The sequence below is a fragment of the Ralstonia sp. ASV6 genome (genome assembly GCF_016429285.1).
Lineage (GTDB): Bacteria > Pseudomonadota > Gammaproteobacteria > Burkholderiales > Burkholderiaceae > Ralstonia > Ralstonia flaminis.
The window spans coordinates 1-48,821 of sequence record NZ_JAELUI010000024.1 but is presented as its reverse complement, the minus strand read 5'-3'; the positions used below and the strand labels follow the sequence as shown (position 1 = coordinate 48,821).

The window sequence follows — 48,821 nt, the reverse complement described above, 5'->3', positions numbered from 1 at the left end:
CAGCGTGCGGAACACGCCGTTGTGCATGAAGGTCTGGCGTACCGCCACGTTGCGCAGGCCGGACGTGCGGAAGTACCCGCACCACTGATCGGGCTCGGGCCACTTGAGCTTGCGGGCGGTCTGGCAGAGGCCGACGTCGAAGTGTTTGGCGTCTTGATTGGCGGGCAGCAGTGGATTGCGCGGCACGGCAATGGCGTCGTAGCCGAAATCGGTGAACAGCGAACGCTCGGGCCGCGATGACGATTCCACCATCAGGTGGCACGACGCGCAGTTGCCCTTGTCCGGGTTGCGAAACAGGGCAAGCCCGCGCATCTCGGCGGCGGAGAGCGGTGTGCGTTTGCGCAGGAAATCATCGAAGCGCGAGCTGAACGGCGCCATTTCGTCGCTCTGGAAGTAGGCCTCCAGCGCCTTGCCCAGTATGCCAATGAGGCGTTCCGGGTCGCGCACCGCCTGGGCGCCGAACTGCTTCGTCAGCGCTTGGCCTAGGTCGGTGCCGGCCACCTTGCGCTGCAGGGCGCGCGGCGACGGGTTGCCCATCTCATCGGGGTTGAACAGCGGGCCGCGAATTTGCTCGGCGATGGTGTTGGCGCGGCCGTCGGCAAAGAAGCCGCCAAACGGCGAGGGGAAGCTCGCGTCGTCGTCCTGGAAGAAATAACGCTGCGGGAGGTAGCGCAGATACAGCAGCGACGGCGCGTTGCGCGCCGCCACGTGCCCCGGGCGGCTGCCCGCCGGCACGCCGATGCGCAGTGCCTCACCGGCCAGCGTGGGCGCGAAGGCGCGCCCCGGATCATGGCAGGCTGCACACGAGGTGCCTTGCGGCTGCGACAGCCGTGGGTCAAAGAACACCCGCTTGCCGAGCGCGACGAGGTTCGGGTCCGGCTTGAACGATGTCGACTCGGCAGGCGGCGGCACGGCGTCCAACTTGGGCGTCATGCCGATCGATTCGGCCGCCGCCGCACCCGAGAAGAGTGCGGCAGCCACCAACAGCGCAGTGCTCAGGTTTTTCAAGGTGCAACGAAGCCCGTCTTGTCGCACACCAGGCTGGAGCCGTTTTGGGTGCAGGTGGTCAGCAGCTTACCGTTGACGGTGTAGGCCTTGAACAGCCAGCCCTTGGCGGGTGCCGGCTGGCGGTCCATCACCATGAACCCGAACGAGTTGTTGTGCGAGATGCTGCCCACCGTCACGCCAGAGGCCGGGCTGATGGCCGGGAACGGATCCGGCAGGGCCACGTCCAGCGAATCGCCAGCATTGCCCGCCACGATGGTCGCCGGGTGGTTGCTGGTGAAGTTGATGGCCTGGAAGTCATGCACGTGACCATGCAGCGCGACCTGCACGCCCGGCGGGTAGTAGGCCGTTGCGTTCAGGCTGTTCATGACCGACAGCAGCGCGGCATTGCCGCCCAGTGGCGTGCTGCCCGCGATGGGCACGAAGCCCAGGATCGGGTGGTGGTTGGTGAAGATCGACATCACGCCCGGCTTGGCGGCCAGCGTGCCCACCGTACTGAACTGCTTCTGGTAGGTTTGGAACCACGGGTCGTTGGTTGCCAGCGCCGTCGTACCCACCTTGGCCGAATCGAACACGATGACTTGCGTGTCAGTGCCGATGGCGACGGCGTACGGGTCCGATGCGTTCGCACCGTTGTCGTTGGCCGGGTTGTCGCACGAGCGGGCGGCAGAGTAGGGGCGCGGGTCCAGGAAGCGGAACCAGCCCTGGCCGGCGCGTGCGCATTCTTCATGGTTGCCGCGCACGAGCACCCACGGGGCGGCGGCCATCAGCGGAGCGGCGGGCTGGAACAGGTCGGATTGCCACGTATCCCAGCCATAGCCCCAGGGGCTGCCCTGGCAGCCGGCTACGTCGGGCGGGCAGGCGTTTTCACGGTAGTGGTAGTCGCCCACGTGCAGGACGAGGTCGGGGTTCATCGTTGCGGCCGTGGCGGCAGCGGTAGCGAACGGCCACGACAGCGGATCGTTACACGACTGGAACGTGTTGCTCGACTTCTTCATCCGGCAGCCGGTGTCCGCCAGGATCACCACGCGCTGCGGGTTGGCCTTGGGCAGCGGCAGCACGCGTGAGCCAATCGACGCGGCCTTTGCCGTGGAAGGCACCGTGGCTTCGCAGGCATTCACCGGGAAGGCCGAAGCTTTCGAATCGCTGGCGGCGCTGGCCGTGGTGCGCTGCGCAGGTGTGCCGGCGGCCACGCGCAGGCTCATGCGCGTGGAGGTGCCGTCCACCGTCAGCAGCGGGCAGACCGAGTTGTCCGCCGGGGAGGCGCTGTTCGTATACGTGGTGACCGCACGCACGACAGCCTGGTTGCTATCACCAATCTCAACCCATGCGGCCTGGATATTGCTGTCGCTGGTGGCGGCATCAGCCGGGGCGACCGGCGATGAGGTGAGCGGTGCCGAATCGGACGACGAGCCGCCGCAGCCGGCTATTACGGCAGCGGCGGTCAGTGCGGCAAGTGTGACCATCGTGAACACGGTGCGCTTGCGCCGCACCGGAGCGAACATCGATCGAATTTCCATTGCGCCTTCCCTGATTCTTGTTGTGAGGAAGGCGCAAGGTACCCAAGACAGATGGCGCTATTTTGACAGCCCCGCATGCGGGCTCAGGGAAATTGCAAAAAGTGCAGGCGAAAAAAAAAGCAGACGCATAAGCATCTGCTTTTTCGGTATCGGCCGAGCCGCGAAGGCCCGGCAGAAACACCAACTTATTGCTTGGCAGCGTCAGCAGCCGGAGCAGCAGCGTCAGCCTTCTTGGCGGCCTTCTTGTGCTTCTTGGCGTGCTTCTTGGCCTTAGCCGGAGCCTTTTCAGCAGCAGCCGGAGCAGCAGCAGCGTCAGCAGCCGGAGCTGCCGGGGTTTGTGCGTACACACCAGCAGCGAACAGGCCGGCGATCAGGGCAGCGATCAGCTTCTTCATGGTGAATCCTTTTATTGATCAGTGAGTTAACCAACGACCCGCTAAATGAGTCATCTGCAATAACGCAGGCCGTTACGGGCGCGTTGACACGTCGCATCGATTTTTTTTTGAGGTATTGAGGCGCAGAGGGCAGCGTGCGGATCGGGATGTGGCGTATGTTGCGCCGCGCAAAAAAGATGCCTGACATTCGAGCCCGGCCGATCGGGTTTCGGACGTATCCGATTGGACGAAACCGGCCCGGCCCCGAGAATCGCTCGGACTCTCCCAAGATCCGCCGTGCCGCTCCCTCCGCTGCTCTCCCATCCCCTAAAACCTGCCCGATTCACCCGTCGCGACTTTCTCTTTGGCGGCGGGGTGCTGGCAATGCTGGCCGTCACACTGGGCTTGCGTCGGGCGCCCGATCAGGCTGTCTCCAGCCTGGACGATTTCATGCTCGTGTCACAGACGCTCGCTGGCCAACCGCTCGACCGCCGTGTGGGGCTGAATTGTTTCGGCAGTCTGTACCGGGCAGATGCCCGTTTCGTCGACCACGTCCAGACTCTGGCGTGGCTGGTGCGCCGTCATCCTGGGTTGAACGGTGCAGGCCTGATTGGCTTGCTGGAAACCGATCGCCAGATGGAGTTGCGCGCCGCCGTCGGCCGGCTAGTCGACGCCTGGACCGTCCAGGCTGGCGCCACTCCCGCGCTGGTCGATGCCCGCAGCCTGATTGAACGCGCCTCCGGTACCACTCAGCCCAGCAGTTGACTTGCCGTTTCGCCATGTGCGCGACTGTGGCGGATGGTGAAATTTTCCGGCATAATGCGAAATTAACTCTTGTGTCTTATATAAGAGTTAAGGTTTGTGCGGTGCACCGTGAGAGTGTCATCGCAGCCCGCTAGAATCACCAGTTCATTGCAGCGTGCCACCCTGGCCAACCCTGGGTGGCACGCTGTGCTGTCAACCCCCACCGTCCACCCGCTTACCTGCGGTCTGCACTGGAGTCGTCCATGTATCAACACATCAAGGTCCCGGCCGGCGAGAAGATCACCGTCAACCAAGACTTCTCCCTGAACGTCCCCAACAACCCCATCATTCCCTACATCGAGGGTGACGGCACCGGCTTCGACATCACCCCGGTGATGATCAAGGTGGTGGACGCAGCCGTTGAAAAGGCCTACGCCGGCAAGCGCAAGATCTCGTGGATGGAAATCTACGCTGGCGAGAAGTCGACCAAGGTGTATGGCCCGGACGTGTGGCTGCCGGAAGAAACCCTGCAAGTCCTGAAGGACTACGTGGTGTCCATCAAGGGCCCGCTGACGACGCCGGTGGGCGGCGGCATCCGTTCGCTGAACGTGGCGCTGCGCCAGGAGCTGGACCTGTACGTCTGCCTGCGCCCGGTGCGCTACTTCAAGGGCGTGCCTTCGCCGGTTAAGGAGCCGGAGAAGACCGACATGGTCATCTTCCGTGAGAACTCGGAAGACATCTACGCCGGCATCGAATTTGAAGCCGAGAGCGAAAAGGCCAAGAAGCTGATCAAGATTCTGCAGGACGAGTTTGGCGTCAAGAAGATCCGCTTCCCGGAAACCTCGGGTATCGGCGTCAAGCCGGTTTCGCGCGAAGGCACAGAGCGCCTGGTGCGCAAGGCCATCCAGTACGCGATCGACAACGACAAGCCGTCCGTCACGATCGTGCACAAGGGCAACATCATGAAGTTCACGGAAGGTGGTTTCCGTGACTGGGCCTACGCGCTGGCACAGAAGGAATTCGGCGCCGAGCTGATCGACGGCGGCCCGTGGTGCAAGTTCAAGAACCCGAAGACGGGCAAGGAAATCGTCGTCAAGGACGCGATTGCCGACGCCTTCCTGCAGCAGATCCTGCTGCGTCCGGCCGAATACTCGGTGGTGGCGACGCTGAACCTGAACGGCGACTACATCTCCGACGCCCTGGCTGCGCAAGTTGGCGGTATCGGTATCGCCCCGGGCGCCAACCTGTCGGATTCGGTTGCAATGTTCGAAGCCACCCACGGCACGGCACCGAAGTACGCTGGCAAGGACTACGTGAACCCGGGTTCGGAAATCCTGTCGGCCGAAATGATGCTGCGCCACATGGGCTGGACGGAAGCCGCTGACCTGATCATCTCGTCGATCGAGAAGTCGATCCTGTCGAAGAAGGTCACGTATGACTTCGCCCGCCTGCTGGAAGGCGCGACGCAAGTGTCGTGCTCGGGCTTTGGTCAGGTGATGATCGACAACATGTGAGATCGTTTCGCCTGATTGCACGGCGAACCAAAAACCCCGGTAGATCAACGATCTCCGGGGTTTTTTCATTTCAGATCGTATCAAGCGGTATCATGGAAACCCTCACTTAGTGAGGTCGATCGGGAGGGTGCTGAGGACCATGAAAACCTCACTACCCTCACTTCTGAGGGTGAATCCATGCGCCACTTTAACTATGTCTTGACGCCCACGCGGCTGAACAATGCAAAGCCCAAAGACAAGCCCTACAAGCTGGCGGATGGCGGTGGGCTTTTCGTCTTGATTTCCCCCGGAGGGGCGAAGAACTGGAAGTACCAGTACCCCTTGGGCGGCAAGCGATGTGAAGTCACCATTGGGCGCTATCCGGAAATTGGCGTTGCCGATGCTCGTGATCGGCACGCCGAATACCGGGCTATGGTCGAGCGGGGGGAAGATCCGGCAGGCCATCGGCGTGAAAAGAAGGCAGAGCGCGCTGTACGCGCTGCGCGGGATGCCGACGAAGGCCAGTTCAAGGTCTTTTCGCTCAAGTGGATTGATGAGCGTCTGGCCGGTAAGACGGATGGTTACCGCAAACAAATCCGGTCCCGTCTTGACCGGTTTGTGTGGCCCGCCATCGGGCGCAAGGCGTTGGATGATGTGAAACCCGCTCACGTGCTGGCGATTATCGAGGGATTGCGGCCGACGCCGAACACGGCGGAAGGCGTGCGCCTCATCATTCAGCAGTGCTACGACTACGCCATCCAAAAGCTACTGGTCGAGTCAAATCCGGCTCGGCCACTGCGTGGTGTCATCACGGTACCTAAGGCGGAACACCACCGTCACCTGTCCGAATCCCAACTGGGCGCGTTCTGGCGCGCGCTCGGAAAGCAAGGGGCGCATCCATCCACCACAGCCGCCGCCTACGTGCTGATGTACAGCATGTGCAGGAAGAACGAGGTACTGCGCGCCAGGTGGTCGGAGTTCGATCTCGACAAGGCTCAGTGGGACATCCCTGCCGAGCGGATGAAGTCACGCCGGCCGCATCGGGTCTACCTGTCAAGGCAGGCGCTGGAAGTGCTGCAGGTCCAGCGGGCCGTGAGCGGCGGCTATGAGTATGTCTTCCCGTCGCCATCCATCCCGACCGTGCCGCTAGCCGATGCCACCTTGAACCACCTGTTCAAGAGGCTGGACTTCGGCGTGCCAGAGTTTTCTCCGCATGGCACACGAGGTACGGCGGCAACGTTGCTACGTGAGCATGGCTTCAGTCGAGATGTGGTGGAGCTCTTGCTAGCCCACACGGAGCGCAACCAAACCGCAGCGAGCTATCACCACCACGAATTGGAAACGGAGCGCAGGCGTGCGTTGCAGTATCTCGCGGATGAAATTGATAGGTTGGCAGCCATTGCTGGCGCAGGGAATGTCGTCAATCTCAAGCAAGCACGTTTGAACGCTGGCAGCGTTTCATAAGATCAATGGCCGCAAGCTGGCTCCCCCGGCCGGCTGGCGCGGTACTAGCTTTGTAGGGATCGAGGGTGTAATGCGGAAGCTTTATCAACTCAAGAAGTGGTACACGATTGAAGAGACAGCGAATCGCTTGACGTTGACGTTGGGTGAGCCTGTCAGCAGCACTGACGTTTTGCGCCTGATGGCCGAGGGACAACTCGGTGCGTTTTGGTATGTGCAAGACCGTGATGCTGTCGAGCTCGGCGTAGGAGATTGGTATTTGACCGGCGAAATGTGTGTCGGTCGTCTGTCCGAAAAAACCAGCTTGCTGAGGGGCATCTATCGGCTTGAGATGGAGATTTCCCAGGGTGTTAAAGACTGGCTGATGTCGTTAGCGAGAGGCGACGGACGAGACGCCAACGTCCATTTCGGTGGTAGTACCTGTTTGGTCGATGAGCAGAATCGCATGTGGGAGCTGCTTGAGCGCCTAGATGAGCAGTATCTGCAAGAATCCGCTCAAGACCTGGCATATGACGACGTGAGCAACTACAAGTCGAGCGACCATCGTCCGAGGCGTGATGAGATTATTGTCGTCAAGCAGGAACTTGAACAGTTCGAAGCTCAGCTTTCGCAAGGACCGGAGCGTTCTGCTGCCGTGGTCGGTGTTCAGGATGACCAGCAGTCAAGCGATGCAAGGCCGTGGGGAAACCATGAAACGAAGTTGCTCCGTGCGCTCGCAGAGGCCAGCGACCAGTGGTGGCGCACCTATGACCGGGACGACAAGACAACTGCGCCAACCAATGAGGACGTTGCCGCCTGGCTGAGGCAGAAGCATGGTGTCGCCCAGCGGGTTGCGGAGGTTATGGCGCAGATCCTTCGCGCGGACGATATTCCTCAAGGGCCGAGACGGAAGTAGGCGCGCCTCTCAAAGACCTTTGCGGGCTGCTGATTTTGCCAATAGCGTGGAAGTGTCCGCGCCCACTGAGCGCGACCCTCGCGCCTATTACGCTCCATTGGCATGCTATTCAATCCGTGTCGTACCACTTCAATGCGCGAGGTAACACGACATGGCAAAGCAACACGAAATTTCGCATGGTCGACGTACGCACACGTCCCGGAGCAACCCCACGGGTAGCCTCCCTGAGACGGGCTACGTCCGACAGTCCCAGCTCATCCCCGCCGTCCTGCCGTTCTCTGGCACCACGCTTTGGCGAAAAGTGAAGGAAGGCTCTTTCCCCACACCGACCAAGCTGTCGCCGCGTGTGACTGCCTGGCGCGCCGAGGACGTGCGCGAATATCTAAACGACCCGACGAGCTACCGGGCTTTGCATCTCGACTGACGCGCTACGGCGACGCTCGGCGAGAACTTCCGCTCGGCTTGGAAGCGATGCACGAGTGCATAAGCTAGGTGCATAAATCTGCATACTTTTTCTGCAGTCCTAGATTGCCCGTCATGCCTTACGGCCGGCCGCACCGGGAGGCTTATGCACCTGCATAAAAACAACTCGATGAAGCGCGCAGGTGAGGCGGGGTCCCAACGGCGCGCGCTCGGTGCACGTGTGTGTTGCTCTCGGGCGCTGCCTCCTCGCTCCAACCTGCCGACAGGAACGTCATAGCGGCGCCACAGTGGCTTGCAAAGCCCGATGGCACGCCGAGAGGTCATGCATGCACAACGCGTTGCAGCGGCTCTATGGCGCCGTCCAACGCGACATGTCTGTCGCATGTGTTGCCTCTGCCCATCGATGAGACGACGCAACGTTGTCGGTTACTCGCTCACAACATTTCCGCATTGGCTCAGGCGGCGCCTCTAACGAAACTGGCAAGGCTCCGAGCAGTACCGAGCAACGCCGAGCAATTGCGCTCGATCCCAACCCATCGACGAGGAACGCAAATGATCCGTTCGCACATCGAGGCGCCCAACACGCGAGCCGCCACAGCAGCCATACATGGCACGGCGGGCGTGTTGTCCGAGCGCTTCATGCGGCTGCCGGAAGTGAGCGCCACGTGCGGCTTGCCCACATCGTCCATCTATGACGGCGTGCGCCGTGGCGACTTCCCCAAGCCTGTCCCACTCACCGGCAAGAGCGTCGCGTGGCTCGCATCAGAGATCCACGAATGGATGGCCAGCCGTATTGCAGCCCGTCAACCCTGAGAGCCTTTTCATGCAGACCACTACACCGCAACTATTGCCCGAGCTCCGGGCGCCCCTGGAGCGCTACCAGGAAGTACGCGCCAGCTTCGAAACCGCGCGAGATGAAGCCGACCGACTCGATGCCGAGCTTCAACGTCAACGCAAAGCAGCAGAGAGTGCAGAGAACGAGGCCCAGCAAGCCCGAGAAGAGGTCGCCCAACTGTTGCGCGAGCCAGGCACATCCGCCAAAGCAATCCAGCAGCTCAAGGCTAAAGAACGCGCGGCGTACACGCTGGCAGAAGACTACCGCTCTGTGTCGGCAGAACTTGAGGCCGCATACAAGGAAGCAGCCGCAAAGGCTGGCATCGCCAAAGAGGAAGAGCGCAGCTGTCACACGGCGCTCTTGAGCTCCTATGCGGAGGTGCTCATGGCGCAGGCCACCAACGTATTGGAGCCGCTATATCGGGCCATCCGCATGCAAGAGCGGGCCTATGCATCACAAACAGGCCGAGGCCTCGCCGATTGGGAATACAGGAACGACGACGCGCGCAGTGCAGCGCTCGCTGTGATGTACGGCCACATCAAACGGGGTCTCGACACCTTCACGATTGACATGGACGGCGATGTCGTCCTGCGGGCAGTACAGCGCCCCGCCGGCCTGGACCGTTTCCAGGAGCTCAGCCCGGCAGCACAACACCGCAACCTGGTGTTGCAACAGCTCGCCGCACAACAACAGTAAGTGACACCAATCATGACGACACACCATTGCCCCGGCTGCCACGGCCTTACCGCCCCTAACGGCACGATCATCCGCTCGGACGGCCAACGCGAAGCGCTCTACCACTGCAACGGCCACAGTTGCGGCACGGTCTTCTCCCATGCTCTGCCTGTAGGCGCCGCGCCCGACGACCGCATCCAAACCTACAGCCAGGCAGGCAACGCGCAAGACGTGATCCGCACCGACTGCTAACGCCATTGCCGGCACCACGCCGGCAATGCGCGCTCTCCATTGAAGCCATGAAAATCAATTGCCCTCACTGCAGCAGCGTCGCCCTTATCCGCACGAGCCGACCCGTCTCCCGCTTTACCAGAGAGCTCTACTGCCAGTGCTCGAACCTGGAATGCGCCCATACGTTCGTTGCGCTCACGGAAGTGGTGCGCACGCTGGCACCGAGCAACACGCCCGACCCCGAAGTCGCGCAGCAACTGGCAGCGCGGTCCGCACCAGGTACAGAGCCCACGTCGCTCGCTAGCGGCAAGGGTTGACACTTCTTCCACGATGACCAAGAATCTAGCTGTCACCGAAACAGCGGTGGCCGGGTGTGGAAACCCGATGAGTTCTAGGCGGATGGCCGCCTCTTGCGGCATTTTTTTCGTCCGTTGCGCACGCGCACGCCTACAGTTTTCATGGCGGGCCGGGCGGGGCAGCCTTCGGGCTGGCCGGTTTCCTAGAACGCCGGTTTTCCACCCCCGCTGTCTGGCCCGCCACCCCTCATGTGGAAATGAGCGGCGGGCCTCCCATCACAGTTCTAGGAGGCCGCAATGCCTAATGCTTTCGCTCGTCCTGAGCACACAGCTTTCCCGCAAATCCTTGCCATCGTTCGCGCCGCACTGCGTGACGCCGTTGTTGCGCCTGATGACCGCGCATCGCTCGATGTCGCTGGTGCCGCACTCGTCGCTGTCGCTGCTATCGCCCAAGCGGAGGTGGCTCATGGATAAGCACAACCGCGCAGCGCACACGCTCGCCCTGATGCAGCAGCGCAAACTGACTTCGCAGCTCGTGCACCAGGTGCGTCGCTCGAACGCTCGCGCCAAAGCCGAAATCGGTGCAGCGCTGGAGCAACTGCAGAGCGTGGGCGAGCTCATCACCGAGACCACGGAGCAAAGCTGTGCCGAGCTGCTGCGCGTGAGCGCCGGCCTCGATGGCGTCTTGCGGCTGCTGTACCTGCAAAGTGACCGCTCGCGCGAACACGAAAGCCTGCATTGCCTCCTGGCACCGCTCAAACAACAGTTGGACCGCGCCGTGGGCAAAGTCCACGACATGCTGTGAGGGGCGCGATGCAGACGCAACAGAACCCCGCCATGCGCTCCTGGTTCGACCAGCTCAAGCGCGACATTGACCTGCACGACCTGGCCGAGCGTTTGGAGCTCAAGCGCAGCGGCGCCAAGGGCAACTATCACAGCCCGCATCACGCAGACAGCAGCCCCTCACTATCGATCTTTGATCAGGGACGCGGATGGAAAGATTGGTCGCAAGACGTAGGCGGTTCCTGCATCGACCTGGTACGTCACTGCGTACCGGAGGTGGCGACACCGCTGGATGCTGCGAAGCTGCTCGGCCAGTGGTACGGCATCCCGATGCCGGCAGTCGCGGCGACGGGCCTGCCGGCACGCAAGAGCACCGAGGACTACATCGCCGAGCGCTGCCGGTCGAATCCGGAGCCCGTGGTGGCCTACCTGGCGAGCCGCGGCATTGATGAGGCGGTCAGCCGGCGCGCGATGCAGAACGGTGCGCTCGGCTGGAACACCTGGACCAGCAATAAAGTGCCGGCCGGTGAGCCAGGCCACGGAGGGCCAGCTGCCGCGTTCATCGTGCGTGGAGCGGGTGGGGCGGCTGTTGTCGCCGTAGACCTGCGCTATGCCGATGCGGCGCTCAATGGCAACGTCAAAACACAGTGCCAGGGCGAGAAGCTGGGTCACGGTTGGACAAGCGACGCGCGTCGGCTGCAACGTGCACACACCGTCTACATCGTGGAGAGCCCCATCAACGCGCTGTCGGTGGAATGCTGTCACCTGCCAGAAGGCTTTGCGGCATTCGCCATTCGCGGCACCGCCAACGTCGACAAGATCGACTGGACCTTCCTGCGCGGCAAGCGCGTGCTGATCGCGCTCGACCACACGGACGAGGTGAACGACCGCACCGGCCAGCGCGCCGGCCTGGCTGCCGCATGGAAGCTGTCCGAAGTGCTGACGGCCGCCGACATCGGCTCGATGCTGGTCGACATGCAGGATTGGGAAGAGGGCGAAGACATCAACGACGTGCTCAAGACCCAGGGCGCCGACGAGCTCACGGTGCGCATGAAACGCCTGGAGCCGTGGCTTATTCCTGGCATGCCAGGCGGCGGTGATCGCCAGGAGGGCACGCGCCGCATCTTTTTGCCCTCGCATGATTTCAGCATCTACTGGCGCTTCCGCGTGAAAGAGGACTTCACGCACTACGTGCAGAAGTACAAGGACCACGACGGTGACGATGGCGAGACCAGCCGCAGCGAAGAACTCGGCGACCTGTGCTCGTTCCGCGTGGCCGGCTTCTCACGCCTGCGCATCCAGAGCCACCTGGCCACCATCAACGGCACGCCCGACAACCAGCCAGAAACCGTGTTCGGGATCAGCGCCCAGGTGCCGCGTCACGGTCCAACGCTGCAGCGGGAAGTAGTCGGCAACGACAAGCTCTACAACCTGGAATGGTGGCGCGGCAAGTTCGGCCACATCTGGATGCCGGCGCAGTTCGCGCGCATGGTCAACGTCCTGGAGCGCGCCGCCGAGCTGGGCGCGCGTGACGTGGTGAACTTCGTGGGCGTGGCCTGGCGCGATGGTGAGCTCGCGGCGATGGAGGGCAGCGACTGCTACTTCCTGGAGCCGCACAAGCAGTGCCTCTACTACAACATGAGCTTCCCGCGCGGCAGCCGGCAGAACGCCCGCGCTGTCATCGCAGCCTATCAAGCCACCTTCCGCAACAACGCGGCCGCGATCGCGCTTGCGTGGGGCTTGGGCGCTCACCTGAAAACGGTGCTCGGCTTCTACCCGCACCTGCAGATGCAGGCCGAGAAGGGATCGGGCAAATCGAAGCTCCTGGAGAGCCTGCAGACGACGTTGGCGTTTCAGGTGCTGTCGGGCCAGATGCTCAAGACCGACCACCGCCGGCGCGCGTCGGTCTCTTGGACCTCACACCCGGTCGGCTGGGATGAGTTCTCCAAGCTGCCTAAGATGGTGTTGTCCGACATCGACGGCTTGCTGCAGTCCACCTATCGCTTCGAGTTCACCCGCGTCGGTGCGGCGCTCACGCCGTACCTCATGTGCGCGCCCGTGCTGCTGGCCGGCGAAGAGGTGGACGTGGAAAGCCTGCAGTCAAAAATCTGCCGCACATCGCTGTCAGTGGCCAAGCAAGGCGACATCATCCCGCACAGCCTGCCGCAATTCCCCGTGTGGGAATGGCTGCAATTCGTCGGGCAGCTCGATCCGGCGCGCATCCGTGACTTGCATACGGCGTTCCTGGACGTGTGCCAGAAGCACAGCCGCGCCGAGGCGAGCGATGCCACCGCCAGGCGCATGATGGAGAACTACGCCGCCATCATGACGGCCTGGGCGCTGCTGGCCGAGTTCGCGGAGCTCGATGTTGACCAGGGCGCGTTTGTCGATGACCTGCTGACCGAGATGAACGCACACATCGCGGAGACCAACGGCACGCGCCAGCCTTGGGTGTGGATCATGGAAATCCTGCTGTCGGAGCTCGATGCCGGCCGCTACCAGTATCCGCACTGCTGGGACACGATCCAGACCGACAGTGGCCGTGAAATGGCGCTGTTCCTGCGGCCTAGCCACGTGATGGACCACCTCTCGACGGGGCCGCACCTGCGGCCCAAGTTCGACGCGCTACCAATCAAGACGGCGCGGGTGTTCAAGCAGCAGCTTCTGCAATCCGGCGTGGTGGCGGTACAGGGTGGTAAGGCGATGGAGGATGTGGAGAAGCGAATCTTCAATCGCCGTCATGGACACATGACGGCGCTGAGCCTGGCTAAGCTGGAGAAGCTGGGGCTCTACGCCTCGCCGGCGCCATCGGACCACGGCATACCGCCGTAGTGCCTGGCCGCCACGTTCCCACTGAGCCCGCCTTGTGCGGGCTTTTTTGCGTCTGGGGGCGCCGCAACTTGCGGGTCCCTTTGCACGTCGCGTAGCGCACCGGCGCACCTGTATGCGGCACGAAGGCGTATGCAACCTGCTTACACCCCTTGGGGCAAAGGGCACCCCGAGATGGGGCTGCCTTTGCGCGCGAGACGCGTTCAGTGCTTGCAGGGGTACCTGCAATCAGCAGGTACCCCCAGCATGGGGGTGCCTTTTTCCCGACAGAGGCGTCCCTGGCCGGGGGCACCTGATTTGTGCGGACCATGCTGCGGCCAGCGCTAGGGATATCCGGCTTGGCTATCCCTTTGCCGGGTGCTCGCAGGTTGCGAGCCCCTTTGCTCGAAGCGTCCGCACTCAAGGGATTACCAAGGAGGTAGTGCCATTGGCGAAGGGGCTTGCAGGTTGCCAGTCCCCTGCGCCACGACCGCCATACGCAGCCCTACGAAGGCGGGGGCGCTGCGCCCCATCCCTCCCGGCGAGCTCCAGGCCGACCGCCGGTTGCGTGCCCCGCTGATTCGCTTCATTGGCACACGCGCAAACTGAAAAATCCCGTGGTTCCGTGGCGTTTGCGCTTAACCCTTTGATTTACAACGAAAGGCACGCCACGGTTTCGCCTCAAAATGCCACGGTTTCGCTCCAATCTGCCACGGAGCCGTTTTTGCCCGCCGTCCCTACTTCTTTCATTTTTTCCTTTAAAAATCAAAGAGAAAGAGAAAGAAAGCAGTGAAAAAGTAGGGAAGAGGCGTGCCACGGTTTCGAGGGGTTGCCTATTTTTTGAGCCACGGAATTGGAGGCGTGCCACACCCCATTTCGTGGCATTCCGTGGTGGGTAAATTCGTTGTAGCGTAAGGCTTTGCTGGCGATGGGAGGGGAATGCCACGGTTTCACGGGTATTTTCTGCCCGTGCGGTCCAGCAGCTCGCCCGTATTGGGCGAAGGCTTCCCGAATTCGCGGGAGATTGCCTGTTAGCCGTCATCGCTCAACAGGCGTGCTAGAGGGCAGAGGCCATCAACGGCCGCCGACAGGTGATGGCTATCAGGTACATCGACATGGCAATCGAGCCGCATGGCGGACAAACAGCTACCGACTTCGGAGAGATCAATGCCCATCGCATTCACTAGAACGGTCCATCCGATCGACTTCTCGACCCTCTCCGGGCACGAGTTCGAACGGTTGGTCTTTGCCACGCTTCTGCGCATGAGGGCTTGGTATTCGCTGAGCTGGCACGGCCAGGCGGGAGGCGATGGGGGGCGCGACATCATAGGAATTTGCGACGACGACTACGGACAGCGCTCGACTGTGGTGGTTGCGTGTGCGAACTGGAAAGCTTTCACGCTGGGAAAGGCAAAGGGCGATATCGACAACCTGATCCAGACGCTCGGCGTTGCTCCGAACGAGCTCATCGTCGTGGCGGGAGGTTCAGTCAGCGCCGACACGAAGGACAAGATCGATGAGTACGCACGCGTGAAGGGCATTCACTCGTCTCGGACCTGGTCAGCGGCTGAGTTCGAGGAGCATTTGCGCTTTCATGCGGCATCAGTCTTGAATCGGTTCTTCAATGGAGTGGAGTTGCCAGACGAAGAGCATGCCCTGAGAGACTTCGTTCATAAGCTCGATCCGGCGACGGCCTTGGAAGCCGCTGAAATGTTGGCAAGACTCTTTCACCGGCCGGCGTTCACAACTCCCATTCATCAAGAGAGTTCATTGCCTGCATTCCGGCGCGCCATAGCAGACACTATCGGTGCGATCAACACAGGAATCTGGCGCGACCGGGAAGGTGCTGTCATCTCACGTGTCCCATCGCTCGCAGCCTTCTCGAATTGGCAAGTCGTGGACAACTTCGGAAAGTGTGTTGCCAGCCTCAACGCGTTGCGCATTGCCTTCGATGAAGGCATCAGAACGAAGGGCATTAGGCCGTGCGGATGCGGCGAGCCTGACTGCCCAGTATTCATGGTTGATGACAGGTGTCGAGTCTTACTCGAATCAAAGCGGGCCGAAGCCTTGCGCCACGCCGAGCGAGCATTGACAGCGCTCCGAGCGAGTGATGGTTGAAAGACACCAGCGACCGTAGTTTCTGAAAATGAGAAGACATCATGATGGTCAAGTGTATGGACAACGTCGGCATCGCGGTAGACGCCATCGATGCCGTCATTGAGTTCTTCACTGAACTTTGCCTGTTTCCACTGTTCGCCATTGCTGGCACATAGTCACTCGACTTCATGTTCGCTCTGGCAGAAAGACCTAGACCTACGTCTTGCTCCGCACATCGAGCGTGTAATTACCTTCCTCGTCAAAGTAGGGCGAGGTCGCAAGCCCAGCTGCGTTTGCAAGATGCGTAAGGATCGGCTTTAGCAGTCGGGCAGTTGCGCGGTAATCGGGGGGCACAGACTCAAGAATGATTTGCCCGAAGGGAAGTCGATCTTGTTTAAGGTGACCGCACGGAATGTCTTCAGCAAAAGCAGTCCCCTTGAAATCTTGCAGAAGACAGGCCCCTTGCATGTTGGCAAGACTGACCGAAACGGCAAAGGGCGGCGCCACGCCTGAGCGGCTTGCGGCTTGGACGTAATCTGTGACATACCGAATGACGAGAGCTTGGATGTAAGGCAGTTCTACCCACCGTGTACCCTGGCCGATGGCGAGTGAAGAAATGGCCGCCTCTATTGTCCCGGTTCGATCGATCTTGACGTAGGCTCGCTGCGGTGCGCCAAGGCCTCGCGCATTCGATCCGATCAGCATGCCGCCATAGTCGATCTGAACTTCTTGCACTGTTCCTTTCATCGGCGGAAAAAGCTCGGGGTGACGCGCAAGCTCGTCATACGTCGCCACGGCCTTACCTTCAACCATGGCATAGGGCAGAATATGAAGGACGAGCATGCCACCATCAAGCATGGCGCACGGCCCCTTTCCTGTCGCGATGTGCTCCGTCTGCTCGGCATGAATCGCCGTTGCCATCTGGCCCAGTCTGGGCAAATCGGCGAGCGTTGATGTGGAGGCAGCAGGTGCTGCCGACGGTGCGAACGCCCTCCCGTTTTGACTTGCTTCGCGTCGAATCGCCCGCATGAGCTCGCTCGCGACGTACTCGATTCCTTTCTCAGTTGTGACGGCCAATCGTCCGGCAAGCATGGGCGATTGCGCGCGAACAGCGGCTTCATTGACTCGATGCCAAACCGGCAGAATAACCTTCACGCCGGCCGTCTCACGAGCGGCTAGGCCATCCAGTTCGGCTTGCGGCCAATGCTTTTGGAGAAACTCGGGACTGATGATGACGATGCCAAAACGCGAACCCGCAAGCCCACGTTCGATGGACTGGCGTAGGCTATCGCCGACGGTCAATTCGAAACTATCAAGCCAGACGCGAAGTCCCGCTGCACGCAGATTCTCGGCGAGCGGTAAGGCAACGTCCGCCTTATCCTCGCCGGCATGGCTGATGAAAACGTCCCATTCCATAACATTTTGTCCTTCTATCGGTACCACGTTGTTTTTGCTTTGCTGTCTTTCGTAGGTCTGCAGGACATCGTACCCGCGAGCATTGATTCGGCCGGAGTAGGGCAGGCGGAATGTGTTCAGCCAACCCTTTTCGACAAGGTAACGAAATGCGCGCTCGGCATCCTGCTGCCCTAGACCAAGCTCGGCCGCCAGATCGTGGACCAAGGCGGGCTCGTCTGAGCAGCCATCATGCTGTTTGAGCGCCCTTAATAGTCCGAGGGCGAGCGTGTCGATCGCGGATGCAGACGAAGCGGACATTAGGTGTTATCCAAGGCATCAAGACGGCATCAATTACGCCGTGAGGCACACAACCTCGTTTTTAATCGCCTTCCAGTTATACGATGTGGAAGGCCCCCTCGCGTTGGAAGCTCAGCGGAAAAAGGGCCTCCAGTGCTCCCATCGGCATTCTTGCGCCGGTCCTCACGGATTCGCTCACGTACATGCTCGTTCACCGTGCTAGAACGTCTGGCAGCGATCTGCTCGTTGATGAGCCGCTCCAGTGACTCGGAAAGCAAAATGTTCACGGTCCACAGCGAACTCTCCCTTGCGTCAATCCTATTGCTAAATGGCATAGACTGCTAAGACGTGCCATTACCAGAAAGGATGGGGGGCGTGTGTCGCAAAGCCAAGGATTTCTTTCCGCCACTCTCACGAGCTCGATCGCCAACCTGCGGCAGGACTTTGCCCCCTGGTTCCGCGTTGCAGAAGGATTCAATGCGCTCGCCATGCGGATACTGCCGCATGTAAAGGCAGCCACGGACAGCAATCAGCAGGTTGTGGCGGCCGCGCTTTATGGGCGGGCCCTCACGTCATACCAGGCTGCATTGCTCCTGGCCGAGCGTGGCATGATCGCGGATGCACGTACGGTCGTGCGGGCGGCGGCCGAGACGGTAATCGTGCTGTCTGCGGTCGCCAAGGATGCCGGTGTTTGTGATCTCTTGATTGACCGACACCTATGGCACCACGTGAAGATGCGCAAGGCTTGGCTTCAGGACCCCCAAGCCACGGCGCAAATGACGCCAGCCGAAACTGTAGCGGTCAAGGAAACGCTGGCCGATGTCGAGGCGCAAATTCCAACAAGCAAGACCCTGAAGCAGGATCCTATAGCGATTGCGGTGCTGGCAGAGAGGGCAGGCGTCATGGCGCTCTACAACACGGTCTATCGCTCGACGTCCGGCGATGCTGCCCATACATCGCTTGATGCACTGAACCGCCAAATTCGAGTCGATGCGAACGGCGATATCGCAGGTATGAAATTTGGGCCATCGAGCGATGATCTGTCGGTGACGGTTTCGGATGCGATTTCAGTGCTCGGCTTCGCGCTGCATGCGGTTGCCGATCTTTTCCAAATCACAGGGCTCATCGATGAGCTGGCTACCGGCGTGGCGGAATGGAAGGCATTGGGCGTGCCAGCTGACTACAAGCCCAGGTAAATCTAGATCGAACGGACAGCGCATCGCTATGGGGGCAAGTTATTGGCGCCAACGTGAGAGTTGGCTCAACCACGCGGATTTGTTGATGTTGTTCGGTTGCCCTTCGGACCCGTTGTTGGATCCAGCCATCGAGGCGGTCTATTACTACTACAACACGTATCTTTTTGCCGAGTGGGTCGGCATCATGCCGCAGACGAAGTACCGGCTGACATGCGAGAGTATGCGAGGGGATATCAACACGAGCTCCAATAGGCTGCCCTAGTGGCAACCGAGGCAACTAAGCCGCTTGAATCTGGGGGAGAAGGGTGACCGACAACGAATGGGTAAGCGAGCTAAAACGACAGGTCGAAAAAGCAGAGCAAGAAGTAACCACCGCTGTTGTGTTGCATGAGTCTTGGAAGCCAACAGTTCAAGATGCTGATTTGCTAGACCGTATGGGGGAGTCGTTCGCCACGCACACCTTCAACATCGTTCGATGGGCTTTGCGCCGAGAAGTCTTACTTGCATTGCTTCGTGTTTGGGATACCAACCAGAAAGCGGTTGATGTTGCGCGGATCATTGACCAGCTACGGAAACCCCGCGCGGTGGAAGCACTGATCTCCTCCCGGGGTGGACAAGACTCGTCACTATCTCGTCATCTCTCCGAGCACCTTCGCGGATACCTGCCAGAGAAAATCGAATGTGCGGGTGCATTGGTTGATAAGTACAAAACCAAAGGCGGTGAATGCGCACAGGTCATGACAAACCTAGTCAGGCTGCGCAATGTATCCCTGGCTCATCGCCAGCAGGGGCCAGAAAAGGCAACGGCCGGTAGTGCCACCGACGACGAGATCGAAGCCTTCTATCAGGACACGTGTCGTATTGTCGAGTATCTGATGAGCATCGTGCGCGCAACGGCGCTGGACATGAACGATACAGCGCGTGTCTATGCACATCACGCTCAGTATTTTTGGGCGGCGGCGAGAGGCGAACGAACCCCGGGACATCCGCGCTATCGCGGTCTCATTGGCGCCGAGAACATAGACCAATGAAGTTGATCGCGATCGGTACCATGGTCCATGGGCTAGTGCAGTCATCGGTGGTGGTTCCTTGCGATGTGTCGCGGCCCTGCAAGCCGGCCCGGTATCGCAGGTTGTCTATGGGCCGCCAATAATGAGGGCAATGATGAGGGTGATTTGAATCATGCAAAGACCAACCCCAGGATTGGCGGTGCTTTGCGGTCAATTTACGCGTAATGATCGAGCATGCGCCTCGCGGCTTCGGCCGTGATGCAAAGAAAAACCCCGACAGCTTTGGCTGGCCGGGGTTTTTTGTTTCGTGCGGTATTGGACCGGACGCCGGTGGCGCAATCGCTGCGGTTGCTCGCCTAGCGCGGGAGATCGCATGCCGTGCTCGTGCTAGATACCGGCCACTAGCTGCGCGTTGGCTGGCCGGGGATCTTCATTACGCCGACTCGTCAACGGCTCGCTGCATGCTGCTCAGCAGGGCATCTACCGAACGCGCACCCGATACGGTCTCCGTGCCATTGAAGACGAAATGGGGCGTGGCCAGTATCTCCCCCTTCATTGGGCGCCCACGCCGCGTCGGCTTCCGCGTGGCTGGGGGGCGGTTGCGGAGGTCGTCCAGGCACGCCAGCAGGGTCTGTGGTTTTACACCGCATTCCAAGCCCAGCCGCTCCAGCACCTGCAAGTCGCCAATGTCCGCACCCTCTGCAAAAAAGGCCTTGAATAGGCGATCGACTAGCACGAACGTTTCCGTGGTGGTGCCGTGTGCGGTCATGCAGCCGATCAGGCCGTGCGCTGCGGTGGTGTTGGGCAAGACACTGATGCGCTTGAAGTCGAACGTGACACCCGCGGCATGCCCAGCGTGCTGTATCTGCTCGCGCCGCAATGCTGCCGAGGTGGGGCCGCCTGATCGGCTCAGATAGAACGATTGGTAAGAGGCGCCAGCAAGCGGTGTGTCTGGGAGTAACGGGTGTGCACGCCAGTGCACCGCGGGCTCAATGGCCGGGTGCAGTTGCAGGAATTCGCGCAGGGCGGCTTCCAGATTGCGTGTGCCGATCCAACTCCACGGACAGATGAGATCGAAGAATACGTTGATGCTCAGGAGACGCGTCATGCTGTCAGTCATTCGCAGGGTTGCGGGCGCAGTCATGCCGGTAGTGAAGAAAAAACGAGGAGGTCACCCTCCTCGAAAGTGTGCCGGGGAGGAGAGAGGGTCATCTCCTCCTCGGTACGGGGTTGTTTCGAACGCGCGGCAGATGCCGCCGCTCACTGCCGGGGCAGGGCGGTGCCGTCGGCATAGCCGCTCGAATTGACGATACCCGCCAGGGTCGATACGTTGCCGGCCGGGGTGATCATGCGGATCAGGGAGCCATTGTTATCCGCCACGTACAGGTTGCCGTTGCTGTCCATGGTGATGCCTGCGGGATAGTCGAATTGGGCATTTATCCCCAGGCCGTCCACGCTGCCGTTGGTGCCAACGGGGGAGCCGGCCAACGTGGTCACCACGCCGGCGGCCGTGACCTTGCGGATGGTCTGGCCCTTGTTCTCCGTCACGTAGATGTTGCCGTTGCCATCGACGACGAGAAATTTCGGCTGGTTGAACGCCGCTGCGGTTCCGGTGCCATCGGTATGCGCGCACACCCCAGAGCCGGCCAGCGTGGTCACCACGCCAGCGGATGTGACCTTACGGATATGGCAGCCCTGTCCTTCGGCCACGTACAGCGTGCCATTTCCATCAATGGCGAGACCTTGCGGACTGTTGAAACTGGCTGCGGTGCCCGTGCCATCCAGACTGCTGTTGGCACCGGAGCCGGCCAGTGTGGCGACGACGCCGGCGGGTGTGATTTTGAGCAGGAGGTTGGTGCCAGAATCCACCACATAGACGTTGCCGGCTGTATCGACGGCAATGCCATTGGGCGTGCTGAAGGAGGGGCCGGGGCCGGCCAGGGTGGTCACCACACCGGCAGGTGTGATCTTGCGGATAGTCTGGCCGATATCGGCCACATAGAGGTTACCGGCACCGTCGGCGGTGATGCCCACCGGCACGACGAAGCTGGCTGCTGTTCCGGCTCCATCTTTCTCGGCGTGCGTACCGGAGCCGGCAAACGTCGACACCACACCGGTCGGGGTGATCTTGCGGATTCTGGCGTTAGCTCCATCGGACACGAAGAGATTGCCGCTGCCGTCGATGGTCATCCCGAGCGGTCCGTCGAACTGCGCCGTGGATTGGAAGTTGAGGATGATCTTGACGGATTGCTGCAACGAGCCAGCCGTGGCTGTGACGGTGGCCACATCGTTGATGGTTGTGTCGGCTGGGTCAGGGGTATACGTCACCGTGGCACCTGTGGAGGCGCTCAGGCTACCGCGTCCACTTGTGAGGGCCCACTGCACGGTGGCAGCTGAATGAGCGATGGTTGCCGTCAAGGACACCGGGGCGCCAGCAGGCGTGGTAGCGGCAACGGAAGGTGACACCGACAGCGTGGCGCTTGGCATGACCGAGATCGTCGCGCTGAACGGCGCGCTGCTGCCATCGGTGGCGCTGATGGTGGCAACCGTTGCGGTGGACAGCGTGGCGGGCGGCGTGTATGTGGCACTGCCATCGGCATTGACCGTGATGTTGCCGACCGAAGCCATCCACTTCAGCGTGCCGTGGCTGATCGTTGATGGCACGGTGAGCGTAACGCTGCCGCCGCCGGCCTGTACCGAGGGGCTGCTCAGTATCAGCGTCTTCTCGCTCGCTGGCTTGAGCATGATGCTGACGGATTCGGTACGGCCGCCTGCGGCAACGGAGATGACGACCGGCGTGTCGCTGGTGACGGCTCCTGGCGTAAAGATGGCGTTATGGCCCTGCATGCCACTGAGCGCGCCGACGGTATTTGGAGCAGACCAGATTGGCGCGCCGTTGGTGAACTGCGGCGAAACGGACAGCGCAATCGGCGCATCACCCACGTACCACGTGACCTGGCTGGCCACCGGGTTCAGCACAGCTGCGTGCACGGTGATCGTCTTTGAGACGGTGGTGCCGCCCGCAACGGCCGTAATGGTGACCTGCGTATCAGCCGGTACGGTCGGCGGTGGCATGTAGGTGACGGTGGTGCCCTGTGTTGCGCTCAGCGAGCCCGGGCCGGTCAACGACCAGGTGGCCGCGCTATTGGCGGTGAGGACCATCTGACTGCCGCCGCCAAAAGTGTCCAGGCCCATGAGGCTGTCAACGGAGAGCGGGGTGGCCGGTGAAGTCGTGGCGATCGGCTCGGCGGGGGAGGAGTCGCCTCCACATGCCGGCAATAGAACCGTGGAGGCGCAGAGCAACGCGCCACTCAGCGCGATCGGGTATCTGAACATGGCAATTCGGGAATGGAATGAAGAAGCAAGACGATGTGTTTGCACCGCGACCAAAGCCGCGCGTGCCACATACGAAGGCAACTTATCGCGTGTGAGTGGGGGTGTGGCGGCCACGAGTTTTGCGCGGCGGCACGATTGTTTTGCGGGCGGGAAAAATCTTGGTCGGGCGGCAATCAGCGCAAAAACTTTAGCGTGCGAGGCGCCGGAGATGGCCGCCAATTTCTGCCCGGAGCGTGCTTTAATCGCGCCCATGGCTGACGACACTCCCGTCTCTCTCTCTTCAGATCCGTTGCGCGGACAGCGCATCCTGGTCGTCGACGATGTCGACGAAAGCCGCATGCTGCTGGTGGATTTTCTGCAGCGCCGGGGTTGTCGCGTCTACATTGCGCGCGACGGTCAGGATGGCGTTCAGAAGGCGCAGAGTGTGCGGCCCGACCTGATCCTGATGGACATTCGCATGCCGGTGTGCGACGGCATGACTGCGTGCAGGCTGCTCAAGGCCAATCCGGCCACGCGGGCCATTCCGCTGATCTTTCTGACCTCTGCAGCGTTGCCGGAGGAGCGCGTGGCGGGGCTGGCAGCGGGCGCTGTGGACTACGTGACCAAGCCCTTCGACTTTGAAGAGGTGCGCCTGCGTTTGTGCATTCACCTCAAGCCCATCGCCATGCCAAGCGGTGCGCCAACGGAAGGCGATGTGAACGCAGCCTCAAGCACGCTGGATGCGATTCTGTATCGGGCGACACGCAAGCTGCTGCTTGAGCGGCTTGGAGAAACGCCCAGCCTGGTGGAGTTGGCGGCTGCAGTCGGCACCAATGCGCGCCGGCTGAATGGGGCATTCAAACAATGCGTTGGCGTGACCGTGTTCGATTTTCTGCGCGAGGAGCGTATGAAGGAGGCGCGGCGCATGTTGTCCGAGACTGCGCTCGACGTGCAGACGATTTCTCGGGAGCTGGGTTACAGCAGCGCAGCCAATTTCTCCACCGCATTTCGTGACCGCTTTGGCCTGCCGCCGAGTCAGTTCCGGCAGGGTTCTGGCGGCAACACGTGAGCGCTCGCACATCCGCTGTCACAGCGTGGCGCCCGGGTTTGCGCTGGGCGATATGCGTGACGCTGGTGATGGGGCTGTTCATCTGGGGGTTCGGCCAATCAGCCTGGGCTACGCCTGTTGACGTGGGGCAGGCCGAGGGCAGAGGTGATAAGCCCGTTGCGCTGCTGTCTCATCTGTCCGTGCTGGAAGACAAGACCGGTCAGATGGATCTCGGAGCGGCGATGACCAGCACCCGCTGGGCAGCCATTGCCGGCGAAACCTTGAACCCGGGCTATACCGCCTCCCGATTCTGGTTGAAAGGAACGCTCTACAACAGCGGCGCACAGCCGGTTACGCGCTGGCTGGCGGTCGGCCCCGCGCGGTTGGAGTCGGTTGACTATTTTCGGCTCGCGCCGGGTGGGCATGCCGTGCTCGAAACGATTCAGAGCGGCAATCGTCTGCCACTGGATGCCCGACCCGTCACGGCCATGATTCCGGTTTTCCCGATCACGCTGGCCCCGGGCGAGCAGATGACGTTTGCCTTGCGGCTCCACAGCCGGTCAGCAGTCGACATCAATCCCGAACTCTGGGAGCCCGCTGCATTCCGGCAACAGGAAGGTTTTGACTTGATGCTGCAGGCATTCCTGGTCGGGCCCGCATTGATGCTGGCGCTGTACGCGTTGATCCAGGGGTGGTCGGGGCGTGACCGCAGCTTCCTGTTGCTGTTCGGGTGGATCTGCCTGGCTGTGCTCTACAGCATGGCTATTCAGGGGTATCTGTATCGCTACATCCTGCAGGCTGGTGGCGCGTGGGTGCTGCGTGCGCCCTCAACGCTGGGTGTGCTCACCAACGTGTTCTACGCCGCGGCAACCATGACCTTTGTGGGGTTGGGGTGCGTCGCAGCGTGGAAGTGGACCTACCGTATCGTCATTGTGCTTCTGCTGGTCGGGTGTGCCTGGACCATGCTGGGGGACTACCGTGCCGGGGCTGTTTATTCCAACGTCGTGGTTGGTGTGTTCAATGTGTTGTGGGCGATCTCGATGGTAGATGCCTGGCGTCGAGGTCTGCCCAACGCACGGCTGTTCATTTTGACTTTCGGCGTGGTGTGGGCCGTACAACTGGTGGGGCTGCTGGAGTTCCACGGTATTCTGAACCGCGGCTGGCACGCCGGCCTGGGCTTGTCCTGGCTGGTGGAACTGGCGACGCTGCTGATGATGGGGGCGCTGGTCATCCAGCGCTCGCGGGAGCGGTCCACCGCGCACGCCGCGATCCAGCAGGCACTGCTGGATGCCAAGAGCCAGGAGCAGCTCAAACTGGAGCACGCCGTCGTCGAGCGTACGCAGGAATTGCGCACGGCACTCATTGATGCTGACGAAGCGAACCGCGCCAAGACCGACTTTCTCGCCCGCATCAGCCATGATCTGCGAACACCGTTGACGTCGATCATCGGCTTTGCCGAGCTGGTGCAGACGGCGGGTCAGGAGAACGCAGAGCGAGGCCGGATCATCGGCCGCAGTGCCCGGCACATGCTCGCCATGGTCAATGACCTGATCGACTACGCACGCGGTGGTGAGCCCGATGCATTGCACAGTGCGCCGGTCTACGTGCATGCCTTGCTCGATGCGGTTGTGCAGGAGGGTGCTGAACTGGCGCGACGCCGCGGCAATCAGTTCAGCTTCCGTATCGAGCGTCCGTTGCCGCCCGTGCTGGAGCTGGATGCGAAGGGCCTGCGGCGGGTGCTCGGCAATCTGCTGGACAACGCAACCAAGTACACCACCGATGGCCGTATCGAACTCCTGATCGACTGTGAGGGCGAGGCCGGGATCGCACACCCGGTAAGGCTGACATTCATCGTCAAGGACACCGGGCCGGGTATCGCCGCCAAAGATCAGCAACGCATCTTCGAACCCTTTCAGCGGTTGGACACGGCGCGCACGCAGCCTGGCACCGGGCTGGGATTGGCGATCGTCCGGCAATGGATCGAGCGTATGGGCGGTTCGCTGAAGATCGACAGCGCGCTGGGTGCCGGCACGTCGATGCGCCTGGAGGTGAGTGCAACAGTCGCCACCGAAGATGCAGTCTCGCGTCACCACGTTGCCGACATTGGCGCGGTTGTGCCCAGCATCGACGGCAGCGGCCTGCGCATCTGGATTGCAGAGGACACGGCGGACATCCGCCGCTTGCTTGCCGACGAGTTGTCGAGCCTGGGCTTTACTGTCGAGACCGCGTCGGACGGTGTCTCGATCATCGAGCGGATGACGCAGGCGGGTGACGCCCGCCCCGATCTCGTATTGACCGACTACCTGATGCCTGGCGCCGATGGTATTGCCGTGCTGCTGGCTGCGCGGCAATACCTGCCTGGGGTTCCAGTGGTGGTCCTGTCGGCGATTCCGCAACCAGCGTCGGCCAGCGACGATCCTGCAGCGCCCGAGTTTGATGCCTCTCTGCTCAAGCCGATCAATCTGGCCGAGTTGCAGGAGACCCTGATGCGCTTGCTGGGGCTGCAACGGCTCCCACCGGTGGTGGACGCTTCAGAGGTGGTGCCACTGGTAGACCCGCCTCCGCAAGCGTGCGCTGTTGCGCTGGCATTGATCGACTTGGGTGCGATCTCGGATCTGATCGACTGGGCCGATGCGCTGCGTTCCGAATACCCGCAATGCGACGCGTTTGCCATGCGAGTCCGTCAACTGGCCACCCGTGGCGATTTGGCCGGGCTGCAGCGGCTTTGCAGCCCAACAACCGATGAGGCTTGCGGCCACGAGTGATGGAGCGGGGCCAATTGCAGTGTGGCAGTGCGGTTTTCCACCGAAAACCCCAAGGCAGAAACGCGCTTGCGGGCGTGCACGTAGCAAATGCATCACAGGCTTCCTGAGGAATCGTTTGCCAGTCCCGCACGGGATGACTAGACTGCCCCTCATGTGACTTTCTGTGCCACCGGCAGGAAGTTCCGCCGATGGTACTGGCTGCACTCTCGATCGCCCCGACCCCGTGAGCCCCAACGACCGCCGACTCCTCCGCCATCTGCTCGTCATCGTCACCATCAAGGTGATGGTGTTGGGCGCGCTGTGGTGGGTGTTCGTGCGGGACGTCCGCGTGCCGGTCGATGCCGAGCGTGCCGCCGATCGTCTTGGCATGACACCACCAGCGCAGGGAGGGCATCCGTGATATCCGAGCACTTGGTCGATCTATCCAGGCTGCAGTTTGCGGCCACGGCGTTGTACCACTTCCTGTTCGTGCCGCTTACGCTGGGCATGGTCTGGCTGCTGGTCATCATGGAGAGCGTCTACGTGATGACCAACAAGGTCATCTGGAAAGACATGACGCGCTTCTGGGGCAAGCTGTTCGGCATCAACTTTGCGCTGGGCGTGACCACCGGCATCACGCTCGAATTCCAGTTCGGCACCAACTGGGCGTACTACTCGCACTACGTGGGCGACATTTTCGGGGCGCCGCTGGCCATTGAAGGGTTGATGGCGTTCTTTCTGGAATCCACCTTCATCGGCCTGTTCTTCTTCGGGTGGGATCGCCTCACCAAGACACAGCACTTGTTGGTGACGACGCTCATGGCGATCGGCACCAACCTCTCCGCGCTGTGGATCCTGATCGCCAATGGCTGGATGCAAAACCCGGTGGGTGCCGACTTCAACTGGCAGACCATGCGCATGGAGATGTCGGATTTCTGGGCCGTCGTCTTCAATCCGGTGGCGCAGGCCAAGTTCGTGCATACGGTGTCTGCCGGCTACGTGACGGGCGCGATGTTCGTGTTGTCGATTTCGAGCTGGTATCTGCTGCGTGGGCGCGATGTGGAATTCGCGCGGCGCAGCTTCCGTGTGGCAGCGGCATTTGGGCTTGCCAGCGTGTGCTCGGTGATCGTGCTGGGTGACGAATCCGGCTATACGGTGGGCGAAGCGCAGGAAACCAAGATGGCCGCCATCGAAGCCATGTGGGAAACCGAGCCCGCGCCGGCCAGCTTCAACATGATCGCGTCGATCAACCAGCGCGAGCAGAAGAACGACTGGGCGGTCGAGATTCCCTATGTGATGGGCCTGATTGGCACACGCTCCGTGTCGAAGCAGATTCCGGGTATCCACGAGATCAAGGTGCGCAATCGCGGCCGCATCGTCAGTGGCATCGAAGCGGTGGCCGCGCTGGAAACGCTGCGCAAGAACCCGGACGATGCCGCTGCCCACCAGACGCTGCAGATCCACCAGCAGGATCTGGGCTTCGGTCTGCTGCTCAAGAAGTACGTGACCGATGTGCGGCAAGCCACGCCCGAGATCATCGACAAGGCTGTCGACGACACCGTGCCGCGCGTATGGCCGATGTTCTGGGGTTTCCGCGCCATGGTTGGATTGGGCTTCCTGATGCTGGCGCTGTTTGGCCTGTCGTTCTGGAGCACGCTGCGGCCGCAACGCAAGGCGCCGGCTTGGCTGCTGCGCTGGGCACTGTGGATGCTGCCCGCGCCGTGGCTTGCTGCAGAGCTTGGCTGGGTCGTCGCCGAGTACGGCCGCCAGCCGTGGACGATCTACGGCGTATTGCCCACGCACCTGAGCGTTTCGACGCTGAGTGAGGCCAGCCTGTACGGCTCGCTGGCAGGATTTATTGGTTTCTACACGCTGCTGTTGATTGTCGAGATGTACCTGATGATCAAGTTTGCGCGGCAGGGCCCCGGCAGCCTCGGCACCGGTCGCTACGATTTCGAAGCCGCCCACGCTTGAGGAGGCCACCATGTTCGACTATCCCACCCTCAAGGTCATCTGGTGGCTGCTGATCGGTGTGTTGCTGATCGGCTTCGCCATCATGGACGGGCATGACATGGGCGTCGGCACGTTGCTGCCCTTCGTCGGCAAGACGGACGACGAGCGGCGTGTCGCCATCAACACCATCGCCCCGCACTGGGACGGCAATCAGGTCTGGTTCATTACCGGCGGCGGCGCGATCTTTGCAGCGTGGCCGCTGGTGTATGCCACCGCGTTCAGCGGGTTCTACTGGGCAATGCTCGCGGTGTTGTGGGCGTTGTTCTTCCGCCCGGTCGGGTTTGACTACCGCAGCAAGATCCACAACGCCACGTGGCGCAAAGCGTGGGATATCGGCCTCTTTGTCGGGGGCGCGGTGCCGCCGCTCATCTTTGGCGTGGCGTTCGGCAATCTGCTGCAGGGTGTGCCGTTCCATTTCGACACCTTCATGGTGGTGACGTACACCGGCACCTTCTGGCAATTGCTGAACCCGTTCGCCATCCTCACGGGCGTGGTGTCGAGCGCGATGATCACCATGCACGGCGGCATCTATCTCGCGCACCGTACAGAAGGGGCGATCCAGCAACGTGCGACGAAGGCCGCAACCGGCGCCGCGATTGTCGCCGTGATTGCCTTCGTAGCGGCGGGTGCATGGTTGCGCTGGGGTGGCATCGAAGGCTATGCCATCACCTCGGCCATTGACCCGGCTGGCGTGTCCAACCCGATGGCCAAGACGGTGGCACGCGCCGCCGATGCGTGGTGGCACAACTACCAAGTGCAGCCGTTGCTCTGGCTGCTGCCCTTGCTCGGCGTGATTGGGCCGCTGCTGGCGACGGTTCTGGTGCGGGCAGGGCGCACGTTGATAGCCTTCGTGCTGTCGGCGCTGGGGCTGGCGGGCATCATCACCACGGCGGGCGCTTCGATGTTCCCGTTCGTGCTGCCGTCATCCAGCATGCCCGCCGCCAGCCTGACCGTGTGGGACAGTGTCTCCAGTCACTTCACGCTTGGCCTGATGTTTTGGGCGGCGATCATCTTCACGCCGATCATCCTCGTCTATACGAGCTGGTGTTACCGCGTGATGCGAGGCAAGGTAACGGTCGAACATATCCGGGCCAACGAGCACTCGCTCTACTAACCGCAGGAGGACATGGCATGTGGTATTTCACTTGGGTCCTGGGGGTCGGTTTTGCCGTATTGCTGGCCGTGCTCAATGCGATGTGGGGTGAGGTGAGCGACGCGCGCGCCGCGGGTGTCGCAACAGACGAGGACTGCGTGTGAGCACTGCCGACAAGCCGCGCATCCACGCGGCAAGCCTGAGCACCGGGCTGGTTGTCATGGCGGTCGGCACGGTGTATCCGTACATCGTCACCAATGGCGCTGGCCATGCGGACCATACCCTCGCCATGCTGCTGTTTTGGGCGATGAGCGCGGGGTTGGTGCGCGGTGTGGGGTTCATTCCGCGCCACTGGGTGTGGCGCGTGTTGTTTTCAGGGTGGTCCTGCGCGCTGGCCCTGGTGCTGTTCGGGCTGCTGCGTTTCTTGGGGTGAAGCGCTAGCGCGGCAGGCGGGTGGGGCCGGCGGCAGGTGGCTCCGATGTGCGCCCGCGCAGCACATCACGCAAGCGCCGCACAGCACGCCACAGCTTCGGCAGCAACCAGACGGCCACCAACAGCAGGATCGCCAGCACTATCAGGAATGCAACCGGCAGGAAAAACGACATCAACAGTCCGCCGGTCGCGGTGATGTCTTCGCTGAACGACGCCACCCAGTTCGAGAACGGCTCGGGAGAGGCGTTGATCAGCGCACGCGTTCCCGCCTTGGTGGCGTGCGCCGTTCCAGCCAGTGTGCCGCCAATCAATCCTGCCGCCACCATCCATTGCGGATCGAGTTGCCCAAATGCGGCTGCCGCCAGGATGGCCCCAGCGGGAATGCGGATGAAGGTCTGGATGCTGTCCCAGACGGAATCGAACCCCGGGATCTTGTCGGCCAGGAACTCAGCCACGGCCAGCACACCGGCCAACCCGATCACCCACCACGATTCGAGCATCTGCAGCCCCTGCGGCAGGTGAAGCCAGCCTGTGCGACCCAGCACACCGGCAGCAAACACGGCCAGGTAGAGGCGGAATCCGCTGGTCCAGGACAAGCCTGCGGCCAGCGCTGCGGTTTCCAGCATGGGGCTCCTTGCACGTTCAGGCAGGCCCGACGGGCGCTTGCCGATACTGGCAGTGTAGTGCCCGTACGCCTGCCCGGTTGGCTTACAGCAGCGACTTGCCCTGCGACAGGATCTTGTCGCACGCCTGCTTGGTGATCTGCTCCTTGATGCTGCTCAGGTCGAACGTACTGCCATTGGAGCCGGTGAGCAGGCCCTTTGCGCCGTCGCTGTAGCCGGGGTCGGAGGACGGCGTGCCGCCCAGCTTGCCCAGCAGCTTGTCTTTGACGGAGGCTGCGCCCGATGCGCCACCCAGGTAGTTGTTCTTGATGCAGAATTCCAGCACACCGGCCACATTGCCCGTGCTGCCAGACGTCAGCGAGCCCAGCGAAGGCAGTCCACCTGCCCCACCGAGATTGCCGAGGCCGCCCAAACCACCGGATGCGCCCTGGCTATTGCCCTGCGTCGCCCCTTTGATGAGATCGCCGATCTGGGCTTGGGCAGCGGCTGGCAGTAGCGCAGCAACCAGGGTGAGGGCGGCGGCGATTCGGATTGGGTGGCGTGTCATGTGGGGCTCCTTGGGGTGGATGGTGCGGATAACAGAGGGGACACCACTACCGTAGCGCACGGCCGGGCGAAATGACGTGTTGCGCAACATGTGGCATGGCCGTCATTCTCCACCGCCCGAGCAACAAAAAACCCGGCTGGTCGCCGGGTTTTTTGCATTTCAGTACCCTTGCCAGAGGCCGGGTGCTGGATGACGCGAATCAGGCCGCCTGGATGTTGGTGGCTTGCTTGCCCTTCGGGCCCTGCGTCACTTCGAACGAGACGCGCTGATTTTCCTTGAGCGTCTTGAAGCCAGCCATCTGGATGGCAGAGAAATGCGCAAACAACTCTTCGCCGCCTTCATCAGGCGAGATGAAACCGAAACCCTTGGCGTCGTTAAACCATTTGACAGTACCGAGTGCCATGAAAACCCCTCCGAGAAAACACAAGTCCAAGCCGGGAGGAGTTGCCTGTCGGGGCAGTGCAGAGCGGTACCGCGCAGTCATCGCCCGGTCGTCGGCTCTGGAGCACGACGAATGGCGCGGGTGGAACCGCGCCGCAAGCGATCGGTCTTCTTGTGGCAAAACACCACAGCCTGAAGCGGTTGTCGATCTGTTGTCGACTGGTGTGAGGCCTCCCGGGCTCACCATTCATGAGGCTTGCTGCCAAGTGTTTTTGGGGCAGTAAGGCGCACATGTTGAGTTCGATTGTTCGAGGAAAGTAACAGACTGTCAAGGCTACCAAAGGTGGGTTTGTGGCGAAAATCGGTCAGTTTTTGAAGAGGTTTTGCTCGAAACTCCGCAAATCGTCCCCACCTGCCGAAAACGTTCGGCAATCAGGGCTGGTGCGTGCCCCGTTCCCAGTCCTTGGCTGGCGGGTGGCGCGCCTCTCGCCCGAGGTGCCGACTGGCGAACGCAGTTCAGGCCAAACCATTTGCAGGGCTTGAAATCGGCGTTATTTCCCTAAATTGCGAAGTCGAAAGGAGTGGTTAGAATAAGACCATGGCAATCCGGCAAGCGACCACTCCACAACACGATGCAGGCACCGTCCTGGAGCGGAAAGAGCAAGCGCTCAAACCGCCCGCGATGTACAAGGTGCTGCTGCTCAACGACGACTACACCCCGATGGAATTCGTCGTGATGATCCTTCAGCAATATTTCAGCAAAGACCGGGAGACAGCGACGCAAATCATGCTGACTGTGCATCGGGAAGGTAGGGGCGTGTGCGGTATCTACACTCGGGATATCGCCGCGACGAAAGTGGAATTAGTATCGACCCATGCACGGCAGGCGGGGCATCCGCTGCAGTGCGTGATGGAGGAAGCATGATCGCGCAAGAACTGGAAGTCAGCCTGCACATGGCGTTTGTCGAAGCCCGGCAGGCTCGCCACGAATTCATTACGGTGGAGCATCTGCTGCTTGCGCTGCTGGACAATCCGACGGCTGCGGAGGTGCTGCGCGCCTGCGCCGCCAATATCGAAGACCTCCGAACGCATTTGAAGAACTTCATCGCCGACAACACCCCGGTGGTGCCCGGCACGGACGAGGTGGATACGCAGCCCACGCTGGGTTTCCAGCGTGTGATCCAGCGCGCCATCATGCACGTGCAGTCCACCTCCAACGGCAAGAAAGAGGTGACGGGCGCCAACGTGCTGGTTGCCATCTTCGGCGAGAAGGATTCCCACGCGGTGTACTACCTCCAGCAACAGGGCGTGACCCGGCTGGACGTCGTCAACTTCATCAGCCACGGTATCCGCAAGGATCAGGCAGAGCCGGCCAAGCACGGTGACGCCAACCCCGAAGGTGAGGGCGGCGACGGCAAGGAGAGCCCGCTGGAGCAGTTCACCCAGAACCTGAACGCGCTGGCCAAGGCCGGCAAGATCGATCCGCTGATCGGCCGTGAGCAGGAAGTAGAGCGCGTGGTGCAGGTGCTGTGCCGCCGCCGCAAGAACAACCCGCTGCTGGTGGGCGAGGCTGGTGTCGGCAAGACCGCCATTGCCGAGGGTTTGGCATGGCGCATCACCAAGGGTGAGGTGCCGGACATTCTCGCGAAGTCCGTCGTCTACTCGCTCGACATGGGCGCCCTGCTGGCCGGCACCAAGTACCGTGGTGACTTTGAGCAGCGCCTGAAGGGCGTGCTGAAGTCGCTCAAGGACAACCCGAACGCGATCCTGTTCATCGACGAAATCCACACGCTGATCGGCGCGGGCGCCGCTTCGGGCGGCACGCTGGACGCCAGCAACCTGCTCAAGCCGGCACTGTCGTCGGGTGCGCTCAAGTGCATCGGCGCGACCACGTTCACGGAATACCGCGGCATCTTTGAGAAGGATGCAGCCTTGTCGCGGCGCTTCCAGAAGATCGACGTGGTGGAACCGACGGTCGACCAGACTGTGCAGATTCTGCGTGGGCTGAAGTCGCGCTTTGAAGAGCACCACGGCGTGAAATACGCGTCGTCGGCGTTGACCGCTGCGGCTGAATTGTCGGCACGCTTCATCACCGACCGCCACCTGCCGGACAAGGCAATCGACGTGATCGACGAAGCCGGTGCCGCGCAACGCATCCTGCCGAAGTCGAAGCAGAAGAAGACGATTGGCAAGACCGAGATCGAAGATATCGTCTCGCGCATCGCCCGTGTCCCACCGCAAAGCGTGTCGCAGGACGACCGCAGCAAGCTGCAGACGTTGGAGCGCGACCTGAAGTCTGTTGTGTTCGGGCAAGACCCGGCTATCGACGCGCTGGCTTCGGCCATCAAGATGTCGCGCGCCGGGCTGGGTAAGACGGACAAGCCGATCGGCTCGTTCCTGTTCAGCGGCCCGACAGGTGTTGGCAAGACGGAAGTCGCCAAGCAACTGGCGTTCATCCTGGGCATCGAGCTGATCCGCTTCGACATGTCGGAGTACATGGAGCGTCATGCGGTGAGCCGGCTGATCGGCGCGCCGCCGGGCTATGTGGGCTTTGACCAGGGCGGTCTGCTGACGGAAGCCGTCACCAAGAAGCCGCACTGCGTGTTGTTGCTGGACGAGATTGAGAAGGCGCACCCGGACATCTTCAACATCCTGCTGCAGGTGATGGACCACGGTGCGCTGACGGACAACAACGGCCGCAAGGCGGATTTCCGCAACGTGATCATCGTCATGACGACCAACGCGGGCGCCGAGACGATGAACAAGGCGACCATCGGCTTCACCACGACGCGCGAACAGGGCGACGAGATGGCCGATATCAAGCGCATGTTCACGCCGGAGTTCCGCAACCGTCTGGATGCGACCATCAGCTTCCGCTCGCTGGATGAGGAAATCATCATGCGCGTGGTCGACAAGTTCCTCATGCAGTTGGAAGAACAGCTGCACGAAAAGAAGGTGGACGCCATCTTCACCGAGAAGCTGCGTCGCTTCCTGGCGAAGAAGGGTTTTGACCCGCTGATGGGCGCGCGCCCGATGCAACGCCTGATCCAGGACATGATCCGCAAGGCGCTGGCCGACGAGCTGCTGTTCGGTAAGCTGACCAGCGGCGGTAAGGTGGTTGTGGACCTGGACGACGCCGATGCAGTGAAGCTGGAGTTCTCCGAGAATGAAGCGCCGCCCGCGCCTGCACAGGAAGAAGCGGAAGCCTGACGGAACTGTCGCTCCAAATGAAACGGCCCGGCGAGGTTTGGTAACTCGCCGGGCCGTTTTCTATCGTGTGGACGGTGCTTAGTGACGTCCAGTGCTGCCGAAACCGCCAGCACCACGGTCGCTCTCGGCAAAGTCGTCGACGATGTTCAGTTCGGCCTGCACCACCGGCACGATCACGAGTTGTGCAAGGCGCTCCATCGGATTGAGCACGAATGCCGTGCTGCCACGGTTCCACGTGCTCACCATCAACTGGCCCTGGTAGTCCGAATCGATCAGGCCGACCAGGTTGCCGAGCACGATGCCGTGCTTGTGGCCCATGCCCGAGCGCGGCAGGATCAGCGCCGCATAGCCGGGGTCAGCCAGGTGGATGGCCATGCCGGTCGGGATCAGGTGCGTGGTGCCGGGTTCGATGGTGAGCGGGGTGTCGATGCAGGCGCGCAAGTCCAGGCCGGCGCTGCCGGTGGTGGCGTACTGCGGGAGCTGTTCGTGCAGGCGGGCGTCGAGGATCTTGACGTCGAGTTTCATGCGGGGCAGGCCGAAGAGGAGGTGACAGAAGCCGGAGATGGTAGCGCAAACGCCTCGGCCAGCAGCTCGTACGAGCGCAAGCGGGCTTTGTAGCTGGGCGCGACGGTCAGCACGATCAGCTCATCGGCGACGAAGCGGTCCTTGAGGGCATGCATCTCGTCGGCAATCGATTCTGGCGTGCCGATGATGCTGCGTGGCCGTTCGCGCATGACGATGGCCTGATCGCGCTCGGTATAGACGTGGGCTTCGCCTTGCTCGACGGTCGGGATGGGGCCGTTGGCGCCGAGCGCCATCTGCAGGCGGCGCAGGTCGACGGCAGCTTCATAGCGGCGCGCTTCGGCTTCTGTGTCCGCAGCAATCACGAAGACAGCGGCTGCACTGTACGGGCGCGCGTCATAGTTCGGTTCGAAGTCCGTACGGTACTGCTGCGTGACGATGTGGCCGACGTGCGGGTTGATGAAGTGCGCGAAGGCGAAGCGGATGCCCAAACGCGCGGCCAGTGCACCGCCAAAATCGCTGGAGCCGAGCATCCACAGCTCGGGCTTGGTGTCGATCTCGGGCTGCAGGAGCACGCCATACGCGGGGTGATCGGACGGCAGCGTGCCGGTCATATGCCAGATCAGTTCCTGCACCTGCTGCGGGAAGATGTCGCCGCGGTTGTAGTCGCCCATGGCCACGGCTTGCGCGGTACGCATGTCGCCGCCGGGTGCGCGGCCGACACCGAGGTCGATGCGGTTCGGGAACAACGCTTCCAACAGGCGGAACTGCTCGGCCAGCTTGAACGGGCTGTAGTAGGGCAGCATCACGCCGCCGGAGCCTACGCGCAGGTGCTTCGTGGCGCTCGCCACACGCGCGATCATGACCTCGGGTGCGGGGTTGCTGACGCCGCGCAGGCCGTGGTGCTCTGCGCACCAGTAGCGCGTGTAGCCGAGCGAATCGGTGAGTTGCGCCAGGTCCACTGTCGCAGCAATGGCGTCGCGTGCGCTGTGGCCGTAGATGACGGGGCTCTGGTCGAGAACGGAGAGTCGGATTGGCGTGCTCATGACTGCACCCCATGCAGGCGATCGGCAATGGCGGCAACGATCTGGCGTGCCAGCGTCAGCTTGTCGGCGCGCGGCAGGCGCGTGATGCCGCTGGCATCGAAGAGCGCGACTTCGTTGTCGTCGCGGCCAAACGTCTGGTGGCCAAGGTTGCCGACCAGCAGCGGAATCCCTTTCTTCTGGCGCTTGGCCTCGCCAAATTCTTCCAGTCGCTCGGTCTCGGCAGCAAAGCCGACGCAGAACGGCGCATTCGCACGGTGGGCGACGGCGGCGAGGATGTCCGGGTTCTGCGTGAACGTGAGCGTCGGCACGTCGGTGTCGTTCTGCTTCTTCAGCTTCTGGTCGGCAGCCTGCACCACGCGCCAGTCGGCCACCGCAGCCACGGCGATGAAGATGTCGTTCTTCGTGGTGTCCAGCTCGCGCATCACCGCATCGTGCATCTGCTGGGCGGTCTGCACATCAATGCGCAGCACGCCGGCGGGCGTGTTCTGGTGACAAGGCCCGGCGACGAGCGTGACTTCCGCACCCGCTTGCGATGCGGCGCGCGCCAGCGCAAAGCCCATCTTGCCGCTGGAGAGATTCGTGATGCCGCGTACGGGGTCGATCGGCTCGAAGGTCGGGCCGGCAGTCAGCAGCACACGGCGGCCGCGCAGCAGCTTGGGGCTAAAGAAGCCGATGAGCTGTTCGACGATATCTTCTGGCTCCAGCATGCGGCCGTCACCGACTTCGCCGCAGGCCTGGTCGCCAGCATCGGGGCCAAGCAGGGTGACGTCGTCTGCGCGCAGTTGGGCGGCGTTGCGCTGCGTAGCGGGCGCGGCCCACATCTGCCGATTCATGGCGGGGGCCACGAGCAGCGGGCAATCACGTGCGATACACAGCGTAGAGAGCAGATCGTCGGCCATGCCGTGCGCGAGCTTGGCGAGGAAATCCGTCGACGCTGGGGCGATGACGATGGCATCGGCCTCGCGCGAGAGGTCGATGTGCGGCATGTTGTTGCCGATCCGGTTGTCCCATTCCGACGTGAAGACCGGGCGGCCGGAAAGTGCCTGCATCGTCACCGGCGTGATGAAGTGCGTGGCGGCGTCGGTCATCACCACCTGCACGGTGGCGCCTGCCTTGGTCAGCAGCCGGACCAACTCGGCCGACTTGTAGCACGCGATGCCGCCGGTCAGACCGAGAACAAAGTGTTTGCCTTGCAGTTCCATAAAAACCCGCTTGGGAATGCGATTGACGCAATGTGCGTGGGCAGGATACAACCCGGTGCCCGGGTCGCCTGCTGAACAGTGGCGATGATACCGGCTTGGCTTCAGGCGCGTCCGGCGCCCCGATTTGTCCTCAAATGCTTATTCTCGATATGGTTTTCTGTCGTTCAGCAGTTCGCAACGTATTGGCTGTGATTGGCGCCTGCGCCATCGTGGCGGTGGTGGTTGGGGCCGCGCTCGTGCGCGAGTCCAAGGCTTGGTTGCGGGAGGAATCCGTGCCTGCCCACGCGGACGTGATCGTTGTGCTGGGCGGGGAATCGGGCCAGCGCGTGATTGGCGCAGCGGAGCTGTTCCATGCTGGCGTGGCGCCGCGTGTGTTTGTGAGCGGCGAGGGCGATTGCCTATTGATCGAGCGCCGCCTAGTGATGGCTGGTGTGCCGGCTGACCGTATCGGCCACGAATGCCAATCCGGCAGCACGATGGAAAATGCGCAAATGACGCGCCAGACACTGGCCGGCAATCCCGTGCACAGCGCTGTGCTGGTCACAAGCTGGTACCACACGGGTCGTGCGTTGAAGGTGTTCCGCCAGGTCTGGCCGGAAGTGACGTGGGGTGTGCGCGGCGTATTCCCCGGTGACACGCTCACCAAGTCGTTCCCGATCTACGAAGCCGGGACGATTGTGGCGGAGTACATCAAGCGGGCGTGGTACGCCGTGCGCTATTGAGGATTGAAGGCTATTGAGCCGGCATGGGCCGCGCATTGGCGGCCAGGTCGGCAAGCGTCGGCACAAAGCGGATCGTGTCGCGCTTGTTGGACTCGCGCACCCAGTCGCGCAGCGCGCTGCTGGCGTCCAGGTGTGCTGAGATGTCGCCCACCACGGCGAGCTTCAGCCGGTAGTTGGTGATCTTCTGCGCGATGCCGCCAGCCAGACCGGAGCGCAGCGCAAAGAACGCTGCGTCCAGCCGGTCAACGGGCACGGCGACCATCGATGCGCCGTGGCCCAGGGCTTCGCCAATCAGGTAGTCCAGCGCGTCCTGCTCGCTGGCGATGCGCGGGCCGTCCTGGCTGAGGCACAGCACCGCTTCACCGTTCCACTGCTGAAGTTCGGCCATGGGGCTCAGCGACGCACGCGCCGCAGTTCATCGATGATCAGTAGCACCGCGCCGATGCAGATACCGCAGTCCGCCACGTTGAAGGCGGGCCAGTGGTAGCCATTCAGGTGGAAGTCGAGAAAGTCCACTACATGGCCGTAGATGACGCGGTCGATCACGTTGCCCAGCGCGCCGCCCAGGATCAGCGCCAGCGCGAAGCAGAACATCTTCTGCCCGCTGTGTCGCTTGAGCAGCCAGATGATGAACACCGCTGCCGCCACGCCCAGACCCGTGAAGAACCAGCGCTGCCAGCCGCCGGCCGCCGCCAGGAACGAGAACGCCGCGCCCTTGTTATAGGCCAGCACCAGGTTGAAAAACCCGGTGATGGGGCGCGATTCTCCCCAGACAAAGGTCTTGCTGATGGCAACCTTGGTCAACTGGTCCAGCAGGATCCAGATGACAGCGAGGCCCAGCCATGGGCCAACGCCGTGACCACCGCTGCTGCTTTTCTTCAACCCGACCGCTTTGCTCTTGCCGTTGTTGCCGCCGTTACGAGCCGCCATCACGCAGCGCTCCGTTGTTCACCAGCGCCGAACAGGTTGTCGGTGCAACGGCTGCACAGTGTCGGGTGCGCGGCGTCATGGCCGACGTCGGCACGATAGTGCCAGCAGCGCTCGCACTTGGCGTGCGCAGACGGCACCACGCTGATGAGCAGATCGCCACCCTCCGGCGCGCGCTCCAGTTTGGCGGCTGATGTGATCAACACAAAGCGCAGGTCGTCGCGCAGGCTGGCCAGTGCGTCGTACACCGAGTCGCCGGCCGAGACGGTCACTTCCGCCTGCAGCGACGAACCGATTTTGCCGTCCACACGCAGCGTTTCCAGTTGCTTGGTCACTTCGCCACGCACGTTGCGGATGGCAGCCCACTTCTCCAGCAGGGCGCTGACGCCTTGCGGCAGCGGAGCGTTGTAGTAGGTGCTGGTGAAGATGGTGTCGGTGTGCTCCGTGCCGTGCGCGAAGACTTGCCATGCTTCTTCCGCCGTGAACGACAGGAACGGCGCCATCCAGTGCAACATCGCTTGGGTGATGTGATACAGCGCGTTCTGGGCCGAGCGGCGCGCCACCGAATCGGGCGCCGTGGTGTACAGGCGGTCCTTCAGCACGTCGAGGTAGAAGCCGCCCAGGTCTTCCGAGCAGAACGTCTGCAGCTTGGCGACCACTGGGTGGAACTCGTACACGTCGTAGTGCGACAGGACTTCCTTCTGCAGCGCGTCCGTCATCGCCACGGCGTAGCGGTCGATTTCGAGCCATTGCTCGGTCGGCAGCGCGTGCTTGGCGTGGTCGTAGTCCGTCAGGTTGGCGAGCAGGAAGCGCAGCGTGTTGCGGATGCGGCGATAGCCTTCCACCACGCGCTTCAGGATCTCGTCCGAGATGGCGAGTTCGCCCGAGTAGTCGGTCGAGGCCACCCACAGGCGGATGATCTCGGCGCCCATCTTGTTGGCGATTTCCTGCGGCGCGATCGTGTTGCCGATCGATTTCGACATCTTGCGGCCTTCGCCATCCACCGTGAAACCGTGCGTGAGCAGCCCCTTGTACGGCGGCTTGCCGTACAGCATCGAGGCCGTCAGCAGCGACGAGTGGAACCAGCCGCGGTGCTGGTCCGATCCTTCCAGGTACAGGTCAGCCAGGCGACCGTCCGGCAGGTCAGCCGAGGCGTCGTACAGGTCCGCTGCGTGCGAGCCGCGGATGACATGCCAGTGCGTCGTGCCCGAGTCGAACCACACGTCGAGCGTGTCGCGGTTCTTTTCGTACATGTCGGCGTCATCGCCGAGCAGTTCGCGCGGGTCGAGCGTCTGCCAAGCTTCGATGCCATCTTTCTCGATGCGCTGGGCAACTTGCTCCAGCAGCTCGGGTGTGCGCGGGTGCAGCGCGCCGGTTTCCTTGTGCACGAAGAAGGCCATCGGCACGCCCCATTGACGCTGGCGCGAGAGCGTCCAGTCCGGGCGGTTGGCAATCATGTTGTGCAGGCGCTGCTTGCCCCACGACGGATAGAACGCGGTGGCGTCGATGCCAGCCAGCGCCGTTTCGCGCAGCGTGCCGTTGCCGTCGTTGGGCTGCACGTCCATGCCCGCGAACCACTGCGAGGTGGCGCGGTAGATGATCGGCGTCTTGTGGCGCCAGCAGTGCATGTAGCTGTGCGGGTGCTTGTGCGCGTCGAACAGGTTGCCCGAGTCACGCAGCACTTCGACGATCTTCGGGTTGGCATCCCAGATCATCTGGCCGCCGAACAGCGGCAGCGTCGATGCGTACACGCCGTTGCCCATCACCGGGTTGATGATGTCGGCGTCGACCATGCCGTGCGCCTTGCACGACTGGAAGTCCTCCACGCCATAGGCGGGCGCGGAGTGGACGATGCCGGTACCGGTATCGGTGGTCACATAGTCGCCCAGGTAGACAGGCGACAGACGGTCATAACCCGCGTCCATCTTGGCGAGCGGGTGGTGGAAGCGCACGCCCGAGAGCGCCGCACCTTCGCACGTGGCCAGCACGGTGCCTTCGAGCTTCCAGTTCTGCAGGCAGGCCTCGACGCGCTCCTTGGCGACGATCAGCAGGCCGCGCGGCGTGTCGACCAGCGCATATTCCACTTCCGGGTGCAGGTTCAGCGCTTGGTTGGAAGGGATCGTCCACGGCGTGGTGGTCCAGATCACGATCCAGCCCGGCTTGGCCTTGAGCACATCCGCGCCTACGTGGAAGGCGCTCGACAGTGCGTCGATGTCGGCAAACGGGAAGCCGACATCGATCGACAGATCAGTACGGTCCGCATATTCGACTTCTGCCTCGGCCAGCGCCGAGCCGCAGTCGAAGCACCAGTTGACCGGCTTCAGGCCGCGGAACACGTAGCCCTTTTCCAGGATCTTGCCCAGCGCGCGCACCTCGTCCGCTTCATTGCGGAAGTTCATGGTCAGGTACGGATCGGCCCAGTCGCCCAGCACGCCCAGGCGCTCAAAGTCCACCTTCTGGCGGGCAATCTGGCCGGTGGCGTAGGCACGCGCCTTCTCCTGCACTTCCTTGACGGGCAGGCCCTTGCCGAATTGCTTTTCGATCTGGATTTCGATCGGCATGCCGTGGCAGTCCCAGCCCGGCACGTAGACGGCGTCCAGGCCCGTCAGGCCGCGCGCCTTGATCACCATGTCCTTGAGGATCTTGTTGACCGCGTGGCCGATGTGCAGGTCGCCGTTCGCATACGGCGGACCGTCGTGCAGGATGAACTTCTTCGCGCCTTTGCGCGCGGCGCGGATCTTCTTGTAGAGCTGCTTGTCCTGCCACTGCTTGACCCATTGCGGCTCGCGCTTGGGCAGATCGCCGCGCATGGGGAAGGGGGTGTCGAGCAGGTTAACCGGGTACTTGCTCTTCTCCGGCGTGGGCTTCTTGGAATCGGACATGGTGTGATGTGAGGCAGATTCGGGCAAATCGGATCGATGCAGCGCCTGTCAGTGCTAGGCGTGCGCGCGGAGTAGCTTCGGGCGGCGAGTGTGTCAGCCGCCTACTGAATTCGGTCGGTGGCGGAGGTGGCGAAATCGCGCCGCAGCGCGGGGGATTCGCCGGCTGCCGGAATCGGCAAGCCGAAGAAGTTGCGCGCGTCCACACAGTCTTGCGCGATGGCGTCTTTCAGCGCATCAAGCGAATCGAAGCGGGCCTCGTCGCGCAGCTTCTTCATGAATTCCACGCGCACCAGCTTGCCGTAGACGCTGGCGTTGTAATCGAAGATATGGACTTCCAACAGCACGCGGCCGGAGTCATCCACCGTCGGGCGCACGCCGATGCTGGCGACGGCCGGCAACGGTTTCTCTGCCAGCCCGTGCACCTGCACCACGAAGATGCCCGACACCGCCGGTTTGCGGTGCGAAATCCGCAGGTTCAGCGTCGGAAAACCCAACGAGCGCCCGAGCTTCTGCCCGTGCACCACGTGCCCGCTGATGGCGTAACCGTGGCCGAGCAGGCGGCGCGCGTGTTCCAGATCACCGGCGGCCAGCGCCTCGCGCACGGCTGAGCTGGAGATGCGGATGCCGGATTCCGACACCGAGCCCATCTGCTCGACCTCAAAGCCGAACTGCGCGCCGGCAGCCTGCAGATAAGTAAAGTCGCCCGCGCGTTTGGCGCCGAAGCGGAAGTCATCGCCCACCAGCAGCCAGCGCGTGTGCAGGCCGTCAACCAGCACATTGCGCACGAACTCGTCTGGCGTCTGCCCTGCGAAGTGGGCGTTGAAGTGCTCCACGACCACGCGATCAACGCCCTGGCGGCGCAGGCTTTCCAGCTTGTCGCGCAGCAGCGCGATGCGGGCGGGCGCACGGTCCGGCATGAAGAACTCGCGCGGATGCGGCTCGAAGGTCATGACCGTGAGCGGCAACCCGCGTGCGTCGGCCGCCGCGCGTGCGCGGGCCAGCAGAGACTGGTGGCCACGGTGCACGCCGTCGAAGTTGCCGATGGTCAGCGCGCAAGGCGCGCGACTCTCGGCGTTGGGCAGGCCGCGAAAGACTTTCACGAGAAGCGTTGGTGGTCGAGGAAAAAGAAGCTGTTTTCGTGCCGGATTGGCGTGGCAATCCGCAAAAATCCAGCAAAACGCACATTATATAAGGGATTGCCCCAGCGCCGTCGGGCGCGGGGCCGAACGGGCAGGGGTGTTGCACAATCATCCGAACGGTGTGCCCGCCCGTTGTAACCTTGCGGCACAATCCGGTATCCGGTTTCTTCCCCGCATTCCTTTGAACGCCCCGTTGCGCATCTTCTTTACCAAGTTTGGGCTTGCCAGCCGCGCGCCGCTTGAACTGGACGCTCGTGCCAAGCTGCTTGCTGCCGTGCATCGCGGCGCCCCTATGGGGATCGCGGCTTCTGTCGTATTGCCCGCCTTGACCGTGGCGGCGTTCTGGACAGATGCCTCGATCCGTCCGGCGCTGCTGGGCTGGTGCCTGATCATGCTGTGCCTGACCGCCTCGGGCCTGCGCTTCTATTTCGGTTATCGCTACGACCTGACCCGCATGACGTTGGCCGCGCACACCCGTAAATGGTGGACGGGCATGCACGTCATGTCGGGCGTGGGCGGGGTGGCCTGGGGCTGCTCGGCGGGGTTGTACCTGATGTCGCCGTCGCTGGAGTTCAGCAGCCTGCTGATGATCGTCATCATCGGCGTGGCGGCGGGGGCGGTGCTGTCGCAGGCGCCGGTGCCGTCCAACCTGCTGATTCTCGGGACGGGCATTTTGGCGCCGCACTTTGTGCTGGCCGAACAGGCGTTTCCGGGACACGGCTTGTATCTGCGCGGCGTGCTGCTGTTCTTCGCGGCGTTCCTGGCCCGGCATGCGGTGAACATTCACAACACGCTGGTGCGCGAAATTCAGCTCGAGAACGAAAGCCGTCAGCTTGCGCGCCGGTATCAGGATGAGAAGCAGCGTGCGCTGTCGGCGTCCGAAGAAAAGTCGCGCTTCCTGGCCGCGGCCAGCCACGACCTGCGCCAGCCGGTGCACGCGATCGTGCTGCTGGTGGAAGCGCTGCGGGCGCGCAACCAGTCGGAATCGCTGGCGCCGCTGGTGGAGCAGCTGGCCTCGGGCGCGGCCACCATCGACCTGCTGTTCCGCTCGCTTCTGGACCTGTCCAAACTGGAGAGCCGCAAGACCTCGCCGACGCTGGAGCCGGTGGACCTGGGAGAGGTCATCACCGAGGTGGTCCAGCAGTTCATGCCCGATGCGCGCGCCAAGGGGCTGACGCTTGCGCAGCGCATTCCGCCGCTACCGGTGTTTGGCATGGCTGAGCCGGTGCTGCTGCGCCGGGCGCTGTTCAACCTGCTGCAGAACGCCCTGCGCTATACCGAGCGCGGCGGCGTCATGGTGGCGCTGCGCGTACGCCAGAAGTACCTGCGGATCGAGGTGTGGGATACCGGTATCGGTATCGCGCCGGAGCACCAGAAAGACATCTTCTCGACGTACTACCAGGTCGAGAACCCGGAGCGTGACCCGAGCCAGGGTCTCGGCCTGGGTCTGTCGATCTACAAGGAATGCGTGCGTTTGCTGCGTGGCACCTTTGGCGTGCGCTCGGTGCCGGGGCGGGGCTCGATGTTCTGGATGGCGCTGCGTCCGGTGCCGGCTGAAGTCAAGGCGCCGCTGGCTGCCCAACCGCGCGCCGAGCAGAAGCGTGCGGTGCTCGATCAGCCGCGCTTCTCGGGCGTGGTGCTGGTGGTCGATGACGATCCTCAGATCCGCAAGGCCTGGCACGCGCTGCTCGAAGCCTGGGGGGTGGAGGTGCACAGTGCCGCCGATGGCACTGCCGCCGATCAACTGCTTGCGAAGGGCCTGCGTCCGCAGATCATCTTCTGCGACCTGCGCTTGCCGGGTAAGGAAGACGGCCTGCAACTGCTGGAGCGCTGGCAGGTCAGCCATCCGGACGCCCATGCGGTGTTGCTCACGGGCGATCGCAACTCCGACGCCCTTGCGCGCGCTGAGGAAGCTGGCTACCTGCTGCTGGCCAAGCCGATGGACCCGAATATGCTGCGCGTGCTGCTCAAACGCTGGCTGCGCGGGCGCGCAGCCGAGCCGCAGATCGCGTACTGAGGGGAAAGGGCTGGATTGGCGCCGTCGTCGATGGCGGCGCCATGAAGATCAGGCGTCAGGCCGCGCCTGTCAGGCGGAAGCGCTCCATACGCGAGATGATCTGGATACGCGTGCGCACGCCCAGCCGCTGCAGGATCGCCGAGACGTGTTCCTTGACGGTGTTCTCCGTCAGACCCAGCTGGCGAGCGATGGACTTGTTCGGCAGGCCCTCAAGCAGCAGCGCCAGCACCGAGCCCTGACGCGGCGTCAGGCCCAGTTCGGCCGGCGTGATGGGGATGCCGTGCGAGGCACTGCCCTTGCCATTGGCGCCGCCCAGATCATCTTCCGACGGGAACGACGAATCCCCGCCGAAAATGCCGGCCACTGCCTTGGAGAACGCATGCGCATCGGCGTGCTTGCCGATGAAGCCGATGGCGCCCAGGGCCTGTGCCTTGGCGACGATTTCGGGGGTGTTCTCGGCTGACATGAAGGCAAAGCGTGCCTCGGGCAACTTGCCGCGCAGCTCGCGCATGGCATCGAAGCCGGTGCAGTCAGACAGCCAAACGTCGAGCAGCACGACATCCGGCCGGACACCGTCATCGACGAGCGCCAGCGCCTGGCGGCGGCCGATGGCCGCGTGCACCTGGACTTCAGGCAAGGCTTGTGCAAGAAACGTGGTCGTGCCAGACAAGGCGAGAGGGTGGTCGTCGACCACCAGCAGGCTACGCAGCGAGCTCGTCATTCTTATTCCCCGGTGAGGGCAGTGCCCTCTTGTTGTTGTAACGCGTGCCGACCCGGCGCGGGCGGTGGCCGTCAAGCTTGGTGCCGATCAGCCGTCACGGTTATCGACCGCACGATGTTGCAGCGCAGGATGATCGTTGGCGAGATATGCGACGGATCACCGCTGGCAGCACCCCGACCCCCGGGTGCGCGGACAATTATGGGGCCGAGATTATCAGACGGCGGCGCAGCGCGCCAACGTCCCTACGCCCGTTTTTATCGGCACGAGAGGGATTTTGCTGAAGCCCGTCGGCTAAATACCACGCTACCGGTAAAAGCGGGCCTGGCACGGCCATGGGGGCGCCACCCAGGGCGTCGTCCGAGGCATCTCACCGGATTTTCTCGGGGGAGTGCGGCGCACTTGATAAAATGCCGCGATGAAAAACATCGTCATTCTCATTTCCGGACGTGGCTCGAATATGGAAGCCATCGTTCGTGCCTGTCAGACCGAGGGTTGGCCGGGGCGCATTGCCGCCGTGATCTCCAACCGCCCCGACGCCGCTGGCCTCAAATTTGCCGCCTCGCACGGCATCGCCACTGCGGTGGTCGACCACAAGGGCTTTCCCGACCGCGACAGCTTCGACACCGCCCTGGCGCAGGTCATCGACGGGTTCTCGCCCGATCTGGTGGTGCTGGCGGGCTTCATGCGCATCCTGACGCCGGGCTTCGTCAACCATTACGCCGGGCGCATGCTGAACATCCATCCATCGCTGTTGCCGTGCTTCCCCGGCTTGCATACGCATGAGCAGGCACTGGCCATGGGCGTGAAGGTGCATGGCGCAACGGTCCATTTCGTGACTGCCGAGCTGGACCACGGCCCGATCGTGCTGCAGGCCGCCATCGAAGTGCGGCAGGGCGACACGCCGGATTCGCTCGCCGGGCGATTGCTGACGCAGGAGCATGTGATCTATCCGCGTGCCGTACGCTGGTTTGTGGAAGGACGCTTGCGCGTCGAGCAGGGCGTGGTCCGGGTTTCGCCGGATGCGTCGCAACTTGTCATTGGCGCCCGCGCCCAGGAGGCAGCATGAGTCAGGATCGTCAGCGTTCGCGCAACGGCGGTGGTAACAGCGGTGGCGGCAACAAGCGCCCCAGTTCAGGTCACGGCGCGGGCGGCGGTGGGTGGTATCGCGCGCCGCAGGGCAAGCCCCAGCAACGCAGCGCCCCGCGCCCGCGCACGGGTGTGCACGGCAGCCATTTCGAGCACCTGGACAAGGTGCTTGCACGCCTGCTGCACTTTGCGGCACCGGCCGACATGGTCGTTAGCCAGTATTTCCGTGAGCACCACGAACTGGGCCATCGCGAGCGCGGCATCATTGCCGAGGCGGCGTTTGCCGTGCTGCGCCGCAAGGTCGAATTCGGCCAGTTTGCCGAGAGCGGCTCCGGCCCGGCGCGTCGCCGCCTGGTGGTGCTTGGCTTGCTGCAGACCGCTGGCCGCGAGGCCATCGCCCCGTTCCTGACGCCGGTCGAGGTCGAATGGCTGGATCGCTGGGAGCTCCGCGATCGCGCTGCCCTGGCGCCACGCGTGCGCGCCAACCTGCCGGACTGGTTGTTCGACGCGCTGGTCGCGCAGCATGGCGCCGACTTTACCGAGGTACTGGCGCAGGCCTGGCTGACACCGGCGCCGCTGGACTTGCGCGTGAACACGCTCAAGGGCGAACGCGATGCGGTGCTTGCCACCTTGGCCGAGGCCGGTATCGAAGGCGCGGCTGCGCCGTTGTCGCCGGTGGGCATCCGCCTGGCGGGCAAGCCAGCGCTGAACAAGCTCGACATCTTCACCAACGGCACGGTCGAGGTGCAGGACGAGGGCAGCCAGCTGCTGTGCCAACTCCTGGCGCCCAAGCGCGGCGAGATGGTGGTGGACTTCTGCGCGGGCGCGGGTGGCAAGACGCTGGCGATTGGTGCGGCGATGCGCTCGACTGGGCGGCTGTATGCCTTCGACGTGTCGGAAAAACGCCTGTCCAACCTGGGCCCGCGCTTGGCGCGCAGTGGCCTGTCGAACGTGCATCCGAGCCGCATCGACAGCGAGCACGATGCCAAGATCAAGCGCCTGGCCGGCAAGATCGACCGCGTGCTGGTCGACGCGCCGTGCAGTGGACTGGGCACGCTGCGCCGCAATCCGGATCTGAAATGGCGCCAATCTGCGCAGGCCGTGGAAGAGATGTCGACCAAGCAGCAGTCGATCCTCGCCTCGGCGGCGCGGCTGCTCAAACCGGGCGGTCGCCTTGTCTACGCAACGTGCAGCGTGCTGGCGCGCGAGAACCAGCAGGTGGTCGAGCAGTTCCTGGCCGCCCATGAAGACTTCGTGCTCGTGCCCGCCGGCGAAGTGCTGGCTGCGCAGAAGATCGCGCTGGAGATGGGCCCGTACCTGGAGCTGTATCCGCACGTGCATCAGACCGACGGCTTCTTCGCGGCCGTGCTGGAGCGCCGCGCATGATATTGCGCCTGGGGTTGCTGTTGGCCACCGTGTTGGCCTTCAGCGCGGGCGGCATTGCACAGGCACGCAACACGCCGCCGGTGCAGCCCGCCAAGGGCACGGTGCAGGCCTACCTGCTCTCGAACAAGGCGATCACGCGGGCGCTGCTGGCCGCGCATCAGCGTGGCGTGGATGTGCGCGTGCTGGCCGACCGTGAGCAGATGATGCGTTCGAACGGCAGCCGAGTC

The 48,821-nt window shown here is 62.7% G+C and carries 44 protein-coding genes and 1 pseudogene; 28 read left to right on the top strand and 17 right to left on the bottom strand.

The features are described from left to right. From JHD73_RS06855 to JHD73_RS06845, 3 genes are all read right to left on the bottom strand, one after another. Positions 1-1,008: cytochrome-c peroxidase (locus JHD73_RS06855; protein WP_199029082.1), on the bottom strand; the 1,008-nt coding region annotated here is incomplete at its 3' end. Further along, complete coding sequence (locus tag JHD73_RS06850) at positions 1,005-2,525, bottom strand: metallophosphoesterase (protein ID WP_199029080.1); 1,521 nt, start codon at positions 2,523-2,525, stop codon at positions 1,005-1,007. The genes JHD73_RS06850 and JHD73_RS06855, both read right to left, overlap by 4 nt. A 185-nt stretch (positions 2,526-2,710) precedes the next feature. After that, positions 2,711-2,920: a hypothetical protein gene (locus JHD73_RS06845; protein WP_021195779.1), complete on the bottom strand. Its 210-nt coding sequence runs from the start codon at positions 2,918-2,920 to the stop codon at positions 2,711-2,713. 363 nt (positions 2,921-3,283) lie between these two features. Here JHD73_RS06845 and JHD73_RS06840 point away from each other — a divergent pair, with 363 nt between their 5' ends. The 12 genes from JHD73_RS06840 (at position 3,284) to JHD73_RS06785 (ending at position 15,661) form a co-directional block, all read left to right on the top strand. Beyond that, entirely contained in the window at positions 3,284-3,664 is a 381-nt protein-coding gene (locus tag JHD73_RS06840; RefSeq protein ID WP_233176811.1) for a sorbitol dehydrogenase family protein, read from the top strand. A 242-nt stretch (positions 3,665-3,906) separates the two neighbouring features. Continuing rightward, complete coding sequence (icd, locus tag JHD73_RS06835) at positions 3,907-5,157, top strand: NADP-dependent isocitrate dehydrogenase (protein ID WP_021195777.1); 1,251 nt, start codon at positions 3,907-3,909, stop codon at positions 5,155-5,157. A 177-nt stretch (positions 5,158-5,334) separates the two neighbouring features. Then, complete coding sequence (locus tag JHD73_RS06830) at positions 5,335-6,600, top strand: integrase arm-type DNA-binding domain-containing protein (protein WP_199029078.1); 1,266 nt, start codon at positions 5,335-5,337, stop codon at positions 6,598-6,600. A gap of 70 nt (positions 6,601-6,670) precedes the next feature. Beyond that, a complete protein-coding gene (locus tag JHD73_RS06825; RefSeq protein ID WP_199029076.1) occupies positions 6,671-7,492 on the top strand; it encodes a hypothetical protein in 822 nt (273 codons plus the stop codon). Between the two features lie 151 nt (positions 7,493-7,643). After that, positions 7,644-7,916, top strand: coding sequence for an AlpA family transcriptional regulator (locus tag JHD73_RS06820; protein WP_199029074.1), 273 nt, complete (start codon positions 7,644-7,646; stop codon positions 7,914-7,916). A gap of 551 nt (positions 7,917-8,467) precedes the next feature. Continuing rightward, positions 8,468-8,728, top strand: a complete 261-nt coding sequence (locus JHD73_RS06815; protein WP_199029072.1) for an AlpA family transcriptional regulator — start codon at positions 8,468-8,470, stop codon at positions 8,726-8,728. Between the two features lie 10 nt (positions 8,729-8,738). Continuing rightward, a complete protein-coding gene (locus JHD73_RS06810; protein ID WP_199029070.1) occupies positions 8,739-9,446 on the top strand; it encodes a hypothetical protein in 708 nt (235 codons plus the stop codon). Positions 9,447-9,458: 12 nt separating this feature from the next. After that, positions 9,459-9,677 (top strand): hypothetical protein, encoded by a 219-nt coding sequence (locus JHD73_RS06805; RefSeq protein WP_199029068.1) that lies wholly within the window; start codon positions 9,459-9,461, stop codon positions 9,675-9,677. A gap of 47 nt (positions 9,678-9,724) precedes the next feature. Continuing rightward, entirely contained in the window at positions 9,725-9,973 is a 249-nt protein-coding gene (locus JHD73_RS06800; protein ID WP_199029066.1) for an ogr/Delta-like zinc finger family protein, read from the top strand. A gap of 370 nt (positions 9,974-10,343) precedes the next feature. Continuing rightward, a complete protein-coding gene (locus JHD73_RS06795) occupies positions 10,344-10,757 on the top strand; it encodes a DUF1484 family protein (RefSeq protein WP_306663024.1) in 414 nt (137 codons plus the stop codon). Between the two features lie 8 nt (positions 10,758-10,765). Beyond that, a complete protein-coding gene (locus JHD73_RS06790; protein WP_199029064.1) occupies positions 10,766-13,567 on the top strand; it encodes a toprim domain-containing protein in 2,802 nt (933 codons plus the stop codon). 1,143 nt (positions 13,568-14,710) lie between these two features. Next, positions 14,711-15,661, top strand: coding sequence for a restriction endonuclease (locus JHD73_RS06785; protein WP_199029062.1), 951 nt, complete (start codon positions 14,711-14,713; stop codon positions 15,659-15,661). Positions 15,662-15,856: 195 nt separating this feature from the next. Here JHD73_RS06785 and JHD73_RS06780 read toward each other — a convergent pair whose 3' ends face one another. Then, positions 15,857-17,260 carry a toll/interleukin-1 receptor domain-containing protein gene (locus tag JHD73_RS06780; protein WP_199029060.1) on the bottom strand — a complete coding sequence of 468 codons (1,404 nt, stop codon included), beginning with the start codon at positions 17,258-17,260 and terminating at the stop codon, positions 15,857-15,859. 449 nt (positions 17,261-17,709) lie between these two features. Between JHD73_RS06780 and JHD73_RS06775 the strand changes: the two genes are divergently transcribed. Together JHD73_RS06775 and JHD73_RS06770 are read left to right on the top strand one after the other, a co-directional pair. After that, complete coding sequence (locus JHD73_RS06775; RefSeq protein WP_199029058.1) at positions 17,710-18,528, top strand: DUF5677 domain-containing protein; 819 nt, start codon at positions 17,710-17,712, stop codon at positions 18,526-18,528. A 305-nt stretch (positions 18,529-18,833) separates the two neighbouring features. Further along, positions 18,834-19,559, top strand: coding sequence for a hypothetical protein (locus tag JHD73_RS06770; protein ID WP_199029056.1), 726 nt, complete (start codon positions 18,834-18,836; stop codon positions 19,557-19,559). A gap of 412 nt (positions 19,560-19,971) precedes the next feature. On the opposite strand, the gene JHD73_RS06765 is transcribed toward JHD73_RS06770, so the two are convergent. Then, complete coding sequence (locus tag JHD73_RS06765) at positions 19,972-20,646, bottom strand: DsbA family oxidoreductase (RefSeq protein ID WP_199029054.1); 675 nt, start codon at positions 20,644-20,646, stop codon at positions 19,972-19,974. Between the two features lie 152 nt (positions 20,647-20,798). Beyond that, complete coding sequence (locus JHD73_RS06760) at positions 20,799-22,874, bottom strand: hypothetical protein (protein ID WP_199029052.1); 2,076 nt, start codon at positions 22,872-22,874, stop codon at positions 20,799-20,801. A gap of 250 nt (positions 22,875-23,124) precedes the next feature. On the opposite strand from JHD73_RS06760, the gene JHD73_RS06755 reads away from it, so the two are divergent. The 7 genes from JHD73_RS06755 (at position 23,125) to JHD73_RS06725 (ending at position 30,184) form a co-directional block, all read left to right on the top strand. Beyond that, the gene (locus JHD73_RS06755; RefSeq protein WP_199029086.1) at positions 23,125-23,922 is read left to right on the top strand and encodes a response regulator; all 798 of its coding nucleotides are present in this window, start codon (positions 23,125-23,127) and stop codon (positions 23,920-23,922) included. Beyond that, positions 23,919-26,666 carry an ATP-binding protein gene (locus JHD73_RS06750; protein WP_199029050.1) on the top strand — a complete coding sequence of 916 codons (2,748 nt, stop codon included), beginning with the start codon at positions 23,919-23,921 and terminating at the stop codon, positions 26,664-26,666. Before JHD73_RS06755 ends, JHD73_RS06750 begins: the two co-directional genes overlap by 4 nt. A gap of 163 nt (positions 26,667-26,829) precedes the next feature. Further along, positions 26,830-27,066, top strand: a complete 237-nt coding sequence (cydP, locus tag JHD73_RS06745) for a cytochrome oxidase putative small subunit CydP (RefSeq protein ID WP_199029092.1) — start codon at positions 26,830-26,832, stop codon at positions 27,064-27,066. After that, on the top strand, positions 27,063-28,619 hold the full coding sequence (locus JHD73_RS06740; protein WP_199029048.1) for a cytochrome ubiquinol oxidase subunit I: 1,557 nt from the start codon (positions 27,063-27,065) through the stop codon (positions 28,617-28,619). Before cydP ends, JHD73_RS06740 begins: the two co-directional genes overlap by 4 nt. A gap of 10 nt (positions 28,620-28,629) precedes the next feature. Further along, positions 28,630-29,772 (top strand): cytochrome d ubiquinol oxidase subunit II, encoded by a 1,143-nt coding sequence (cydB, locus tag JHD73_RS06735; protein ID WP_199029046.1) that lies wholly within the window; start codon positions 28,630-28,632, stop codon positions 29,770-29,772. 17 nt (positions 29,773-29,789) lie between these two features. Continuing rightward, on the top strand, positions 29,790-29,915 hold the full coding sequence (cydX, locus tag JHD73_RS06730; RefSeq protein WP_199029044.1) for a cytochrome bd-I oxidase subunit CydX: 126 nt from the start codon (positions 29,790-29,792) through the stop codon (positions 29,913-29,915). Continuing rightward, the gene (locus JHD73_RS06725; RefSeq protein ID WP_199029042.1) at positions 29,912-30,184 is read left to right on the top strand and encodes a cyd operon YbgE family protein; all 273 of its coding nucleotides are present in this window, start codon (positions 29,912-29,914) and stop codon (positions 30,182-30,184) included. Before cydX ends, JHD73_RS06725 begins: the two co-directional genes overlap by 4 nt. A 4-nt stretch (positions 30,185-30,188) precedes the next feature. Here JHD73_RS06725 and JHD73_RS06720 read toward each other — a convergent pair whose 3' ends face one another. The 3 genes from JHD73_RS06720 to JHD73_RS06710 all read right to left on the bottom strand — a co-directional run bounded on the left by JHD73_RS06720 (position 30,189) and on the right by JHD73_RS06710 (position 31,756). Next, positions 30,189-30,809, bottom strand: coding sequence for a DUF4126 domain-containing protein (locus tag JHD73_RS06720; protein WP_199029040.1), 621 nt, complete (start codon positions 30,807-30,809; stop codon positions 30,189-30,191). Positions 30,810-30,891: 82 nt separating this feature from the next. Beyond that, the gene (locus JHD73_RS06715) at positions 30,892-31,353 is read right to left on the bottom strand and encodes a DUF2501 domain-containing protein (protein ID WP_199029038.1); all 462 of its coding nucleotides are present in this window, start codon (positions 31,351-31,353) and stop codon (positions 30,892-30,894) included. Between the two features lie 199 nt (positions 31,354-31,552). Then, positions 31,553-31,756, bottom strand: coding sequence for a cold-shock protein (locus tag JHD73_RS06710; RefSeq protein ID WP_004631953.1), 204 nt, complete (start codon positions 31,754-31,756; stop codon positions 31,553-31,555). A gap of 576 nt (positions 31,757-32,332) precedes the next feature. Here JHD73_RS06710 and clpS point away from each other — a divergent pair. Together clpS and clpA are read left to right on the top strand one after the other, a co-directional pair. Beyond that, positions 32,333-32,659: an ATP-dependent Clp protease adapter ClpS gene (gene clpS / locus JHD73_RS06705; RefSeq protein WP_011002382.1), complete on the top strand. Its 327-nt coding sequence runs from the start codon at positions 32,333-32,335 to the stop codon at positions 32,657-32,659. Then, positions 32,656-34,944 (top strand): ATP-dependent Clp protease ATP-binding subunit ClpA, encoded by a 2,289-nt coding sequence (gene clpA / locus JHD73_RS06700; RefSeq protein ID WP_199029036.1) that lies wholly within the window; start codon positions 32,656-32,658, stop codon positions 34,942-34,944. The genes clpS and clpA overlap by 4 nt, the downstream gene beginning before the upstream one ends. A 78-nt stretch (positions 34,945-35,022) precedes the next feature. On the opposite strand, the gene dut is transcribed toward clpA, so the two are convergent. From dut to coaBC, 3 genes are read right to left on the bottom strand one after another with little or no spacing between them, the layout of a single operon-like run. Continuing rightward, a complete protein-coding gene (dut, locus tag JHD73_RS06695; protein WP_199029035.1) occupies positions 35,023-35,469 on the bottom strand; it encodes a dUTP diphosphatase in 447 nt (148 codons plus the stop codon). After that, the gene (locus JHD73_RS06690) at positions 35,466-36,512 is read right to left on the bottom strand and encodes an LLM class flavin-dependent oxidoreductase (protein WP_199029033.1); all 1,047 of its coding nucleotides are present in this window, start codon (positions 36,510-36,512) and stop codon (positions 35,466-35,468) included. Before JHD73_RS06690 ends, dut begins: the two co-directional genes overlap by 4 nt. Beyond that, positions 36,509-37,714 carry a bifunctional phosphopantothenoylcysteine decarboxylase/phosphopantothenate--cysteine ligase CoaBC gene (coaBC, locus tag JHD73_RS06685; protein WP_199029031.1) on the bottom strand — a complete coding sequence of 402 codons (1,206 nt, stop codon included), beginning with the start codon at positions 37,712-37,714 and terminating at the stop codon, positions 36,509-36,511. Before coaBC ends, JHD73_RS06690 begins: the two co-directional genes overlap by 4 nt. Positions 37,715-37,863: 149 nt before the next feature. Between coaBC and JHD73_RS06680 the strand changes: the two genes are divergently transcribed. Next, entirely contained in the window at positions 37,864-38,436 is a 573-nt protein-coding gene (locus JHD73_RS06680; protein ID WP_199029084.1) for a YdcF family protein, read from the top strand. 10 nt (positions 38,437-38,446) lie between these two features. On the opposite strand, the gene JHD73_RS06675 is transcribed toward JHD73_RS06680, so the two are convergent. The 4 genes from JHD73_RS06675 to JHD73_RS06660 all read right to left on the bottom strand — a co-directional run bounded on the left by JHD73_RS06675 (position 38,447) and on the right by JHD73_RS06660 (position 43,345). Beyond that, positions 38,447-38,824, bottom strand: a complete 378-nt coding sequence (locus JHD73_RS06675; RefSeq protein ID WP_199029029.1) for a DUF4180 domain-containing protein — start codon at positions 38,822-38,824, stop codon at positions 38,447-38,449. A 5-nt stretch (positions 38,825-38,829) separates the two neighbouring features. Further along, entirely contained in the window at positions 38,830-39,366 is a 537-nt protein-coding gene (gene lspA / locus JHD73_RS06670) for a signal peptidase II (protein WP_199029027.1), read from the bottom strand. Then, complete coding sequence (gene ileS / locus JHD73_RS06665; protein ID WP_199029025.1) at positions 39,366-42,245, bottom strand: isoleucine--tRNA ligase; 2,880 nt, start codon at positions 42,243-42,245, stop codon at positions 39,366-39,368. The genes lspA and ileS overlap by 1 nt, the downstream gene beginning before the upstream one ends. 101 nt (positions 42,246-42,346) lie before the next feature. Beyond that, entirely contained in the window at positions 42,347-43,345 is a 999-nt protein-coding gene (locus tag JHD73_RS06660) for a bifunctional riboflavin kinase/FAD synthetase (RefSeq protein WP_199029023.1), read from the bottom strand. 220 nt (positions 43,346-43,565) lie between these two features. On the opposite strand from JHD73_RS06660, the gene JHD73_RS06655 reads away from it, so the two are divergent. Continuing rightward, positions 43,566-45,401, top strand: a complete 1,836-nt coding sequence (locus JHD73_RS06655) for a hybrid sensor histidine kinase/response regulator (RefSeq protein ID WP_199029021.1) — start codon at positions 43,566-43,568, stop codon at positions 45,399-45,401. Between the two features lie 55 nt (positions 45,402-45,456). Here JHD73_RS06655 and JHD73_RS06650 read toward each other — a convergent pair whose 3' ends face one another. Next, the gene (locus JHD73_RS06650) at positions 45,457-46,122 is read right to left on the bottom strand and encodes a response regulator transcription factor (RefSeq protein ID WP_199029019.1); all 666 of its coding nucleotides are present in this window, start codon (positions 46,120-46,122) and stop codon (positions 45,457-45,459) included. 415 nt (positions 46,123-46,537) lie between these two features. On the opposite strand from JHD73_RS06650, the gene purN reads away from it, so the two are divergent. The 3 genes and pseudogenes from purN to JHD73_RS06635 form a co-directional block, all read left to right on the top strand. Continuing rightward, entirely contained in the window at positions 46,538-47,188 is a 651-nt protein-coding gene (purN, locus tag JHD73_RS06645; RefSeq protein ID WP_199029018.1) for a phosphoribosylglycinamide formyltransferase, read from the top strand. Further along, positions 47,185-48,594: an RsmB/NOP family class I SAM-dependent RNA methyltransferase gene (locus tag JHD73_RS06640; protein WP_199029017.1), complete on the top strand. Its 1,410-nt coding sequence runs from the start codon at positions 47,185-47,187 to the stop codon at positions 48,592-48,594. Before purN ends, JHD73_RS06640 begins: the two co-directional genes overlap by 4 nt. Further along, positions 48,591-48,821: pseudogene (locus JHD73_RS06635) on the top strand (phospholipase D family protein); the annotation flags it as partial. The gene JHD73_RS06640 and the pseudogene JHD73_RS06635, both read left to right, overlap by 4 nt.

What these genes read in the sequence shown, in the direction of transcription:
- JHD73_RS06850 (WP_199029080.1), bottom strand. Translation starts at nt 2,525, where the DNA reads ATGGAAATTCGATCGATGTTCGCTCCGGTGCGGCGCAAGCGCACCGTG.
- JHD73_RS06845 (WP_021195779.1), bottom strand. Translation starts at nt 2,920, where the DNA reads ATGAAGAAGCTGATCGCTGCCCTGATCGCCGGCCTGTTCGCTGCTGGT.
- JHD73_RS06840 (WP_233176811.1), top strand. Translation starts at nt 3,284, where the DNA reads ATGCTGGCCGTCACACTGGGCTTGCGTCGGGCGCCCGATCAGGCTGTC.
- icd (WP_021195777.1), top strand. Translation starts at nt 3,907, where the DNA reads ATGTATCAACACATCAAGGTCCCGGCCGGCGAGAAGATCACCGTCAAC.
- JHD73_RS06830 (WP_199029078.1), top strand. Translation starts at nt 5,335, where the DNA reads ATGCGCCACTTTAACTATGTCTTGACGCCCACGCGGCTGAACAATGCA.
- JHD73_RS06825 (WP_199029076.1), top strand. Translation starts at nt 6,671, where the DNA reads ATGCGGAAGCTTTATCAACTCAAGAAGTGGTACACGATTGAAGAGACA.
- JHD73_RS06820 (WP_199029074.1), top strand. Translation starts at nt 7,644, where the DNA reads ATGGCAAAGCAACACGAAATTTCGCATGGTCGACGTACGCACACGTCC.
- JHD73_RS06815 (WP_199029072.1), top strand. Translation starts at nt 8,468, where the DNA reads ATGATCCGTTCGCACATCGAGGCGCCCAACACGCGAGCCGCCACAGCA.
- JHD73_RS06810 (WP_199029070.1), top strand. Translation starts at nt 8,739, where the DNA reads ATGCAGACCACTACACCGCAACTATTGCCCGAGCTCCGGGCGCCCCTG.
- JHD73_RS06805 (WP_199029068.1), top strand. Translation starts at nt 9,459, where the DNA reads ATGACGACACACCATTGCCCCGGCTGCCACGGCCTTACCGCCCCTAAC.
- JHD73_RS06800 (WP_199029066.1), top strand. Translation starts at nt 9,725, where the DNA reads ATGAAAATCAATTGCCCTCACTGCAGCAGCGTCGCCCTTATCCGCACG.
- JHD73_RS06795 (WP_306663024.1), top strand. Translation starts at nt 10,344, where the DNA reads ATGACCGCGCATCGCTCGATGTCGCTGGTGCCGCACTCGTCGCTGTCG.
- JHD73_RS06790 (WP_199029064.1), top strand. Translation starts at nt 10,766, where the DNA reads ATGCAGACGCAACAGAACCCCGCCATGCGCTCCTGGTTCGACCAGCTC.
- JHD73_RS06785 (WP_199029062.1), top strand. Translation starts at nt 14,711, where the DNA reads ATGCCCATCGCATTCACTAGAACGGTCCATCCGATCGACTTCTCGACC.
- JHD73_RS06765 (WP_199029054.1), bottom strand. Translation starts at nt 20,646, where the DNA reads ATGACGCGTCTCCTGAGCATCAACGTATTCTTCGATCTCATCTGTCCG.
- JHD73_RS06760 (WP_199029052.1), bottom strand. Translation starts at nt 22,874, where the DNA reads ATGTTCAGATACCCGATCGCGCTGAGTGGCGCGTTGCTCTGCGCCTCC.
- JHD73_RS06755 (WP_199029086.1), top strand. Translation starts at nt 23,125, where the DNA reads ATGGCTGACGACACTCCCGTCTCTCTCTCTTCAGATCCGTTGCGCGGA.
- cydB (WP_199029046.1), top strand. Translation starts at nt 28,630, where the DNA reads ATGTTCGACTATCCCACCCTCAAGGTCATCTGGTGGCTGCTGATCGGT.
- cydX (WP_199029044.1), top strand. Translation starts at nt 29,790, where the DNA reads ATGTGGTATTTCACTTGGGTCCTGGGGGTCGGTTTTGCCGTATTGCTG.
- JHD73_RS06720 (WP_199029040.1), bottom strand. Translation starts at nt 30,809, where the DNA reads ATGCTGGAAACCGCAGCGCTGGCCGCAGGCTTGTCCTGGACCAGCGGA.
- JHD73_RS06715 (WP_199029038.1), bottom strand. Translation starts at nt 31,353, where the DNA reads ATGACACGCCACCCAATCCGAATCGCCGCCGCCCTCACCCTGGTTGCT.
- JHD73_RS06710 (WP_004631953.1), bottom strand. Translation starts at nt 31,756, where the DNA reads ATGGCACTCGGTACTGTCAAATGGTTTAACGACGCCAAGGGTTTCGGT.
- clpS (WP_011002382.1), top strand. Translation starts at nt 32,333, where the DNA reads ATGGCAATCCGGCAAGCGACCACTCCACAACACGATGCAGGCACCGTC.
- clpA (WP_199029036.1), top strand. Translation starts at nt 32,656, where the DNA reads ATGATCGCGCAAGAACTGGAAGTCAGCCTGCACATGGCGTTTGTCGAA.
- dut (WP_199029035.1), bottom strand. Translation starts at nt 35,469, where the DNA reads ATGAAACTCGACGTCAAGATCCTCGACGCCCGCCTGCACGAACAGCTC.
- JHD73_RS06690 (WP_199029033.1), bottom strand. Translation starts at nt 36,512, where the DNA reads ATGAGCACGCCAATCCGACTCTCCGTTCTCGACCAGAGCCCCGTCATC.
- coaBC (WP_199029031.1), bottom strand. Translation starts at nt 37,714, where the DNA reads ATGGAACTGCAAGGCAAACACTTTGTTCTCGGTCTGACCGGCGGCATC.
- JHD73_RS06680 (WP_199029084.1), top strand. Translation starts at nt 37,864, where the DNA reads ATGGTTTTCTGTCGTTCAGCAGTTCGCAACGTATTGGCTGTGATTGGC.
- JHD73_RS06675 (WP_199029029.1), bottom strand. Translation starts at nt 38,824, where the DNA reads ATGGCCGAACTTCAGCAGTGGAACGGTGAAGCGGTGCTGTGCCTCAGC.
- lspA (WP_199029027.1), bottom strand. Translation starts at nt 39,366, where the DNA reads ATGGCGGCTCGTAACGGCGGCAACAACGGCAAGAGCAAAGCGGTCGGG.
- ileS (WP_199029025.1), bottom strand. Translation starts at nt 42,245, where the DNA reads ATGTCCGATTCCAAGAAGCCCACGCCGGAGAAGAGCAAGTACCCGGTT.
- JHD73_RS06650 (WP_199029019.1), bottom strand. Translation starts at nt 46,122, where the DNA reads ATGACGAGCTCGCTGCGTAGCCTGCTGGTGGTCGACGACCACCCTCTC.
- purN (WP_199029018.1), top strand. Translation starts at nt 46,538, where the DNA reads ATGAAAAACATCGTCATTCTCATTTCCGGACGTGGCTCGAATATGGAA.
- JHD73_RS06640 (WP_199029017.1), top strand. Translation starts at nt 47,185, where the DNA reads ATGAGTCAGGATCGTCAGCGTTCGCGCAACGGCGGTGGTAACAGCGGT.